The sequence below is a fragment of the Convivina intestini genome (assembly GCF_003096575.1).
Lineage (GTDB): Bacteria > Bacillota > Bacilli > Lactobacillales > Lactobacillaceae > Convivina > Convivina intestini.
On sequence record NZ_QEKT01000004.1, the window covers coordinates 83,822 to 136,023 of the forward strand.

Genomic DNA, 52,202 nt, shown 5'->3' on the forward strand with positions numbered 1-52,202 from the left:
GGCGTTGTCCAAGGTAGCGTCAGCATCGATGTCCTTAGACACCTTAGCAGCTTCGTCGGCGATAGCCTTTAGGGCTTCATCCTTCAAAACATCCACCGTCTTTGATCCAGATACGTGTTGAGCGTCAATAGCTTCAATGCCAGCCTTGGTAGCATCATCAACCGTCTGCTTATCAGTCGCAGCCTTGATGCTTTCGGTCGCCTTAGCAGTTTCCTTAGCCACATTATCCTTCTGGATAGCCTTAGTAGCGTTATCCAAAGTAGCATCGTTGTCAATTGCCTGACTAACCTTAGCGGCTTCGTCAGCGATAGCCTGCAATGCTTCGTCCTTCAAGACTGGCACCGTCTTTGAACCAGAGACGTGTTGGGCATCAATGGCTTCAATCCCAGCCTTTGTGGCATCATCGACCGCTTGCTTATCAGTTGCTGCCTTGATACTTTCAGTTGCTTTTGTGGCTTCTTTAGCAACGTTGTCCTTCTGCACGGCCTTAGTGGCGTTATCCAAGGTAGCGTCAGCGTCAATGTCCTTAGACACCTTAGCCGCTTCATCAGCGATGGCTTTCAGAGCATCGTCCTTCAAGACATCTACTGTCTTAGAACCAGCAATGTGTTGCGCATCGATGGCTTCAATACCGGCCTTGGTGGCGTCATCGACACCTTGTTTATCATTAGCAGACTTAATATTTTCGGTTGCTTGCTTAGCTTCCTTAGCTACATTGTCCTTCTGGACGGCCTTGGTAGCATTGTCCAATGTAGTGTCAGCATCAATGGCTTTGCTTACCTTAGCAACTTCATCGGCAATCGCCTTGAGGGCGTCATCCTTCAAAACTGGAACAGTCTTGGAACCAGAAACATGTTGCGCGTCAATGGCTTCAATACCGGCCTTGGTGGCATCGTCCACGCCTTGCTTATCAGTCGCAGCCTTAATGCTTTCGGTCGCCTTAGTGGCTTCCTTGACGACATTCTCCTTTTGGACGGCCTTAGTAGCATTGTCCAGAGTAGCATCGGCATCAATTTCCTTCGACACCTTAACAGCTTCGTCAGCGATAGCCTGCAATGCTTCATCTTTCAAAACTGGTACCGTCTTTGAGCCAGAAACGTGTTGCGCATCGATGGCCTTGATACCAGCAGCGGTCGCATCGTCAACTGCCTGTTTATCCGTCGCAGCCTTGATGTTTTCAGTCGCCTTAGTAGCTTCCTTAGCAACATTTTCTTTCTGCGTTGTCTTAGTAACGTTGTCCAAAGTTGCATCGGCATCAATATCCTTCGAGACCTTAGCAGCTTCGTCAGCGATAGCCTGCAATGCTTCATCTTTCAAAACTGGTACCGTCTTTGAGCCAGAAACGTGTTGCGCATCGATGGCCTTGATGCCGGCCTTGGTGGCATCATCAACTGCCTGTTTATCAGTCGCAGCCTTGATATTTTCGGTTGCCTTAGCAGCTTCCTTGGCGACGTTGTCCTTTTGAACGCTCTTAGCAGCCTTGTCCAAAGTTGTGTCAGCATCGATAGCTTGACTCACCTTGGCTGCTTCGTCAGCGATGGCCTTTAGAGCTTCATCCTTCAAAACATCAACGGTCTTTGAACCGGAAACGTGTTGGGCATCAATAGCTGCAATTCCAGCCTTAACTGCATTGTCAACCGCCTGCTTATCACTAACAGACTTGATATTTTCAGTAGCCTTAGCAGCTTCCTGGGCAACATTATTCTTTTGAACAGCCTTGGTAGCATTGTCCAAAGTATTATCAGCGTCAATCGCCTTCGACACCTTAGCAGCTTCATCAGCAATAACCTTCAAAGCATCATTCTTCAAATCTTGGATTGATTTAGAACCGGCAGTATGGCACAAATCAATCGCCCAAATACCAACAGTTTTAGCATCATCCACCGCTTGTTTATCATGAGCAAGGTCAATATTACTTTTAGCCTTCTTAGCTTCTTCAGTTACTGCTGCGCTTTGAGCATTCTTCTCATCATCATCAAGGGTGACATCACTATGAATCTCACCCTTAATCTTAACGGCCTCAGCATCAATAGCGGCAATAGCATTCTTCTTCAAATCTTCTAAACTAACTTTGCCTGGAATATATTGATCATCAATTGCCTTCAAACCACTCGTCTTAGCATTGTCAATTGATTGTTTATCATTGGCTGCCTTGATGCTAGCAACCGCCTTATTAGTTTCTTCAATAACATTATTCTGCTGAGTTGCTTTTTCAGCATTATCCAAAGTAACATCGGCATCAATAATTCCGCGAATCTTCACTTCTTCGTCAGCAATCGCTTTCAAAGCAGCAGCTCTTAAATCATCAACTGATTGACTACCGGGTACGTGTTGCTTGTCAATATCCGTAATACCGGTATTAACTGCATCAATAATTTTCTGGGCTGTATCAGCTGATGAAATACTATTTTTAGCTTCTGCAGCAGCTTGATCAACATTTGCCTTTTGCGCTTGCTTAGTTTCGTTATCTAGGGTTGGATCATTATCAATTTCAGCCTTTACCTTTTGAGCTTGGGCATCAATCGTTGCATTAGCAGCACGCTTACGCTCATCTAAGGTGGTAGCACTTGGTACGTGTTGGGCGTCTATATCCTTTTTACCAGCAACGGTGGCATTGATAACCCCTTGAGCAGTTGTTGCCGAATCAATATTTCCTTTGGCCTTATTAGCCGCATCGTCAACATTGTTCTTTTGCTGGGCTTTTTCAATATCATTGAGGGTCTTATCCCCATCAATATCAGCCTTCACCTTAGTAGCTTGAGCATCTATATCTGCTACCGCTTGTTTCTTCTGGTCTTCTAGTGAAATAGCATTTGGCACGTACTGGCCATCAATTGCCTTTTTACCATCACTAGTGGCATTAAGCACAGCTTGAGCATCTAATGCTTGGTCAATATTATTTTTAGCGGCTTGGGCCATCTTATTGACATTCGCCTGTTGTTCTTGCTTTTGAGCGTCATTTAATGTTGGGTCATTGCTAATTAGGCCGGCAATCTTAGTCGCTTCAGCATCAATATCAGCCTTAGCTTGTTGCTTTTGATCGGCCAAACTGAGCTTGTTTGGTTCATGTTGAGCATCAATATTAGCAATGCCCTTATCCAAAGCAATCTGAACTTGATCGGCATTGGCTGCTAAATCAACATTCTTTTGGGCATTAGTAGCAGCGACATCTACATTGGCCTTTTGACTAGCCTTTTGCTCGTTATTCAAAGTAACATCTTGATCGATGTCATTTCTAACTTTGCGAGCTTCCAAATCCAACGCCTGCTTAGCAGCTTGTTTTTGACCCGCTAAATCAGTTGGATTAGCAATATGTTGGCCATCAATGTTAATAATGCCAGTCTTAGTAGCATCAACCACTCCCTGAGCATCGGCGGAGCCATCAATATTTTTCTTAGCCTCGGTCGCTTCCTTATCCACATTAGCAACTTGTTCAGCCTTCATATGGTCAGTTAGGGTAGCATCCCCAGCAATGTCAGCCTTAACCTTGGTTGCCTCTTGGTCAATTGCTACTTTAGCAGCTGCCTTTTGTTCAGCAAGGGAAATCTCGCTAGGAACATGTTGGTCATTAATGGCTTTGATACCATCATTTTGAGCCTGCAAAATTCCTTGAGCAGTTGTAGCGGCATCGATGTTACTTTTAGCACCAGTAGCAGCACTGTCCACATTATTTTTCTGAGTGTTCTTTTGACTATCGGTTAAGCTAACATCTTGATCAATGTCTTTTTTAACCTTAGCGGCTTGGGCATCAATGGCAACTTTAGCAGCTGTTTGTTGGTCTTGGATGGAAGTTTTACCAGGTTGGTATTTGCCATCAATATCCGTAATACCATTGTTTTGCGCATCCAAAACAGCTTGGGCGTCTAGCGCCACATCAATGTTCTTTTTAGCTGTATTAGCAGCAGTTATGACATCATTTTTTTGCGCAGCCTTTTGAGCATCATTTAACTTTGCATCATCATTAATCTGACCAGTAACCTTAGCGGCTTCAGCGTCAATCAGTGCCTGGGCATGTTGCTTTTGATCTGCCAAAGACAATTTATTAGGCTGATGTTGCCCGTCAATCTTAGCAATACCATCCTTAACTGCACTAGCTACAGCTGAAGCATCGACTGCTTGATCAATATTGCCTTTAGCTGCTGTGGCTGCCGTGTCAACATTAGCCTGTTGAGTCTGTTTTTCCTGATTATTTAGGGTTACATCCCCAGCAATTTCAGCTTTAACTTTCTTAGCTTCAGCATCAATTTGTTCCTTACCAGCGGCCTTTTGACCATCCAACGACGTTGCATTCGGAACATACTGAGCATCAATGGCTGCAATACCATTTACCTGACTATTTAAAATAGCTTGAGCAGTTGTGGCTGCATCAATTGCTGTATCAGCTTTGGTTGCTTCGCCATCAACATTTTGCTTTTGTTGGGCTTTATCGGCAGCTAATAGACTTTTATCATCGTCAATCGCCTGCTTAATTTTCTTTGCCTCGGCTGCAATCGCATCCTTGGCCGCTTTTTGCTGATCTTGCAAGGAAACTGCACTCGGATGGTACTTGCCATCAATATCGATAATACCAGCTGCTTGAGCATTCAATACTGCTTGAGCCGTTGTAGCAGCATCAATATTATCCTTAGCTGTCTTGGTAGCTGTGGCAACATCAGCTACTTGGGCTGCCTTTTGGGCATTATTTAGGGTTGGATCACCATTAATTTGTCCCTGAACCTTTTTAGCCTCAGCATCAATGGCCGCCTTAGCTTGGTTTTTTCGTTCAGCCAATGAAATCTGACTTGGCTTGTATTGGGCATCAATATCAGCTTTACCAACATTAGTTGCGTTAATCACACCCTGGGCATCGGTAGCTGCATCGACCTGATTGTGGGCCTTAATCGTAGCAACATCAACGGCCTGCTTTTGAGCAGTCTTTTCCGCATCAGTCAAACTACCATCTTGATCAATCTTAGTTTTCACCGCTCGAGCTTGAGCATCAAGTTCAGCCTTAGCTGCTTGCTTTTGGCCATCCAAAGAAGTTGGATTAGCAACGTGTTGGTCATCAATGGTTTTTTTACCATCATTAGTAGCATTAATAATTGCTTGAGCATCAACTGCTTGAGCAATATTATTCTTAGCCGCTTGAGCTGCTTTTTCAACATTAGCCTTTTGATTCTGCTTTTGCTGATCATCTAAACTAGGATCCGTATCAATTTCACCACGAACCTTTTGGGCCTCGGCATCAATAACAGCTTGGGCATCCTGACGTTGTTGCGCCAATGACTTTTGAGCTGGTTGATGTTGCTGATTGATGTCAGCTTTACCAGCATTGGTAGCATCAATAATCTTTTGGGCATTGTCAGCTTGGTCAATATTATTTTTAGCTACCTGAGCGGCCTTGGTAACATTAGCTTTTTGTGTCTGCTTCTCCTGATTATTCAGGGACGGATCATTATCAATATCACCGCTAACTTTTTGGGCTTGGGCATCGATGTCAGCCTTAGCAGCTGCCTTTTGTTCCGCTAAGGACTGAGCTGGTAGATGTTGTTCACGTACCTTATTTTTACCATCGGTTGTTGCTTGAATAATGGCATCGGCATTGGGCTTGGTATCAATATTTTGTTTAGCAGCACTAGCAGCTTGGTCAACCGCCGTCTTTTGATTCTGCTTAGCTTGATCATTGAGCGTCTTATCGGCATCAATATCCTGTTTAACCTGCTTAGCTTCATCATCAATTTGCTGCTTAGCGGCCTGTTTTTGATCAGCTAGGGCTGTACCAGCAATATGCTGCTGATCAATATTCTGTTGACCAGTAGTAGTGGCATCGACAACTGCCTGAGCATCCTTAGCTTGATTAATAGCTGTTTTAGCCTGATTAGCAGCCTCTTGTACCTTGGCTTTTTGACTGTTTTTAACTTCAGCAGTTAAGGTTGAATCGCTATTAATCGCAGCTTCTACTTTAGCAGCTTCCCCATCGATAACCTTTTTAGCGGCATCTTTTTGACCATCAAGGGAAATCTTACTAGGAACATGTTGATTATCAATGTCAACTAAACCAGCTTGGGTAGCATTGATAACTGCTTGAGCACTAGTAGCTTGGTCAATATTAGCCAAAGCCTTGTCAGTAGCTGTTTTAACCCCAGCTTTTTGAACGGCCTTTTCTTGATTCGTCAAAGTGTTATCGCCATCAATCTCAGCTTGAACCTTTTGAGCCTCAGCTTGAATCAATTTTTTAGCAGCTGATTGACGCTCACTAACCGGCACAGTTCCGGCTTGATACTTACTGTCAATATCATTTTTACCGGCAGTAGTGGCATCAATTATTGCTTGAGCATTGGGGGCCTTATCAATGTTAGATTCAGCTGCCTTTGCTGCGCTTTCAACATCTTTTGACTGATTTGCCTTTTCCTCATCATTCAAACGATTGTCAGCGTTGATTTGCCCCTTAATCTTTTGAGCCTCAGCTTCAATGGCTTGCTTAGCAGTGGCCTTTTGTTCATCTAATGAAGTTTTATTGGCTTGATGGGCATTATCAATAGCCGTCTTTCCCTTATTTAGGGCTTCGTTAATTGCATCAGCGTTTTTAGCTTGATCAATGTCAGCATCAGCATTATGGACAGCAGTGTCTACCACTACCTTTTGGTTATCTTTTTCAGCATTGGATAATGATGGATCATCATCAATTAACTTCTTGGCCTTCTGCGCTTCCCGATTAATATCATTTTTCGCAGCATCCTTTTGTTCTTTTAAGGACTTGCCAGTCACATATTGAGCCTGAATTGCAGTTACTCCGTTACTAGTAGCCTTAGCAATATCAGCCGCACGGTTAGCGTTATCAATATTTTGAATGGCTTTGGCAGCTTCTTTATCAACATTATCTTTTTGCACCAACTTAGTAGTGCTATCCAGGGTTACATCATTGGTAATTTTAGCTTTTACATCAACAGCTGTTTGGTTAATAACCGTCTTACTACTTTTAATGTAGTCATCACTAATTTGCTGTTGATTAGCCAGAATTTTATCAACGTCGCTCTTACCACCATCAAGCTGAGATTTAACATTATCAGCACTCGAAGCATTTTGAATGCTATTAGAACGTTGCTGGATAGTGTTGTTGATTTGTTGTAGGGCACTAGCAATTTGGTTATCATTTAACCCACGCAACTGTTTAATTTTTTGCTTAGCTTCCTCACCATAGGCCACTAAAATAGCCACATTAGCATTCTTAGTGTTCTGCAAATCAGCATTAGATGATATTTGACGTACAATCAATTTATCAGTTTGTTCGTTAATATTCTGTACATACGAATTTTTCTGATTATCAGTCAAACTATTTAAATCAGTATTAACGTGCTTAATCGCTTTGGCCTTCTCATTGGCCAAAATCTCAAGATCTTTAGCTTTGGCATTATCAACAATACCAGCAATTACATTGGCAAAATCTTGCTCAATGATCACAGCTTGAATCTGACTATTAAAATTATCTTTATCAGATTGCTCCAGATTAATTAATTTATTAATTTGAGGATAAGCATTATCTTGAATTTTACCCAATAAATCTGTGTTTAATGACACACCGAACGTGCTACCTTTCCCATTGGATGTATCATAAGTTAAACTACGCATAGCTTCCCATGCTGGTCGAACCGCATTCATAGTGGTTCCATTTGCGTACTCACGTTGACATTTCATATAACCAGATATCCAGTCAATATCAGTTACTTTAACCGGATCCAAGGAGATAGTAACAACCGTTTTCCCTCCTACTTCTTGCCAATTCCCTAAACCAGATTTTGGTAACTTATAGCGGACTGAATAAGTTCCATTCGCCCCCTTGGTTAACTGATTGACTGTTTGGCCGTTTGTTGTAGTAACAGCAGCAGAAATATTACTCGTTTTTGCCGCAATAGCATCGCTCAACGTAAAATCAAAATGCATGTAACGATCTAATCCTCTAGGATCAACTACTGGCGTTCCATAAGTAAACTTCACATCATATTTACCAGTCTGTGAATTATATTGAACACTATCATATGTTAATGTAATTTTTTGATTTAATAGATCTCCTGTATGGCTATCTTGTCTGTTACTGCCGCTACTGCTATATTCTTTTCTGGATGCAGCATCTCCACCCAGCCAAGTGAAACTATCACTTGGCGCTTTCTCATTATTAACACGATCCGATAATGCCATAGTTTGACCACTATCTATCGTCTGATCTTTTGATTTATTAGTCTCTTGTGACTGCGCCACTGGCTGCAACATAATATCTTGCAACTGATTAAAAGATTGACTAACCAAATTAGTTAATTGGTCAACATTGTTTTCTTGATCAATTGCGTTTTTGTTAGTTTGAGCCTGTTCCTTAATGGCCTGACTGCGACTTTGCTTTTCGCTATCATTTAAAGTGCTATTTTGGCTAATTTGTGTCAACAACAATTGAACTTGACTATCAATCTTACCTTTAGCTTCAGTCTTAGCATTAGTTAGTTCTTGAACATTGGTTGACTTTTCAGCTACTGAACTAACACTTTGTGAAGTAGATGTGTCTGAATTAGCGTTGGCTACGGGTTGGGCATTCAAGCCCATCGACTGACTCGTTGTTAAATTCGTTGCATCATGACTCGTAGCTATAGTTACCGCTTGGGTATCATTGGCACTGGCCTTAGTATCGTCAATTGCAAATTGTGCACCAATTCCCAATAAACTAATTCCAGATACCAGCCATAGTTTACCGGCTTTATACATCTTAAAATGTGTTTTAGCCGACGTATTAATAAGGTTATTTGCCTTCATTAAATAAAAATCTCCTTTTCCTTCTAAAGAGAAACACCTATTTTATTTCTCTTGTCCCATTTCCAAGTATAAAATCACACTTGAATCGCCTAACACAATCTCAAGAATAAATTATATCAAAAAACTCAAAAAGAGGTGTACCAATTTTATTTCCTATATTGTGAAATATCAATCATGATTTTCAGTTTTACATTCCTTATAAAATAAAATCATTTATCTAAAATATCGCCTATCCAAAGTCAAAACAAGCACATTAAAGAACCGGTTTCTGAAAATTGTTAACAATTTCTTTCAATCGAAAATATAAGCCACCAAACTTATAGGTATACCAATTTATAAAAACATGCCCTTTCATCTAATAATTCGATCTTCCAACCTACCGAATTTCCACAAACTTTCTTATAATATTAGGTAAACCATTAACTTCATTTAAAAGAACTCTATGTTTAAATTAACCGACTATCAATGCTCGTTAATCTGTGCTGATGTTTACTACTTAGATCGCAAAGAATACCGGGAGAATAGTCTCCATAATGGACAAGTCGTTGGGCGCCCCGACTTCGAATATAAAATTATTTATGCCTTGGATGATGCCCAAACTGGTTTTCAAGGAATGGCCATCGTCCCAAAGATAGCCAATGATTTTGACGAACATCAGATTTACATTAGCTTTGCTGGTACCAACCCCAATGACCCGCGCGATTTATACACCGACGCCACGCAAATCCGTCAGGCCCGTCAACGACTCAATACAGCCAGCAGTGGTGACCAAGATTATGCTCAATCCAAGAGTCAATTCAACGTAGTTGATCGCTTTTGGACTCACTTAGTTAAAAAGATGAAAGTAAAACCGGCCGATATTCAGGGGGTTACTGCTCATTCCTTGGGTGGCGCCTTGGCACTGTATTTAGCAGCACGCCATCGCCTACCCGCGGTGACTTTTTCCAGTGCCGATCCGCGTGATCGACTCAGTGTCAGCCAAATCAAATATATTAAAGAGCATACTAATCAATACCACAACTACTATCATCCCCAGGATTGGATTGCCAATTGACAGGCCGATGAACCGCTGGGTCAGGCCATTGTTGCACAAGAATATAGCTCAGCTAAGGCCAATGATCCCACAGTTAACCTCCTATTAAATGGGCATTATTTAGATTCCTATGGCTTTACGCCAACTGGGCGCACGGCCTTCTTTGCCCAATTTAATATGGATAAATTTAAACAGTTACCCTCCCAAAGTGCTGTGTTAAGCGCCTTACAATCAGAACAGCTTTCCAATCAACAGCACCAGTATCTGACGGCCATCTCACTTTTACTAACCGCCCAACAGATACAAACCGATGTGACACGCAACATGAATGACCTCATCCGCCTAGTCCGTTTAGCACCAAAACGACTTAATGACCGCGCCCAACAAATTAACATCCTGCTATCACTCAAAACCAACGTGCAACAATTACTCAACACCAGACAGCTACCCGAATTGTCCACAAGTAAATTGGACCCCGTGGTTGCTTTCAATCAAACCGCCGATTTAATTGACGAGCTTCGACAAGAAATGAACAGTATTTTAACTTTTGCTGATCAGCTAGTCCATCAAGCCCACCAAATTCTAGAAGATAGTCCAGAATTATTACCACTATTAGAGGAGCTCGTAACTTATGAGTGATGATCAAAATGAGCAGCAATTTATCGATGAATACAATCGCCTTTTGAATGAAGAAAAACAAAATATTGAAAAAGATATTGTGAAACAAATTCATAAAATCAAAGATACTTTAGCTCAACGCCAAGTCGAATTAGCTAAAAGCCTGTCAGGTCCCCTGGAAGCCAAAAATCAAGAACAATTCAATCATTTTCAAAAGCAATTAGATCAAACTATTCAAAATTTAGATTTGTTTTCAGACAAATAAAAAGCCTGTCTACCACATGATAAACAGGCTCCAAAGATCGAGGATAAATCCCCCAATGTTTCAAATATTATTCTTATAATACCTAATTGCTGTATGATGGTCACTAGAATAGAGATAAAGAAGGTATATACATGACTGAAAAATTCAGGGTCTATCGTGACCTACTATCACAAACTTACGAGACCGCCGTTAATACCCTATTAACAAAATATGGTCCTGCCCAAGACGACTACTTCCAGCAAGCATCATACTCTGCCTTTAAGGCTGGTACGATTGATAAACCAGTCAATGGTAATGTTGACCGCAGTGACGAAGGACTTTTTTGCCACCATATCCGTGCCAATCACTACTTACGTTTGAATGATGCCCAATCAATTATTAACTTTCACGTTCCTTTTACCGCACAGAAAAAAGACCAATTGGTATATGCTGATGTCATCGAGCATATGATTCTCCACGCTTTAATCGCCAAAGAAACCCATCAAAAATTCGGTTGGGATGAACTGCAGATTTACTTGAAACCCAAAGTGCTGGAATGGTATGTCAGTCAAGTCACACCTATCCGTCCCAATGAAAGACTGTCTTATGACAAGGCTTGGTTAAATCAGGATGAAGCCATCGCCATCGCTGAACAATCAGACCATACTGCTCGAGGTGAATTATAAAAAGCTACTTCATTTGATATACAAATGAGTAGCTTTTTTACTGTGATTCAAGGTCAGTGTTACCGTTATTTTTCCAGCTCGGCCTTCACTCTTGCTAATTCATCCGGTATCATCTGACAGCAACCACTAATCCAACTGGCTCCAGCATCATGCCAGGCACAAGCATTTTCTGAAAAAACTGATTCATTTGTAACTGTCCAGGTTTTAGTATTCGGATCATATGTTGAACCAGCATTGGGAGCCAACGCAATTGCTTTAGACTTTTTAGCATGTTCCCTAAGATAGCTGATTGCCTCAAGTGAAAATTCAGGGTTAAAGCAGTTCAAACCATAGGCAACAATATTGTCTTGGTTTTCTAATAACTGCTGAACTACCACAAGATCAGTTCCGTCAGCTATGTGGTGGCTGTCTTTTAATGAACAGGTAAAGAGGACTGACATGTTAGGATATTGATCTAACAGATTACAAAGCGTCTTAACTTCCAATAAGGAAGGTACCGTTTGAATAGCCAGCAAATCACTCCCCGCTTCAATTAACCACTTCATCCGATCCTGATGAAACAACTTTAAACCAGCCTGATCAGTATCATAATTACCCGTATACTCAGCCCCATTGGCCAGGTAAGCCCCATATGGTCCAATATTCCCTGCAACCCATTTGGTTTGCTTTCCAGTACTTGCTAGACGAGCTCGTTGCGCTAACAACACAGATTCTTTGATAAATTTCTCAGATTCCTCATAGCTGTAACCTTGTTTTTCAAATCCGGCTGGACTAGCTTGATAAGAATCGGTAGTCGTAATATTAGAACCTGCATTAAAAAAATCTAAATGAACCTGATAAATTTTATCGGGATCAGTAATCAAAGCCTTAGCTGTCCAAAGCGGGTTATTGGTATCAAAACCCAAATTCTCTAATCCAAGACTCATTGAAGTATCAAAAATAATCGTTTCTTGTTGAGCTGCCCAAGTCTTAAAGTTCATCACTTTTCTCCTTTTTTCTTTCCACTAAAATTCGGTAAAAATATAAACAAATAGTAACTGGAATGCCAACAATCAATGCAATTTGCTGATTAGGATCAAAACCAATTCCCACGATGGATAATAGACAAATTAAAATTACTGTAATTGGCGTAAAAGGATACCAGCTAACCCGGTATTTCAAATCACTTAAATCATGTTTTTGAAGATACTGGCGACGAAAGTTAAGTTCGGACCACGCTATTACAATCCAAACAGCGACTACCGCAAATGCTGAAAGAGCATTCAAAATAAGATAAATTGTTTGAGCAGCGTAAATACCAGATAAGAGAGATAGTGCACCACCAGCCATGGTTAAACATAGACCATAAACAGGTAAACCCACGTGATTAAGCTTGGCCAATTTTCGAGTAATTTCTCCTTTATCAGCTAGTGACCAAATCATTCTTGAAGCAGCATACACTCCTGCATTGGAGGCTGAAAAAAGGGTAATAATTAAGATAGCATTCATTATATCAGCTGCCCCCGGAATTCCCGCATGATTCAAAATTGTAACAAAGGGACTGGTCGTTAACCCTTGATCCTGTGGCGACAACAAAGTACCCATTACAAAGATTGCGCCAATAAAAAGAACAATCAGTATGGCCAAAGTCTGACGCATTGCCTTTGGAATCGTCTTATCTGGATTTTTAGCCTCTCCTGCCGCTACTCCTATCATTTCAGCGCCCGAGTATGCAAAATTTGCAGTTAAAATTGTAGCTAAAATTGGCCCAATGCCATTAGGTAACCAACCTCGGTTCGTTAATTGACTAAACCCTTTAACCTGGTAAGGATCGTGGTTAGGTAAAACTTTAGCAATCATTAACAGGCCAATTCCGACAAAAATCATTAAAGCCACTGTTTTAATCCAAGAGGTCAGAGCCTCGCTTTTGTTAAACCAAGTTAACTGATTAAGATTGACAATAAAAATCAACAATCCAAAACAAAAACACCAAATCCAAATGGGAAAGCTGGGAAACCATCTCCGCATCAAAATGCCAATTGTCAGTAAATTTGATCCCAGGGCAATTGTCCAAGTTGCCCAATAAAGCCAAGCCACCACAAAACCAACCCCTTTGTTAATATACGCGTTGGCATAATCATGAAAGGAACCGGTTTTAGGATTATCAACAGATAATTCACCCAGGCATTGCATAACCAGACACACAAGTATCGCCCCAACTATATATCCAAAGATAGTGCCCAAAGCACCCGCACTTTGAATAAAGTAACCGGGACTCATAAAAATTCCAGTCCCAATCACACCACCTAGAGAAAGGGCTAGCATTTGCCGACTGCCCATTTGCTGTTTTTGACCTACTTTAGCGATAATATTAACCTCCCCATTTAATAAAAAGCGCCCCTACCCTAAATTAATTAGGATAGAGGCGCTGGTTGCACGGTACCACTCTACTTTTATTAGTTATATAACTAACCTTTTTATTTGATAAAATATCAAACACTGTAACGGATGTTAACCGTGATTTAAATCATTTATAAAACCGACCATATTCACTAGTACCGATAACCTGTTTCTCAGCTCCCACAGTTTTCTGTAAAATCAGCCACTAATTACTCATCTGTTTCTCATTATACAATAATTTTTCATTATTTTCCGAAAAGTTATTGTAACCGTTCAAAATAATTAGTCCTATGGTTGAACACCGAAAAACTGAGTTGCTTTATACGTATCAAAAACAAAAAGCCATCTAATTACCATAGTAATTAAGCGACAAAAATTATGGAACTAGTTCTCTCTAACTTGGAGGGTACAAATCATCAGTAGCTTTTTTACATATGTCCATAATTTTCTTCCAGGCGATTCGATTTTAACCGATAATCTTGACGAATTCTTTGTAAACCAGCTTGTAAATTTAATTCAATTTGACGAAAATCTTGTCGTGCGGCTTGTTCGACTGATTCGATTTCTGGAAAGAGCATCCCTAATTCAAGCCCCACCGAATGACTATGTAAATAATGACAGTAATCAACGATAGCATCAATTTGTTGATGCAACTTAGTTTGAATATAGTGGAGTTGCTCCAGGCCGGTTTCAATCTGCTTTTGTTTAAAGTGAAAGTCCGCTGTCAAATTTTCTTGATGTTGTAAAAATTCACGCATTGATTCTCCTAAGGTTTAATTGACTGTACACCGGCTTCAATATGTTGCATATTATCTAAAATACGATGGTATTCCTGCCGAATTGCCTTATGCGTCGCACCCTTAAAGCCCGTACTGTCAGGACTGCCTTGACTTTGTCGAAGTTCTTGGGCAATTAAGGGAACTGATCGTTGCCACCCTTGCGTATCAAAATGATATCGAGCATGAATTTCACCACAAAAAGCAAATTTCAAGGCCACTTTAGCGGCTTCGTGGGTTGCTTTTAACCCCATTGTGGCAATATTTTCCATATTTCCAATTAAATAATTATTCATTGGCTACTTACTCCATTAAACAAAACTGTTGGCGATCCTGTTGATCTTGTAACACCCGTTGGTCGGCTGTATTTAGAATTTTATTTTTTAAATTAATAAAAGCTCGAATACCACCATCTAATTCTCGTTGACTGATCAAAACTGCTGCCGGTGAATAGTGGTATTGTGGCTTTAACCGATAAGTGTCATCACAATGCTCAATATCTTCAGCGTTAATATTAGGGATTCCATACATTCTCCTTTTCGTTTCACTATGGTCTTTAACCAAAGTTGTTTCAATTTGACTGTTAATTTTCTTTAATTCTTTTAGTTGCGCAATCTGTCGACCCAAAAAGTCACAATAACGGGTTGCAGCCTCATATTCCAAGGCAATCGTTCCGCCCTTAGCTCGAGCCAATAAATAAGCCTGCCGGTGACGGACGGCTAACTGCTTAGAGGCAGTTTTCATTAACTGCTCGTCTAATAATAGGTTACCCTGCTCATCATAGCGATAGCCGCCCCACATATGTTGCTGACCAACATCATGAAGGTTAGGACTGTCAACATAAATCAAAATACCGGCCACTTTATCAGGATCCGTATAAGGACTGTAGCCACTGACTGAAATCAAATCTTTTAAATCCATATGATTTAAAATTTTAGACTTCATTTGTCCCAGATTTTTTTGCTGGGCAAAATTTAATAGATGCCAAACCGCTGGCCCCTCATACAAATTCGCCTCGGCCAACCGCTCTTGTTGTTTACCGTCTAAACACCCCAAAGCATTGGTGGCATTAGCAGCTCCCAGCGAGTGAGCATATACATACAAATCAGCTTGCGGATAATCTTTCAAACTGTCTTGCATAACGGTAACGGCCTGCATTGATTGTGGGATACCTAAGAGTGGTGTTTGCATGGCAATACTACTATCCGCACCGTACCAGTCCCCGTACAGTTGTTTGGAGCCTTGATATAAAATCGCCACTTGTTTCACAGATTGTAGCTGACTGGGACTAGGATTTTTCGGTAACTGCACATCGGTTACAACATAAGCATCTAGACTGGTGATGGGGTCGTGAATGGCTTTGGAGACGTAACCGACATTTTTACGACCAGTTTTCTTTGTTTTTAACAAAACTGGATCACCAATAAGGTAAGATTCAGCGTATTCCTGTTTAGCAAATTCTACTTTTTCTTCGTCATTCAAATTACCCCATTGCACTATTTATTACCTCCCACTTTCTTATGCCTGCATTCATAAAACTCTTTATTCTTCAGTTGAAGGAAGTGCGAAATTATCCGACAACTTCTTCCGGAACCCCATACTGCCAACATGAATTCCGCTAGAACCTTTCCCAATAGTCCCATTAAAGCCAAGACTTTCATCCCCATTTACATAACCATAAAAGTTCACGCCCCCCATAGGATTATGGTCAGTACGAGATTGATCTATCGTAATTTTTTTAACAAAATTATGTTTATCATCCTCACGTACCCATTCTTCAATCTCCCCCTTATGCTCCTCAACTATCTTTACCATCTTAGTATGTTCAACCCGCTCGGCCTGTTGCTTATCACTCACGATTTTGACTCCAATTCCGACGCTTACTAAAAAAACAACAAAAATTACTGATAATGCCAGCAACCATCTTTTTTTACGATGGTGATTACGTTCGTCAATTCTTCGTAGAATTTCATCATCATTTATCACAAATATTTCCTCCTAACTTCATTAATTTACGCTACCCCATATCTTACGTAGCGCTATTCATTTTTACTCAATAAAAAAACAACCATCACGGTTGTTTATCCAAAAAATATAAGTTTCTATATCAATATGGTGGCAATGTATAGATGAAAATAACTGCTAATCATTATTTAGTAGCCGTTGCGACAGCCTGTTCCAAATCGGCAATCAAATCCTCTGGATCTTCCAGGCCAACCGACAAACGAACTAAGTTAGGTCCAATACCAACTTTTTGGCGTTCTGCTAACGGTAATTCGGCATGCGTCATGTAGTATGGTAATTCAATCAAACTTTCAACCGATCCCAAACTAACCGCTAACCAAATCAATTGGGTGCTATTCACCAATTTCTTGGGGTCAACATTATCTTTTAATTCAAAACTAATAACCCCACCGTACCCTTTTAATTCTTCCTGAGCCACTTGGTCGCTTGCATCGCCTGCACGACCTGGATAATATATTTTCTTAATAAAGTCTTCTTTTTGATCCAAATATTTTAAAACGGTTTGGGCATTTTGAATATGCCGGTCTAATCGGACTGACAAAGTTTTAATGCCCCTTATAACCAAAATACAATTCTCCGGTGACAAAATACCGCCAACCGCATTTTGAGAAAAGTACAATTTTTCGCCAATATCATCATGATTCGTAACAACTAAACCAGCGATTACATCGGAATGTCCACCCAAATATTTAGTAGCCGAATGAATGACCACATCAGCACCCAAGGCAAGTGGTCGCTGTAAATATGGGGTTAAAAAGGTATTGTCAACAATCGTCAAAACGCCATGCTTTTTAGCAATCGCTGAAACAGCACGAATACTCGTTACCTTCATGAAGGGATTATCAATGGGCTCAAAATAAATAGCCTTGGTGTTAGGCTGAATAGCCGCTTCAACCTCCTCTAAATTCTGAGTATCGACTTGAGTAAATTCAATCTGTAAATGTTTCAGATAATCATTGATTAGCCGAAAAGTCCCCCCATAAATATTCTTACTAACTACAATATGATCTCCGGGGACAAACAAGGTAAAGACGGCGTGGATTGCTGCCGAACCTGAAGCAAAGGCATAGCCGTGTTTGGCTTTTTCTAAAACCGCAATCTGCTTTTCCAAATATTCCCGTGTTGGGTTTAGTGAGCGTGAATAATCATATTTATTATCAGCATCAATATCATCAAAAGCATAAGTTGACGACTGATAAATTGGCACATTAACGGCACCAGTATTATTATCATGTAACTGATTGAGACCCTTCCCAAACACCAATTCTGTATTAAAACCAACCATATAAAAGTCTCCTTTCTAATTTAAAAAGCCCCGCAGTCATAAGAGACTACGGGACGTTAAAACGTGTTACCACCCTGATTTTATTCGGCATCACTACCGAATACTCAATAAGTACATCAAAAATGAGATACTCTAACGCGATAACGGGCGCACCCGAAACTAGCTAACTTTTGCTCGCCAATTTAAAAACTCAAAGACCATTTTCAGCTCCACCTTGCACTAATTCCCACCGACCATTAGCTCTCTGTCGCAACGTTATCAACTTACTTATCTCATCATCGTCTGGATTGCTTCACAGTCTAGCAAGGAAGTTTTTATTTGTCAAATCTAATTTTTATAAAAATAAATATTTTTATTATCACTATATAAGTAGCTATTTAATTAAATTACTTTAATCTAATTTTCTCATTTGACAGGGATTAAATTATAATTTACAATTCATAACAATTTCAAATCTATAAATTACAGAGAAGAGCTAAGTTAACCTAATTAATTTTCAGTGAGCATCGTTTAGTGCAAAGGTGCAATTAATTTAACTTAGTAGATGAACTCTTAAAAATGGCCAGTTAGTGCAAGCTACTCGTCCGGTAGGAACCGTTATTTTCCCAGACATGTTAGTGTCGTTGAGGCTTAATTAGTGATAGTTAGGCAAAATTGGGTGGTACCACGAAAACTTTCGTCCCATGAATTTATTAAATATTACATGGCATGAAGGTTTTTTATTATGACTTTTAGGAGGAAATAAAATGGGCTGTATCAATATTTTAAATGGTTTTTCCAACAACCAGCATCCGGCACAAGATAATGCCATCAATTTACTGGTCTATAATTTGATGCCTAATCGTTTAGAAACAGAACATCAAATTATCAGTGTCCTCAAACGCACTCCCCATAACTTTAATATTACTTTTTGTCGCATGGCTAGTCATCACTTCCGACATGCTGATGGGGGTATTATCCAAAAATATGCCACATTAGCAGAAATTGAACAAAATCATTTTGATGCGTTACTGGTAACTGGCGCGCCCCTAGATCAAAAAAAGTTTACCGAGGTTGATTATTGGGAGGAGTTCAAAAAATTATTGATTTGGCGTAAAACCCATGTAAAAACCTCCCTTTTTAACTGTTGGTCTGCCTGGGCTGCTGGTAGTTTAGATCAAATTTTAAGCGGGCAAGCTCTATCTAATAAAATATGTGGTGTTTACCGAAGCAACGGCTTCACCATGCCCCATTCTCGTTACTTTAAAATCCCGACTAAAGCTGTCAGCAAGTCAGCTAGGATTTTAGCTGAGGATGCTCAAATTGGTGCTACCATTGTCTTTGATCCACGCCATAATTCTTATTATTTAGCTGGGCATTTTGAGTATGGTACCCGAACACTGGCTGAGGAATATCAACGTGATATCCAACGAGGGCTTAATCCCCAAGTACCAGCCAACTATTTTGATAACCAACAGCGTCCTCATAACACTTGGCAACAATCAGCGACCAAATTTTATCGTCAATGGTTACAGCAGTTTAGTACTAATTAATAAAAAAATTTGACAAATAAGTTTTTTGTGAATAGAATGTGAAGAAATTAAGATGTTGATGAGATAAGTAAGTTACAGCGACGATCTAAAGAGAGCTGACATTGTGGTGAAAGTCAGAATCGTCAAGGGCTGAAAATGGTCTTGGAATCTATTCAATGCGGTGAGTCAATTATGATAAACCAAGTTCGGGTGCGCCCGTTATCGCGTCAGAGTATCTCATTTTTGATGTACTTGTCGAGTGTCCGACAGTGATGTCGAGCAAAATCAGGGTGGTAACACGTACTAACGTCCCGTAGTCTTTAACGACTGCGGGACGTTTTTTGTTTCCACTTTTAATCAAAAATAAAGCAAAGTAGCTAACCTGAGGAGGTATGAATTATGACGACAAGTATTATTGGTTTCCCACGTATTGGTGCCCAGCGTGAATTAAAACGCGCTACGGAAAAATATTGGAAGGGTAATTTAAGCCAGGCAGAATTAGTTGAAACAGCTCAGGAATTAAAGAATCAAAACTGGCAACAGCAGGCCGACTCAGGGATTGATTATGTTAGCACTGGTGACTTCTCTTTCTTCGATAATCTTTTGGATACTGCCAATTTGCTAAATATCATCCCCCACCGTTATAAAACTTTAGACCTAGATTTTTTGGATCAATATTTTGCCCAAGCCCGCGGTTACCAAGATGAAAACCATTCGGTCAAAGCGTTGCCCATGAAAAAATGGTTTAACACTAACTATCACTATTTGGTACCCGAATTTGAAGATGATACCCAAGTTAAGGTCAATCAAGGTTTCTTATTCCAAGATTTACAAACCGCTGCTCAGCAACACCAGCACATCAAAACCAGCTTAGTTGGCCCGTTTACTTTACTAAAATTAAGCCATTTCAGCGGTAGTAAACAGCTAGCTGATTTTGTCCCTGACATTATCAATGCTTATCGCCAAATTCTCCAACAACTAACAGCCTACCAACTTGATTGGCTTGAACTAGATGAACCTAGTTTGGTTTATGATCTGACTGCTGCTGATAAAGAGCTCTTTGAGACACTGTATCAAGGAATTTTAGCCGAGCCACATCACTATCGAATTAATTTACAAACTTATTTTGGTGATGTTCGCGATATTTATCAAGAATTAATCAACCTTCCTGTAGATGGCATTGGTTTAGATTTTATCGAAGGTAAAAATAATATCGCCTTGCTTCAGCAATATGGCTTTCCAAAAGAGAAGGTGCTTTTTGCCGGCGTTGTGAATGGTAAAAATATTTGGCGCAATCAATATCAGAAAACGATTGAACTATTAAAGGCATTACCAGTTAATGACAACTTAGTCATTTCTACTTCGGCCTCCTTACTACATGTACCTTACACCGTAGCGGGTGAAGCAGAACTGGAGCCAGCTTTAAAACAACACCTGTCTTTTGCCTATGAAAAGTTAACCGAACTGCATGAGTTAGATCAAATTTTGTGGCATGATGCTAAAGATTTATTGGTGGCCAATCAAACCCTCTTCAAAAATGTCAATCATCCCACCGATTTAACCGTAACTCAACGAGTTCAAGCTTTAACCTCATCGGATTATGAGCGTCTACCACTTCGTTCCAAACGCGAGGCAATTCAAAAAGCCGAATTTAAGATACCGGAACTACCTACTACCACCATCGGATCTTTCCCACAAACACCTGATGTTCGGAAAAATCGGGCTGACTACCGTCATCACGAAATTGATCAAGCAACCTATGACCAATTTAATAGAGACAAAATTAAACGAATTATTACTTGGCAAGAAAAAGTCGGTTTTGACGTCCTAGTCCACGGCGAATATGAACGCAATGACATGGTCGAATACTTTGGTGAAAACTTATCGGGCTTTGCCTTCACTAAAAATGCCTGGGTTCAATCTTATGGCAGTCGTGGCGTCAAGCCGCCCATTATCTGGGGTGATGTCAGCCGTAAACAGGCTATCACAGTAGCGGCTTCAACCTATGCCCAAAGTCTAACGGATAAACCAGTTAAAGGTATGTTAACTGGACCAGTCACAATTTTTAACTGGTCCTTTCCTCGGGAGGATATTTCAGCGCAAGAATCCGTGACTCAAATCGCTTTAGCTATCCAAGACGAGGTTCTTGATTTAGAAAAACATGGTATTAAGATCATTCAAATTGATGAAGCCGCCTTACGTGAAAAGTTACCACTACGACAAAGTGACTGGTACAAGGAATACCTTGATTGGGCCATCCCAGCCTTTAAATTAGTCCATAGTCCAGTCCAAGCCTCAACCCAGATTCATACCCATATGTGCTACAGCGAGTTCAACGATATTATTCCAGCGATTGATCAAATGGATGCCGATGTAATTTCCTTTGAAGCATCGCGTTCTGATTTATCTATTATTGATGAATTAAAAGCGAACCACTTTGAAACTGAAGTCGGCCCAGGTGTCTATGATATCCACTCACCCCGAATTCCAAGTCAAGCTGAAATTTATACAATTATCAATAAAATTCTGGCTAAACTACCCGTTGATAAAGTCTGGATTAATCCAGATTGTGGCCTAAAAACTCGGGGAGAAAGTGAAACCTTTGCTAGCTTAAAGAACCTAATTGCTGCAACCCACCAAAAGCGGAGGGAGTTATCCGAATAGATGAATTTAAAAGATGTATTTCAGACTAAAACTGTCTTTTCTTTAGAAGTATTTCCACCTAAATCTGAATTAGCTACTCAAAAATTATTAAATTCCTTAACTGGCATTCAGAGTATTAAACCTGATTTTATCTCGATTACGCTCGGGGCCGCTCAAATGGACATCCAAAAAACTGTGAACTTAGCTACCGCTATCCAAGAACAGCTATCCATTCCGGCAATGGCCCACCTTACAGGTCTCTATCTTTCTAAGCAACAAGCCGCCGATACCTTATCGATTTTAAAAGAGAGTCAGATAAATAATATTTTAGCCTTGCGGGGTGACCAGGTTTCTAATTGTCCACCGGTGGGTGATTTTAAATATGCTGCTGAGCTAGTGAATTTTATTAAATGTCATGGTGATTTTGATATAGCCGGTGCCTGTTATCCTCAAAAACACCCAGAATCTAGTGATTTTGTCGCCGATACCTTGCACTTGAAAGAAAAAGTTAATCAAGGCGCCAGTCACTTAATCACCCAAATGATTTTTGATAATGAAGCGTTTTGGCAATTTAAAGAACGACTGCAGCTGGCTAACATTAACGTACCAGTTGAAGTGGGGATTATGCCCTGTACCAATCACCAACAAATTCAAAGAATTACCGCCTTATCAGGTATTCAAATGCCAAAAAAATTCACTAACATTATGGCCCGCTATGCCGACAATAAAGAAGCCATGCGTGATGCTGGAATTGCTTATGCTATCGATCAAATCGTTGATTTAGTAGCTTCTGGCGTGGATGGTATTCATCTCTACACGATGAATAATCCTGAAAATGCCCAGCGCATTTGGGAAGCCACTCATACCCTTTTTGAAGCGCAAAATAAGCAATTGGCCTATCCACTCTGATTGGCAAATATTAGATTAAAAAGGAGTAACTATTAAATAGTTACTCCTTTTATCTTCCCATCAAATGTGGCACTAACCAAGATAAAAAACCACCTATTGGAAAAATCAGCCACCAATAATTAGCTAAAAATTGCCAAACATTTTCAATGGGTTCACGTGGTTTAGACGGTCGTTTTTGATAAGCCACGCCTAACGTTTTGGGGTACTTTGCATCCAAGTGATTCATCACAATTATTTTATAAAAATAATAACCACTACTAATCCCTATGAAGAGAGAAAATAACCACAAAACACCAAATAAATTTTGTGTCTGTTCTGGACGACTCTCTACAAAAAGGCCACCACACGATAACAAGGTAAATATCACAGCGAACAGTGCCAACTTAATCGCTGTTGCTTCTGAAGTCCGACGGCTAAACTGAACCTGCTGTTCTTGCGAGGAAGCCATCAGTTCAATCTCACGTTCTTCAGTATCAATATATTCAAATAAGTCAGTAATAGTTACTCCCAAGGCATTGGCGACTGAACTCAAAGTCTCAGTACTAACTTCTTGTCCAGCTTCTAGCCGTTGAATCGTGCGAACCGTAATGTAGGCGCGTTCAGCTAAATCTTCTTGCGTCCAACCTTTTGCTTTTCTTAATGCTGTTACTTTTGTTTTATCCATGCAATTAATATAATCTTTTTTCTAAAAAATAAACACGACAATTACCCGACAAGGAGGTGACACCGAACCGACAGGACACAGATCAAACCTCCGATTTCTGGTTTAACATCTGACGATAATAATTCTTCTTACCCTTCAAAAAATCAATATGGTCTTGAATTTCTCTTTGATTATCCAGCAAAAATTGTTCCTGTTCATCCAAAATTGCCATCCGTTCCTTGATAGTTTGATTCCCCTGCTCACGTAATTTAGCATAATCAATAATCTTATTTAACGACAGTCCGGTAGCCTTCGCTCGTTTAATAAAATCAATCCAGCGTAAATCATTATCCGAAAAAATCCGATAATTATTTCTATCTCGAGCTGGTTTTAACAGACCCAACTCCTCATAATATCGTAAGGTTGCAATCGAAAATCCGCTTAATTTAGCCACTTCGGCTATCTGATAATTTTCAGCCATCTATTCCCTCTTTGAAAAACAAACTTGCTATCAAGTTAACTTGATAGTTTATATTAACCCTATCATACAGAAAAGAGGATAATTCATGGATATCTATGAAAAAGGATTACAAATCCGAGAAGCAGTAATTGGTCAGAAAAATAGTGACTTAGTATCTGCGAGTTTAGCAAAAATAGCGCCAATTTTAGACGAAAAAACACTATTAGCGTTCGCAGAGGCCGATGAACGTAGTATTCTCAGCATGAAACAGCGCGAAATGATCACCATCACCTCGTTACTCACCCAAGGTGATACCGCTGGTCAATTAAAAATTCATATTCAAGGGTCGCTAAACGTCGGCTGGACTGAAGCTGAAATCGTAGAAGCCTTTGTCCATTGCCTACCGTATGTCGGTTTTCCCAAAGTATTAAATGCGATTCGGGTTGCTAAAGAAGTTTTTGGAAATTGAACTAGTATGATTAAATAAACGGGCGCTTTCTTTGAGCACCTGTTTATTTAGTTCATCCATCAAAATGTTAACTCTTAGCCTTCGACTGCCATCAATCGCTTTTCAACAATAATATAAACTAACAAAATTAATGACAAACCAGCCGCAACGTACAAAACAATATTACTTGCTATCCAACCATAGTGAGCAACCAAAATACCGATTAAAGCTGTAGCTAACACTTCACCAAAAAGATATTGGAAGAATCCCATAAATCCTGTAGATGATCCAACCGCAAACTTAGGTACTGATTCATTAACAATCAATCCAACCAAAGTCAGTGGCGCATATATCAATGTTCCCATGATAAACAACACTATGATAATCAATACATGACTAGTACTAAAGAAATAGGTGGTTAAACATACAATTAACCCTAACACACAACCAATACAAACAACTTCACGACGATCTTTCAATATATCTGAAACTGCACCAATAATAATCACACCCGGGACAGATGCCAATTCAAAAACACCTACTAGCCATTTAGCCAAACTAGGATCAAATCCCTTTGAATGAACCAAGTAACTAGGAATCCAGCTCATAACACCATACCGTACCAAATATAAAGACATAGAAGTTAAGGTAACAGCCCACACAATTTTATTTTTTAAAATATATTGAACAAAAATTTGTGACAAAGTTAAATCAGTCAGCTCATCATCAACTGCCTTACCATCACCAACAATGACCTCATCCCCGGTATAATCACTAATACTTGGCAATCCAACAGAAGTAGGACGATCCGACCCCGTAAACAAAATAAATATTGCAATCAAAAAAGCTACTGCTGAGGCACTATAAAATACCGCTGAAATAGACCCAGAGAATAGGTAAACTGCCAATTGCACGACCGCAACACAGACAAAGGCCCCTGCATTATGTGCCGAAGACCAAATTGAATACACTGTACCGCGCCACTTTTTGCCCCACCATAACTGTACGGTACGCTGACAGGCCGCCGCACCCATACCTTGGGCAATCGACATAACCAACATTAACAGCACCATGACATAAAAATTTCGTGTTGATCCCAACCCCATATTCAAGATGGCAGAAGCAATTAACCCAGCAGCTAAATAATGATTAGGATTACTTTTATCACTTAAAGCACCCATAAATAGTTTTGAAATACCATACCCAATCCCAAAACAAGACATTATAATTCCAACTTGAGCCGTAGAAAAATGATAACTTTTCATAATATCATTTTGTTCAGTAGTAAAAATCAAGCGAATCACATAATAGCCAATATAACCAATCATTATAGAAGCGAGTACACCGATTTGATGTATTCGATAACTGCTAGCAATTTTATCCTGTTGCACCTTAATCGTTGCATCTGGTGCCGGTTTTAAAAACGAAAACATAACATCCCCCTAAGTAATAATTCTCCTACATCGATTTCATTCTAACACTTATAAAGCAATGTTGTAAGCGCTTTCCAAATATCATATTATCAACTTATAAAATATTAAAATTCACAATGGATACAGCGGCTCCTTACGGGTTTGTTTATAATATTACTCATTCTATTTTTAATTAACAGATAGTACTTTCGCCTTTCTTCCATTAATCCCATAAGAATTTATAACTTATTTGCACTCCTCCCCCACGACCCTTATCATTATTAATGTGAATAACTATTCTAAAACGACTTATTTTTAAACACTCTGGTGGGAGCACTCATGACCAATTCAATCACCCAAAAAGCCCAGCAAGACAGCAATAATAAAGCTCAATTGCATCATATGACGGTCCAATGGCAAAAGTTTATCCACGGGGCTAGTGGACCAGCGCGCCAAAGCAGCCTACAAGTTCGGGCTTCAATCGTCGGTCGGACCGGTATTCTCCTGCTATCTTGTGGGACTGGATCTTGGCGGGTACGCGATGCCATGAATACCATCGCCACTTCACTTGGAGTGACCTGTGCCGCCGATATCGGCCTAACGACGCTAACTTTTACCTGCTTTGATGGCGTTAACAGCTATACCCAAAACTTAGCCCTAGCCAGTACCGGTGTAAATACCGATAAATTAACTGCCCTGGAACACTTTGTGAACCATTTTGCCCAATTGTACGCTGACCAAAGCGCTGAAAGTATCCACCAAACCTTGGATATTATTCAGCATCGATCCGGTAACTATTCAGCCCCCCAAGTCGGTCTAGCTGCCGGAATTGCCTGTGCTGGTTTTATCTTTTTACTCGGTGGTGGCTGGGTTGAAATGCTCGGTTGCTTCTTTGGTGCTACCCTAGGAAACTACACCCGTCGCAAACTAATTGACCGCCACATTACCACCGTGGTCAATACTTCTTTGGCCGTAGCAGTTGCCTGTTTAACCTATTTTTTGGTTTTTCATTTACTAGGGCTAGTAATGCCAATTGCCCAAGGCCATGAAGCCGGTTATATTGGATCCATGCTCTTTGTCATTCCTGGATTTCCCTTTATCACTTCCATGTTGGATATTTCTAAATCGGATATGCGTTCTGGCTTGGAAAGACTAACCTTTGCCCTCTTAGTAACCCTTTCGGCGACCTTGGTCGGGTGGTTAGTGGCCATGTTAGTGCAGCTCAAACCAGCTGATTTCATCCCCTTGGGCCTCACACCCCTAACCCTAATGGGCCTGCGGCTACTAGCTTCCTTTGCTGGGGTCTACGGCTTCTCGATGATGTTTAATAGTCGCCAAAAAATGGCCATCACAGCCGGTATTATCGGCGCAATTGCCAACACGACCCGCCTAGAATTGGTTGATTTAGCGCAAATGCCACCGGCTGCGGCTGCCTTTATTGGGGCTTTGATTGCCGGACTCCTGGCCTCGATTATCAACAAAAAAACGAGCTATCCTCGCATTGCTCTAACAGTCCCCGCTATTGTGATTATGGTACCCGGCCTCTATATTTACCGTGGTATTTTCAATCTGGGCCTAAATAACATTAGCACTGGTGCTGTTTGGTTAATTCGAGCCGCTATCATCATGCTTTTCTTGCCCTTTGGCCTCTTTGTGGCTCGCTTCCTACTAGATAAAAAATGGCGTCATGTCGATTAAAACTAAAAAGTTCTGCCTCAAGGCAGAACTTTTTTGGTACGTATTGAAATTATTTTTTAACTGGCCCTTTTTCCGCCTTAACTAACGCGTCATTTAAGCATTGCGCATAGAGCTTATCTCCATCAGCATTTCCAGCAAAGTGAGTGCCATCCCCACTACCGAAAATTTCTCGATGTTGGCCAGCTAAACGATTCCAATCGGCAATCGTAATAAAGGGATATTTATCAGGCAAAGTCCGTTCCAAAACCGCTAACTTGGAAGAATTCCAACTGGCATTGGCCTGCCCATCAAAAGGCGTCATCAAAATCAATCGGTGCCCGGCTGGTAAGGTATTAATTAACTTCATCAGCTGATCCTGATAATCATTCAGTGAATTGGTACCAATACAAATGATCACATTTTGTCGCAAAGTTTTATTACGAATTTGATTAGCCAAAATCTGATTAGCCTGGGTCATATTCCGATTTGGTTGGGCATCAATGCTACTATCAGCTAGATGGGTAGACAGATAAGCGCGTGTCCCCAGGGTAACACTATCGCCAATTACACTAGTTCCTTTGGGAATCTGACGATTATTACCGGTTTGAGTCGTGGTATTATCGGCCAAACTATGCAACTGATCAACATCTTGCTGCAAGTTCCCCTGCCATAAATGTTGGCTAAGATTCGACATTTTAGGTGCCTGCCAGCAAATGACAAAGGTTACCCCTGCTAAAATCGTCATCAGCCCTAAAGCACTCCGATGCCAAAGCGGTTTCGTTTTGGGACGGGTGAGTATTGGTTCAATGACGTAGTAGGATAGCGCTGACAACGTTAATGACAGAGTAATCGTTAGCAAAACCGCCAAATCATGGTTCATCAGATGGCCAAAAATAATAATCAAGGGCCAGTGATACAAATAGACACTATAACTAGTATCGGCTAAGAAGGTAATTGGCCGAGGTTCTTCAATATTGGGCGTTTTATCGTGCAAAATTCGAGCACTGACAATCATGAGTGCCGCGCCCAGACTGGCTAACAAGAAGCCCCACTGGTAGGTAACTACTTGGTCAAACTTTAATAAGGCCGTTAAACCAGCAAGTAAAACTAGTCCCAACAGCATGCCCGCCATCGCTCCCCAAACCGAGGTGCGGGCCAAAACGTGTTTGAAATAATTAGGTAACTGTCGAATCCCTGTCAAACTGGCCAATAAGGCCCCAATAAAGAAGGGAAAGGCATGCGTTAAATCTGAAAAATAAATAATATTTAGATTAGTTTTTTGCTGGATTTGGACATAAATAAGCGCTAGTTGAATCAAAATAAAGACAGCCGATAACTGACCAATTCGCAAGCGCAGTAAGGCTGTCCGGTCAATACGATTAAAACGTGATCGCTTAACATACTGAACCAAAAACCAAACCAGTAATCCCCATAAAATATAAAAATGCATCTCCAAGGCCAAAGTCCAAGTATGGACAAAAAGATGGGGCATGAACTGATTTTCATAATTCCCACCCGTTAATATTTCATAGTAATTGGTAACAAAACCCAATGCTGCTGCAACCTGTTTACCAATATTAGTTAAAAAATCACGATTAATTAGTAATGATAATGGTAGTACCAGAGTAACCGACAGCCACAAGGGCGGCACAATTCGATTAAAGCGCCGACGATAAAAGGCTAATAAATCAAAATGCCGCTGTTTAGCAAATTCATCAATTATTAAACTGGTAATTAAGAATCCAGAAAAAACGAAAAATAAATCTACCCCGACAAAACCACCAGTAACTTGTTTGGGATAAAAGTGATAAGCCAAAACCATGATTAATCCAGTAATCCGGACTAAACTAAACCATTTAATTCTCATTTTTGAAAACTCCCATCTTTGAAAGTTCCCTGATAGGTCTTGTGATTAGCCAAAGTTAGCTTTCCACGACCATCAGCTTTACCGTCCACAAATTCCCCGTCATATTGCCAACCAGCCGCAGCCGTATAATGCCCTGCCCCATCAAAACGTCCCTTTTTAAAATCACCCTTGTACTCAGAGCCATCCTTTAAAATTAGAACGCCGTGCCCACTAAAATACTGATCCTTCATTTGCCCAGAGTAGACCATATTCGGCGCAATTCGAAAATTATGAACCTCTTGTTGGTCAAAATCCAGCAAACTATAACTGGCCAATCCTACAATAATCAGCCCCCAAATAATTAATAATACCTTTGTTTTCAAAATATGTACTCCGCCAAGATTTTTTCCATCTTAATGTACACCTTATCCAACAAAAAAAGACCTCTAAGAGGTCTTTCTTATTACTATTTTAATACTTAGGTGTCCACTTTAATTCTTCAATGGCCGCCTTAATATCAGTAACTGGTTGCTTAGTAATTCCTTGGTCGATGGCACTTTGACCAGTCGCGATTGCAACAGTTTCTGAGAACTTAGTCAACTGTGAAACTGGTGGCAATACAGCAGCCCCTGGTTGGCTAGGATCAACAATCCCACCCAATGAGTGGGCAGCGGCTGAAATCATTTCATCATTTAGCAACTTAGCCGTAGCAGCAATTGTTCCCAAACCAAGACCTGGGTAAACCAAGGCATTGTTGGCCTGGCCGATTTCATAAGTTACACCCTTGTATTCAACTGGGGCAACTGGAATACCCGTGGCAATCAAAGCCTTTCCATCAGTCCAAGCCAAAAGGTCCTCGGCCTTAGCTTCAGCCAACTTAGTTGGGTTACTCAATGGGAAGATGATTGGACGTTCCGTGTGAGCAGCCATTTCCTTCACGATTTCTTCAGTAAATGAGCCTGGTTGCGTTGAAGTCCCCACCATAATCGTTGGGTGAATCGTTTTAACAACTGACAACAAGTCCTTCAAATCATCAGCGTTATCAAATTCAGCACGTTGACGGGCAAATGGTTTTTGTTCAGGAGTCAAATCATCCATGTCATCAAACAACAAGCCTTGCTTATCAACCAAGTAGAAACGCTTACGAGCATCAGCTTCTGACAGACCTTCTTGACGCATTTCTTCATACATCCGGTTAGCAATTCCCGCACCGGCTGATCCAGCACCAAAGCAAAGGTAAGTTTGGTCAGTAATCTTTTCCTTGGTAATGTTCATAGCACCGAGCACAGCGGCTAAGGCGATGATCCCAGTGCCTTGGATATCATCGTTAAAGGTCGTAATTTCATTCTTGTACTTGTCCAAGATGTTGGCAGCATTTTCACGACCAAAGTCTTCCCAGTGCAAGTACAAGTTAGGGAACAATCCCTCAGCTTTTTGAACGAATTGGTCAACAAAGTTATAGAACTTTTCACCGCGGACACGAGGATGACGGTTACCCAGGTACAAAGGATCATCTAACAAAGTTTGGTTATTGGTCCCAGTATCCAAAACAACTGGCAAAACGTTTTCAGGATTAACACCAGCTGCAGCGGTATAAACCATCAATTTACCAACGGCAATATCAACACCGTTAGTTCCCCAGTCACCAATTCCTAAGATTCCTTCTGAATCAGTTACCACGATTAATTGAATATCACGACCCTCAGCACCGGCCTTCAAAGCACTTTCAATAGTATCTGGTTGGTCAATTGACAAGTAAACCGCATTTTGTGGGTCCACAAACAATTCGCTATAGTTTTCAATGGTATCAGCGATGGTTGGGTCATACACGATTGGCATGAATTCAACTACGTGTTGGCTAAACAAGTAGTAGAACAAAGTATGGTTGGTATTGAAGATTTCCATCAAGAAGAGGCGCTTTTCTAAATCAGATGGCTTACTTAAGTATTGTTGGTAAGTCTGATCAGCTTGTTCCTCTAAAGTCTGCACCTTAGGTGGCAACAAACCAGCGATGCCTAATTCCTTTCGCTCTTCCATAGTAAAGCCAGTGCCCTTATTCAAAAAGGGATTGTTTAAAATCTGTAATGGTGAAGTCATTTTTTACTCCTTTTTACTTGTGTTGTATCTATCAAACGTTTCCATTCTAGTGCTTAATCATTTTTATAGTCAAACGCCAGCAAAGCTATTAATTTTATTTATGGCAAGCGTATAATAGGCCTAATAGCAACCATTGAGGAGTCCCCATGCGCATTACCGACTTACAGTATTACCTAGCCTTAACTGATAATCATAATTTTTCGCAGGTATCCCAACAATTTCACGTCAGCCAACCGACCGTCTCTTTAGCCATTCAACGCCTGGAAAAAGAAGTTGGTGCCCAATTAGCCATCCGGAGTAGCCATCATAATATTGTTTCCCTCACCCACGCCGGTCAAGTATTTGCCCAGCACGCCCAGGCCATGCTGGAACAATACAACTTAGCTCTTACTGAAATCGGCCGGATTGATGAACAGAGTTTATTGCTGGGCTTGCCCCCCATTATTCAAATTAGTTATTTCCCAGAAATTGCCGGTCGATTATCCAATCAAGCCCTAGAACATCTGAAAACCGTGGAAGTCGGCGCCCATAAGGCCATTCAACTCCTGCAAGATGGGAAATTAGATGCCTCTTTTTTGGGATATTTAGACGCCATTGATCAAAATGACTTCCAAGTCATCCAGTTTGACCAACGGCCCTTTGAAATTGTGGTCGCAAATGACCATCCCCTCGCCAATCATTCCGCCATTTCTTTCCGGGAACTCGCCAATCAAAATTTCATCCTCCTCAAGGGAAGTTTTATCCATAAACAGGCCTTTGAACAGCTAGCCCAAGCTAACCATCTCCAGCCTGATATTTTATTTAGCTCCAGTGAACCTTATGCAATTTTGAACCTAGTAAGCCAAAATCGTGGAATTGGTTTTATGGTTTCTAGTAAAAATATTCAACATCCTAATGTTAAATTTATTCCCTTATCTGACCCGGCACAACCACAACTGAACGTTGGCTTTGTATACCGGAAAAACCCGATTATGACCACCGAACAAAATACAATTTTTAAAGAGATTTTGGCTGCTATTCACACCCCCATGCTATAATAAAAGTTATGAGCATTTTTACTCATCGGTATATTTTATTTATAAGGAGTTGGTAATATGAACCAGAACACTAAGAAGTTCGGTCAAATCGCATTAATCACCATCATTTTCTCCATTATTTGGACAGGACTATCACGTCTATTTGATGTATTTGCCTTTGCGACTTATGACACTTTTTTCAAAAATACGAGTACGATTTTTTGGCACGTGGGTGCACCCATGGCCATTACTTTTGTCCTTTTCTTCCTATACATGAAGAAGTCAGATCGCACTCAGCAAATTTATGCTAAGCAACCAGAGCTTTCAACACCACTCAAGGTGCTGTTTGGCATTGTCGTAGTTGCTATGGTTGGCTTTGCCTTGTTTCAACTCACTAAGAATTTGAACACAATCATGCATAACTGGAATGATGATTCCATGAATCGCTTATTGATGTCATTTTGTTCAGTCTTCTTTGTTGGTTTAACAGAAGAATCCGTCTTCCGTGGTTTTGCCTTAACGGAATTACGCCGGGAAAACAATGAACTTGTTTCTTGGGCCCTATCAATTGTTCTCTTTGGCCTTTGGCACTTCCCTAACATCATCACAGGCGCACCAATTATACAAGCTACGCTACAAACTTTCTCAACGATGATTATCGGAACTGGTTTGTACATGGCCGTTCGCTTAGCTCGCTCAATCTGGGGTGGCGTTGGTTTGCACTGGCTTTGGGATTTTGCCCTCGTTATTGGTCATTAATATCACTAACTCGTTCTACGGAACGAGTTTTTTTGTCCAAATTTTATACCGATTAATAAACAGTAATGATATTAATTTTCATAATTTTATCATTATAAATTAATTTATTGTTGACAAAGGCTTTTAATTCAAGTTATACTTCCTACCAATAGTTAAAGATAAAAACAAAGTGACCAGGAGAGTACTGATTTTTGATAGTTCAGAAAGTCTACGTAAGCTGTGAGTAGATCACATCAAATTTCATGAAGATGGCCTGTGATTTGGCAGCATTGATTAATAAGATGCTGATGGGTTGGCAACCATTATCAATTGCACGCGTTATTTCAAGGACGTTGTTGAGGATCGCTATGTAAATAGCGATTAAATTAGAATGGTACCGTGGTTAAATCCGCTTCTAGCAAAACACTAGAAGTGGATTTTTTATCTACTAAATAAAAATCTAAAGGAAAAACACTATGCAAAAAATTTATGATTTAGCCATTATCGGCACCGGATCAGTTGGATCAGCCGCTGGATATTATGCTAGTCGTGATGGTCTTTCCGTCCTCGAATTAGATTTAAATCGTCCACCACATGATCAAGGTTCTCACCATGGTCAAACACGAATTATTCGTCATGCTTATGGCGAAGGCGATCAATACGTTCCGCTAGTATTAAGAGCACAAGAACTTTGGAACCAGCTCCAACAAAATAGTCATCAAGATATTTTCCATCAAACTGGCGTCTTAAACATAGCGCCCAAGCATAGCAATTTTCTTAAAAATATCAAAAAAAGCGCTGATAGTTACCAATTGAATGTTGATTATCTTAGCCCGTCGCAAATTCACAAACGTTGGCCAGATTGGCATTTTAATGACGATTATGCTGGTATTTTTGAAAATAATAGTGGCTATCTACTATCTGAAAATATTATTGAAAGTTATTTACAAGGTGCTGCTAATTATGGTGCCAAACAGGATTTTTCGGCTAAAGTACTGTCCCTAAAGCACCTCAGCCCTGACTTAATTGAAATTCAAACGAGTAAAACTACCTATCTTGCCCAACAAGTTGCTGTTACCGCGGGCACATGGGTTAAAGAACTACTACCACAGTTACCAATTAAACCAGTCCGTAAAGTTTTTTCTTGGTTCAATATCGACGATGTAAGGCTCGAAGAGTCTGCGGGTTTTCCATGTTTTACTGTGACTACCACAACGGATCAAATTTACTATGGCTTTCCTGGACAAAATCACCAAATTAAAATCGGCCGCCATAATGGTGGTCAAGCCATTGAAAAGCGTTCAGAACGCCTCGCTTTTGGAAATTACCCCGATGACACTTCAGAAATTAACCCCCTCTTAGCAGAACACCTACAAGGGACAACTGGCTTGAATCACGGTGGGGCTTGTTCTTATGATTTATCTCCAGATGAAAACTTCATTATTGATTGGCTACCCGGCAAATCTAATATTCAGGTTGTTACCGGACTCAGTGGTCATGGCTTTAAATTTGCCAGCGTCCTAGGGGAAATTATCGCTCAGCGAGCCCAGCGCCAACAAATCCATTTTGATTTAAGCCCTTTTTCATTACAACGTTTTGACTAATATGACTAACCGGAGCACCGGTTGGTTTTTTATTTGACAAAAATTAAGAAACATATTAAAGTTAACTGGTTAACAACTTAGTTAACCAGTTAACTGTTTCAAAGGAGTCTACTATGACTGCGACCGATCGGATTTTAATTGAACTAAATTCTTTTATTCAAACCTATGCTACCACGGCTGAGTTAGTGGCGAAACAAAGCTTAGATTCAACCAATATCAGTACAACCCAGGGGCATTTACTGATGTTACTAGCTAAGCAACCCCAAACCAATCGTGATTTGGCCCAAACCATGCATTTAAGCAAACCGGCTATTACCAAGGCCCTTAAAAGTTTAACTAGCCAAGGCTATATCACCGGTCAGACCAGCCAAATCGATAAGCGTCAGATTGAATTTCAGCTTACCAAAGCCGGCCTAGCCTTGGCTCATCGCCATTTACAAGCCCACACAGAAATACATCAAGCAATTGATCAAGCCCTCAATCAGTTTGATACTAATCAGCAAAATACCATTCAAGAATTCCTAACCAAAATGAATGCCATTGCCCGAAAGGATCCCTCATGAAAAAAATTCATCTAATTATTTTAGGTATGCTCGTTATTGTCGTCGCTAGTATTGGCTTTGCCGTTGTAAAAAGCAATAATACAAATCAAAAAAAGAGCGATAAATTAACAATTGTTGCCTCAACTAATGTCTATGGTGAAGTGGCCAAAACTGTGGCAGGTTCCCACGCAGATGTCCAAGCCATTATCACCAAGCAAAACGTTTCTCCTGAAGACTATGAACCGACTCGTTCTGTGGCTAATCAAGTTAGTCAAGCCGATATTGCTCTTGCCAACGGACTAGGATATGATTCTTGGTTAAATAAATTAGCACGAACTTCCAAAAAAACTGAACTAATTCGCGTCGGCGAAGATATTGTTCACAAAAAATCAGGCGATAATCCTCACCTATGGAATGATCCTCAGACCATGATTGATACCGCCAAGTACTTAGCTGATGTTCTTAGTAAAAAGGATCCCAAGCACAAGGATGATTATCAGGCTAATGCCCAAAAGTATATTGATAGCCTAAAACCCGTTACTGATTTAGTAAATGAACTAAAGGAACAAGCCCCTAGTCAAAAGGTTGCGCAAACTGAACCAGTCTTTGGTTATATGTTAGAGGCCCTAGGCTACCACATTACCGATGAAGATTTTGCCGAAGCTGTCGAGGAAGGTAATGATCCTTCTCCTGCTGTTTTGACTAGTTTACAAAACAACATTAAAACTCATCAAATCGGCTTCTTAGTTGATAATACGCAAACTTCCAGCAGTACTGTGGATAATATCGTCAAATTAGCTAAGGAAAACCAAGTCCCAATTGTAAAGGTTACTGAAACCAGTCCTACTGATCAAACTTATGTTCAATGGAAACTTTCCGAACTAAAGCAAATTCAAGACATCGTTAAAAAATAAAAAAAAGCAGAGAAATCTGCTTTTTTTGTGTCTTTAAGATTAATCCCTCGTAATATAATCCAACAGGGTAAACATAACTGCTTCATTTTCAGCTGGAATCCCATGAGCTAAAATGTCGTCAGCATTTTGTTTTAAAGCATTGTTATCAGCTGGATAGCTTTGATCATTAATAACCATCTCCCGCAAATTAGTTAATAATGGTTCAAAGTGAAACTGTAATCCTAACACATGTTTTCCCAACAGAAAGCCTTGTTGATCCACCAAATCACTCTTAAATAGCTGAATCGCTCCAGCTGGTAGCTCAGCCATTTCTTCGTGCCAATGTAAGGGATGTAACACTGCAGGCAGGCCCTTAATAACATCGCTTTGTCGATAAACTGGTGCCCAACCAACTTCCTTATATGGCGCCTTGGTTACTGAACAACCCAAGGTTTTAGCAATTTGTTGCGCGCCATAGCAGGCACCAAAAATCGGCACGTCCAGGCTTAGTAGTTGTTTAATTAGCACCCTTTCCGCCTTAATCCATGCCAAATCATCATTAGGACTCATCGGCCCGCCCAAGATAATCAACATATCAGTGGTCTCAAGGGTTGGTAAATGGCCAAATTGATAAGGATGATAAATATAAACATCATGTCCATGTAAAGCAGCCCAATTGGTAATCGATCCTGGGCCTTCATTAGGGGTATGTTGTAAAATATTAATCCGCATGAAAAATCCTTTCTTTTCAACGGCAATGTTGGCCTAGGTATCGCCTGCAAATCCCTATTTTTGGTCATTCTACCATAATTTAACCAAATAAAAACCCCCAACACTAAGGTGTTAGAGGTTCTTATATTCAGTGATTGAACTGACAAGCTATTTAACGAATTAAGCTAACTTGTAAACAGTGGCATCGCCATTGTTAGCAGCATCAATTACATTGCCGTACATGTCAGCAACACGGGCAGCACTTGAAGACCACAAAGCCCCCAAAAGCATTCCCTTGTTGTAAAGACGACGAACGTCATCAGCAACATTTTCAGCGTCGTAGGCGATTGATCCACCGATAAATCCGGCAAGAGTCAAAGGTCCACCGATAATTTGAGCGATAGTACCAACGATTGGCACAGCTGACAATACACCAGTAGTAATACCGGCTGCATAAGTCAAACCTGTGATACCTGCGTTAGTAAGTCCCCAAAGGATTCCAGTACCAGCGTTTTCAACCGCTTCAGTACCAAGGAAAGTACCTTCAAAGACAGCATCAGCGATAGTTGCGGCTGAAGCCTTATCGGCTTCACCGTTAACTGTCTTAGGCTCAGTAATTGCTGGTACCTTTCCGTTAGAAAGAGCAGCAATCAATTCGTTGTCTTGCTTAGTTCCATTTGCAACACGGTTAGTGTTGTAGTTGTTGATAAGTTGAGCTGTATAAGCAGGTCCAACTGCCAACGGAATCAAGCTGTACAAAGCAACCCGGCGAGCACGATCTGCCAAACGCCATGCTTCACGCACAGCAACTTGGATACCGTAAGAAACAGCAACACCGATTTGCAAAGGTCCACCAATTAAGGCACCGACCCATGTAGCGTTCAACACACCACCAATAGTGTAAAGTACACTGTTGATAGCAGTCCAGATGCCATCTACGACACCTGCTGCTACGTTACTAATACCTTGAATAGCGCTATCAACGCCCAAAATAGTAGTAATTGCTACCTTTGGCAAAATGTCATTGGCAACAGAAGTCTCTGCTTGAGCAGCAGCAGCCTTCTTTTCTGCAAAAGTTTCATCTTGAACTAATGCATTTCCAGTACCAGGGTTAAAGACCTTGTACTGCTTACCATCAGCACCAGTAACTACTGTGTAGTCACCATTACTGATAGTTACTGCTTTACCATTCAAAACCAAGCTCAATTCCTTAGTTGCAGAATTGAAGTACTGATCCATAGCAGTACCATTGTTACTTAGTTGAGTATGAGTATAGGCAGCATTTTTAAACTGATTAGCATCAGCATCCTTGCTGTTAGCACCCAAGTTAGTTACAGCAACTTTAGCATTTGTAACTTCAGTTTGCTTGTTAGTGTTCTCAAGCTTTTTGAGATCACCGTTAAGCTTGCCAAAGTCAGTGCTCATGTTTTCGACTGGCGTAATCATCCGAAGATCATTAGCAGCGTCGACATCATTGCTGTACTGCTTAGGGCTAGACACTACACCATTTGACTGGTTGTTAGTAACTTTTTTGTCGCCAAAGAAGTTGCTAGCAGTAGTCAAGACATTCTCAAACGGTACGTCTGAGTCTGGCTTGGTGTAACCACTACCCTGGTCAGTCTTAACAATTGACTGTTCAGGTGTAGTAGTGGTGCTTGTAGCTTGAGCACTATCAGCAGTAAATGGCTGAAGTGGTGTCTGCAAAGAATCTGCAGTAAAAGGCTGCAAGTCACCAGTGTTATCGGCACTAGCTTGCACAGAGGTAAGCATACCGAAACCTAGCAAGGCTGCAATTGCTGTTGTGGAAACAGCTTTAATTGCACCCATAATATCCTCCTATTATTCTTTTGTGCCCCTACCAATTTGGAATTGCACTGCTATGAGTATACCATAAATCCATTATAAAATTCCCAATAAAGGAATGTTTTTTAATAAAACATTGCCTAATAGTGCAATACAAGCGCTACCGCCAGCGGAGCTTAGTCGTTGCTACTGCAATCACAACGGCCCCACCTAAGGGTAGTAAAGCAGAATAATCAAGATGGCTGATTTCAAAAATCATAAACATGGCCATTAACGGTGCTTGCTGTGAAGCAGCCAGAAAGGCAGCCGCCATCAAAATCGTTGTTTGTGGTATTGAAATACCGGGAATAAACAGGGTTAAAATAGAACCCAACATTGCGCCTAACGCTGCGCCACTAGCAATCGCTGGTGTCAAAGTGCCACCAGTTCCACCAGCCTTTAATGTAGAAAAAGTTAATCCGAATTTAATTAGCGCTAATAGCAATAAAGTGGTCGCAAAACTCAAACTAGAAACATTCATTGCACTTTGAGCAATCGGCCGGCCATTCCCAAAAATATTAGGATAGTAATATGCTATAGCTCCTGTCGCTAACGCTACTAATGGTAATTGCCACAATATAGCTGTTCCTGCTTTTTGATGGGTTTGAGCCCAAGCCATTGCCTGACGGAAAAAAGCCCCAGTCACACCCGCAATTGGCGCTAACAAACAGCCTACTAATAAAATAGAGATGGAAAAATGTAAATCACCAACAAGATAATAAGGACGAAATCCTTTCGCTAACGAACCAAATAAAGTGGCAATAATTGACATCCCCAAACTAACTGCAATCGTTCGAATGGAGACTTTTTTTAGCAGCACCTCAATTGAAAAAAGCATTCCAGTAATGGGCGCAATATATACACCAGCAAAACCTGCCCCGGCAGCCGCCGTAACCAAAAGTTGTAGGTCATCTGAACCCAAACTGCCCAACTTCGTTTTACCTAGTAATCGTTCCCACCACTGGGCTAAAGCCGCTCCGGCCTGTCGAGGAGCTAATTCACGACCGACTGATCCACCCGTTCCAACATAAAATATCTGGGTAACAACATTGATCAAAGTTTCCATTAGTGGCATTTCCTGGCCTTTAACAGCACCCTTAATCCCTACAATTGGCCGACCATATCTACGCAGCAAGTACCACACAATTGATACGAGGATTCCACCTAGAAAAACCGACAGCAGGCGCAGCCAAGGTTGACTGCTGATTGGACTAGGTTGACTGGCTGATTCATTAAAATGTAGAAAAAATGATTCTACACCATCCAAAAAAAAGGACAACGCCATAGCAACCAACCCGACCAGCGAGCCAACTACAACGGTCGAAAATAACAGCGTAATATTTTTTTTAACTGATCCTTGTTCCATAATTTTCTTCTTAATTAATCCTTGATTCCGTAATAGGCACGGGCAGCACCCAAATTAAAACTAAACGTTTTACGTTCTATAAAGCCAACTTGAGCTAATAGATGATCCAGCGCTTTAAAATCCATAAAGGCTTCAGTCGTTTCATCTAGATAACGATATTCTTGATGCTTGCCATTAGCAAATACTCGGCCAAAATTAGGAACAATTTTACGGATATAGAACTGCCAAAAAGGTTTGATAAATCGATTTTGCGGTTGTGACGTTTCTAAAATAACTAATTGTCCACCGGTCTTTAGTACTCGGTAAATTTCCGCTAATCCTCGTTTAGGATCTGGCAAATTACGTAAACCAAAACCAATCGTTACAATGTCAAACTGATTATCCCCATAGGGCAAAGCCATGGCATCCCCCTGGGTTAACTGAATCTTGTTCTTATACGAGCTAGTATTTATTTTTTGTTGTCCCACGGCCAGCATTTCACCACTAAAATCCAAGCCTTCTACCCGTGATTGGCGACTACTACTTGCTGCTAATGCCAAAGCCCAGTCAGCAGTCCCAGTAGCCACATCTAAAATATCATCTCGTTGACTAAAATGAATTTTTTGCATAACTTTACGCCGCCAATGCCGGTGAGTACCCAGACTAATAATATTATTCATCCGATCATACTCAGGTGCCAAACGGTCAAACATTGCTGAAACATTTGTATTTTTAGGTGACTGAACCATTTTAAATTCCTCAAACTTAGCGCACAATACACAATAATTATCTTATATAGATTACTACTAGGATAGCACGAAAAAGCACATCCATTGGATAAGCTCAACATTAATATTTTACGTATATACCAATTCTTATTTTAAAATAAAAAATTAGATCCTATTACTCCTAACTACATATAATAAAGACTAGATTTGTATTTTATTACAAGCAGATGTAAACTAGACCCCTAACATTACCTAATTGCATTGCCCTATAGGAGAGGAGTTCAAATGAATAAAAATCAAATGCATGACATGTCCTCAATGTCTAATCAACATGATATGAGTCAAATGTCACATAGTGATTCGATGGCTGATATGTCGTCCATGTCTCAACATAGCGGACACATGCACATGATGGCCGGTGGTAACATGATGAATATGGACATGGGAGACATGCGTCGTCGTTTTTGGTGGTCCCTGATTCTAATGATCCCCATTATTTTTATTACCCCGCTAATGGGGCTAGATTTACCCTTTACCAAAACCTTTCCGGGTAGCAATTGGGTCACCGCTATTTTAGCTACTGCTCTTTATATAGTGGGCACCAAGCCATTTTTCACTGGGGCAATTGCTGAACTCAAACAAAAAAAGCCAGCCATGATGAGTTTAATCAGCATGGGCCTTTTAGTGACCTTCTGGTATTCAATTTACGCCTTGCTAGCCAATACCTTCCTACACAGCGATGTCATGGACTACTTCTGGGAATTTGCTACCTTAGTTGTAATCATGCTTTTAGGTCATTTATTAGAAATGTCAGCCACTATGCGGGCTGGTGATGCCACCACAGAACTTCGCAAGCTAATGCCAGAAACTGCCCATGTACAGCACGGCGACACTTTTATGGATATGCCCCTTAGTAGTCTTAAAAACGGCATGGTTGTTCAAGTTTTGGCCGGTGAAGCCTTCCCAGGTGATGGCCTGGTGCAAAGTGGACAAAGTCAAATTGATGAATCTTTGATGACTGGTGAAAGTAAACCAATTACTAAAAAAGTTGGCGATAAAGTTATCGGTGGGACCATCAATGGTGATGCCACCCTGCTAGTCTTGCTAAATGGTGTTGGTAATAATTCATTTATTGGTCAGTTGGAGAATACTTTAACTCATTCTCAAAACGCCAAATCACAAGCTGAAGATTTAGCCACCAAAGTGGCTTCTTGGCTATTCTGGCTGGCTCTCGCCTTTGCCATTGGTGCTTTTTTGATATGGACACCCCTCAAAGGGTTGAATTTTGCCATTAACATTGCCGTGACCACCTTAGTGATTGCCTGTCCCCACGCTCTAGGACTAGCCATTCCCATGGTTATCCAACGAACTAAAGCCATTGCCGCTAGTGACGGTATTTTAATTAAAAATCATAAAAATGTGATTATGGCTAAAAATATTCAATACGCCCTAATGGATAAAACCGGCACATTAACCAATGGTCATTTTACCGTCCAAAAATTAGTATTTACTGGCATTAAAGAAGATGATGCCCTAGCTATTATGGCTGGATTGGAAAGTCAATCAACTCACCCCTTGGCTAAATCATTAGTAAGCTATGTTACTGACAAAAAAATTCAAGCCACTCCCATGACTCAGGTTAAAGTACTAAACGGCTATGGTGTTCAGGGGCAACTAAAAAACGTTACCTATACTTTAGCTTCCGGACGCTATTTAGATGAAAACCATATTCAGTATCAAGCCTTAGATGACATGGGGACTGTTTCCTATTTAACTGATGGTCAGCAAGTCCTCGCTGCTATTTCTCAAGGGGACAGCATCAAGACCTCAACCCCTCAGTTTATTCAAGATCTAAAGGCAGCAGGTATTACACCAGTAATGGTTACCGGTGATAATCAGCAAACCGCCAACCATGTTGCACAACAACTTGGCATCACCGAAGTTAGGGCACAGACCTCCCCCCAAGATAAAATTAAATTAGTTAAAGAATATCAAAGTAAGGGTCAAGTAATGATGATTGGTGATGGTATCAATGATGCCCCTGCTCTAGCTCAAGCCAACCTAAGTATCGCCATCGGCGCTGGTACACAAGTTGCTCAAGCCTCAGCTGATGCCGTTTTGATTTCGCCTAGTCTGACTAAAGTAATTGATCTAATTCACCTAGCTCGTAATGCTAACCGTAAAGAAATTGAAAACCTATGGTGGGGGGCCGGTTATAACGTCCTCGCTATTCCTGCCGCTGCTGGGCTGTTTGCCTTTGCTGGTATTACCTTGAATCCCATGATTGGGGCCATTGTTATGTCACTATCCACTGTGATTGTGGCTATTAACGCCCTGCTATTGCGCAAATAAATTTCCCGATTAATAGCTATAAAATGTTATCCTGTTAAAGATTGCTATATAAAAAATGATTCGAGGAGATATTCATGCGCAAGTACCTTGCTGAATTTTTAGGAACCTTACTATTTATGCTCTTTGCTGGTGCGAGCATTATTTATCTAACTGCCTTTAATTTCGCCCAAATATTTGATATCATGCTAACTTTTGGCCTAGCTTTGATGACTTCAATGTTCATCTGGGGGCCATGGGCTAATGGCGGCCACTTTAACCCGGCCGTATCAATTGGCGTGGCTATCACTGGACAAATCACTTGGAAAACTTGTCTAGGATATATTGTCGCCCAACTGCTAGGTGGTATTACTGGCCTTGGTTTTACCATTGCTGGCATCAATGGCTTATCTAACATTCAAAAATCCGCCAGTCAAAATATTTCCACCACTCAAATTTTAAGTTCCTTACATCCAACATCTAGTGATTTATTAGCACCCTATACTTTCGGGGTTGAACTAGTGCTAACTTTCTTTTTAGTATTAGTCGTCCTATTAGCAATCCAGGAGCATCCCCGCTTAAGTCCAGTCATTGCTGGGACATTTTTAACCTTAACCATGTTCACCGCATTCCCACTTAGCGGTGGTGCTTTAAACCCAGTTCGGGTGATTGCACCCATCTTCTACACTAGTAATCAGGCTGGCTCCTTTATCTGGATTTACCTAGCAGCTCAACTTCTGGCGGCTGTCTTAGCCGGCGGAGTGCTACGTATCTTTTACCGTCCGAAACAAGCTTAAAATAAAATAGGTGAGTTGCTAAATAGCAATTCACCTATTTTTTATTCCAAAAATAATTGATTATTTTTAAGTTTAATTGACAAACACTGTCTACTAAACGGCTGAATCAAATCCAACTGCCCGGCTTGTAACATTAACCGATTGGCTTGGGGTCCACCATACAAAGAATCCCCAATGATTGGGTGTCCTACACTTGCTAAATGCACCCGTATCTGGTGCATTCGGCCGGTCGATAGCGCTAATTTAAGTAAACTCCTATCGCTTAGTTGCTCAACAACCTGCCAAGTGGTTTGAGCTAGCTGGCCACAATCGTCATTTACCCACCGTAATCGATCATCAGTTGGATGTTGCCCAATCGGCCGATTAATAATACCGGTAGTAGCTGACATATGTCCTTTGACCCAAGCATAATAAGTCCGCTGCATTTCTTTTTTACTAAGCTGACGGTTTAAGATTGGTACCACAATTGGATTTTTAGCAATGAGGACCAATCCCGAAGTATCCCGATCTAATCGATGAACCATATATGGCCGAGCTGGTACTTGCGCCGATACAGCTTGGTTTTGTTTCAGATAAGCGGCTGCATAATTTAATAGCGTATCATCCTCACTTGGGGAATGGGCATGCATTTTCATTCCGGCTGGTTTATCAAGCACCATTAGGTCATTATTTTCATAAATAACTTTAATTGCTCGATGATAATTAGGCCGATAACTGTCTGGCGCATAAAAATCATCCGTGTGAAACTTCATGGTCAGGCGATCATCTATTTTTAATACATAGCTTGTAGCAACAATCTGACCATTAACAACTAAACCTTTATTTTGCCGTAAGGCGCCCCGTAAACGTTTCGGTAAATAGCTATTAATTAAAAATTCTTTAATTGATTTTCCACTACTATAATCATCAACTAATACTCGATATTGCCACATGTCATCTTCCCAAAAAGGACTAGTAGTTTATACTAGTCCTTTATTTATTAATTACTGCCTGAAAAATCATCAGCACCACGCGGAATCACACGGGTGGTATCTCCCTTAGCATCATATACTTCAGGAGCATCCGTTACGTAATCGCCCAACGTAGTCTTGTCGCCATTTTTAGCATACAAACTGTTAGACTTACGTTCCTCACTTTGATGCTTTAATCGTTTAACGGTTGCTGACTTACTATAATCATAATTACGATCATCAATAGCCTTGAAGCCCTTTGGATCATAAAAACGCAGTAAATTCTTTTGATTAACATCATCTGACATCGCTAATTCTTTAACAGCTGAGGCCTGTAATTTATTGAGCGTTTCCTGCTCTTGTGCCGTCGGATCAGTAATTCGCTGGCCCGTTTTAACATTCCAATAACTACCCGAAAGACTAGCATAATCAGGACTAATCCAGTCCTTATTTCGGAAGACAACCAGCTGTTGCCGCTTAGTACTTAACAGGTCCTGTCCAAACTGAATGTAGCGTTTCGTGCCGATACCTAGCAAATGTTCAATTGTTGGCGCCACATCAATTTCACCACCATAAGTATGGTCAATGTGCCCCTCTTTATAGCCCGGTATATGGACAATCAATGGTGTCCGCTGCAAATTAGCATTATCTAAATCAGTCCATTCACCATCTGTGCGACCCAAAATTGGTGCTAAATAATGGTTCTCGGTGTTTGAAATACCATAATGATCCCCGTACAAAACAACCATGGTATTATCATACAATCCAGTTTTCTTAAGATAATCAAAAAATTCTCTCAGTGATTGATCCAAGTAATGATTGGCCACAAAATAGTTATCAACATACTTAGAACCACTATTAGTGGTTACAAAATTAGGATCTTGATCCTGTTTATCAATATCAAAAGGTGTATGGTTAGTGACCGTCAAATACTTCGTATAAAACGGCTGTGGCAAGCGCTCTAAGTAGGGCACGGAATCACGGAATAAGAGTTTATCCTTCAAGCCCCAAGAAGTGGCTTTTTTACCAGTAACATCAAAATACTCACCGGAAACCCAATTTTGATAGCCCATTCGCTTATAAACGTTACTCCGGTTCCAAAATGTACCGGTATTACCGTGAAAGACCGCATTCGAATAATCAGCACGCTGGTTCAAAATTGCTGGCATCGCCTGGAAGGTCTGGTCATTTCCTAACTTAGAAAATAAAGATCCCTGTGGTAGCCCAAAGGTAGAAGTTTCCAGCATATTTTCAGCATCTGAAGTTTTACCCTGTCCCACTTGATGGAAAAAGTTATCAAAGGCAATCGTCCCTTGATCATGGTAGAGACTATTCAAAAACGGCGTTACTTCTTGTCCATTAATCTGACGATCAATTGAAAATTGTTGGAAACTTTCCAAATGAATAACAATCACATTTTTGCCCTTAGCAGTACCATAAAAACTAGGATTAACCTCCGCATAGTGACTTTTAATATAGGCCTTAACCTCGTCCAATTGATCCGGTCGCGCACTCTTACGCACTTGACTGGTTTCATACGTATTATAGGCATCACAAATCGTAAAAGGACCTAAGCCTAGGTACTTAACTAAATACTCTCGATCAAACTGACGAGTCAATAACTGAGGCCGCTCAATATCAGCCACCATAAAATTCAAAGCCAGTAAAAGCCAGCCGAAAGTAAAAGTTTTAAAAGCATAAAATCGCGGTAATCGACGATTATCAAATTTAATTTTTTTAAAGACAAACAGACCAATCAAGAGCACAATATCAGCCCAAAAGAAAACATCATGCCAGTTTAAAGTAACGGCACCTGCCACTTTAGTCCCTTGGTTAACGGTCTTGTATCCCAACATCGTGTTAATGGACATATAGTCCGAAAATTCTCGAAAATAGGTTACATTAATGTAAAGTAAGGTTGTTAAAAGACCATCTAACAGTAATAAAGCTCCGTAATATAATTCCTTACGGCGAATAAATAGCGCCAAACTCAAGAAAATAATAGTAAACCCAATTGGATTAAAAAATATCAAAACAAATTGAACCGGACTAGCAATATGCAACCAGTTAAAATCAGCCCCATAGGCTAGGATTGTTTTTAAAACCATCAAAACAACAATCCACACAAAAAAACCTTTGCGACTGTTAAGTTGTCTACTCCAATTTTTAGGTGACAACACCTGTTGCCATAAATTTTGAACACGATTCCTCATGCTGAACATATTTCCCACCCTAGTTATCTATTCCCTACTGCGCTTAAACGTTTTCACGCTGGGCATAGGCTACTTCAACTTTTACATAATGTGGTTTGACAACTTCCACCAATTCTCGACGGCCCTGCACATGGCTTTTGCCACCTGTGATGACCACCGAAGCTAATGATAATTGGTAATCTTTTTGAGCCTGTTTAACCGGCAATAAACCAATTTTAGCAATCGTAGCAATGTCTTGTGCTTGTAATTGATTCAACCCCGCTACAATGTCTAAACTACCATCCGCCATTTCTTGTAAATCAAAATATGGCAGTAAAGTCCCGGGATGATTATCATGGATGCAGCCATCTTGAGCAATAATTTGCCGCTGGCCCTTTTTACTGAGATTGTGATAATCGTGTGCCCACATATTCATTTCTTCTAACTGCTGAGCTAAATTATCGATTGCCTGCTGCTGTTGGGCACTCATTTGAACTTCAGCCTTTAACACATCTTTCCTGTCATACAGGCCATTGGCTGGCATAATAACAGGACGAGTAGCCGTAGCTTCGCCGGCCACTGGAATTGTGGTCCCTAGCACCTTAGCAAGTAGCCGCGAAACATCCCATTTCATGGCCTTAGTTGTAAAGAAATAAAAAACGTTTAAAATGCTAAAATACAGTAATACTAAGAACACTGCGACCAATAGGGACCCACGTAGCCAACGACCGTTTTGAAAAAATCGTAATGATAAATATAAAATATACCAAACACCAGCCATGGCTACAACGGTATAGATTTTCCCCTTAGTTCGCGTATTAGTAGTAAAATACCCCAAATAACTATTCACAATATCTAATAGTGAAAACATGTTATATTACCCCTGTTCTGATACCTTACTACTTGTATCACTGCTAGATGCTTTATCACTTTGTTGACTACTGCTAGAACTGCCTTTTGCATCCTGTGAACTAGTACTAGATTCACCACTCGACGAATTACTAGATGAAGCCGTCTTTTCCGAAGAAGAACTACTTTGTGAGCTGCTGTGACTCGGCTCACTGCTTGATGAATGCTTTTCACTATTGGCAGTACTAATCGAAGAGGTTGATACATAACTGACTGAACTAACCTTTTTTCCTTCTTGAGTGCCGGTAGCTACATTGACTGCTAAGTTAGCAGCACTAATAGCGACAATTAACGATACAATCGCTGCTGGCGTTAAAAATGGTGGTATTTGTTTTTCATCGCTTAAAATTTTTTCTTTGAGCATAATCCTTTTAATTCCTTAATAACCATTTTAACCGACTTTCCAAATAAAAGTAAAAAAACCGCCATGGCGGTGATGACTACTGCTATTAAGTCTACTAAATAATAATAGGTCCAACTACATGGACAAGCTTAATTGTACTATAATAGGATGATGTTAAATCAAAATTAAGAGTTTTTTCAGAAGGGTTCAGCTATGCGAGAATACGATGCCTATTTAATCGACTTAGATGGCACCATTTACCAAGGAACAAAGCCAATTCCAGCTGCTAAACGATTTATTAGCAAGTTACAAAAGGCCAATATTCCTTACCTATTTGTTACCAACAATTCCACCAAAACACCAGCCGACGTGGCCCGCAATTTATCCATTAATCATGATATTCCCACTAGTCCTAAACAGGTGTACACCAGTGCCCTTGCAACAGCTGACTATCTAGCCAAAGCAGCTACACCTGGTCATCAAACCGTTTATATGATTGGTGAAGAGGGCTTGAAGGTTGCCTTAAGCGATGCTGGCTTTAACCTTATTGGCGATGATCGAGCTGATTATGTGGTTACTGGCCTAGATCGTCAATTAACCTATGCTAAGCTGGCTAATGCCACCCTCGCTATCCAAAAAGGTGCACGCTTCATTGCGACTAACGCTGATACTAATTTACCAAGCGAACGAGGCATGCTCCCTGGAGCAGGCACAATCGTACAAGCCTTGCAAACAGCTACCAATGTTAAACCCACTATCATCGCCAAGCCCTCGCTACCCATTATGACCGGTGCGCTATCACGCCTGGGAAACCCTCAGCATCCGATTATGGTTGGTGATAATTACCATACTGATATTCTCGCTGGTATTAACGCTAAAATTGATACCTTATTAGTGTATAGTGGTGTTTCCACGCCCGAACAAATACAAAAAATGCTTCTCAAACCAACTCATTCAGTTCAAACCCTGGATGAATGGGCGTTATAAAAAGGGAGAGCCATCTGGCTGTCCCTTTTTACTGTAATTCTAGTAGTCTTTTTCTTAATTGTGGATCAGCAGCGGTTAAATATAGCCCCTTAATTCCACGTTTTAGCAAAACATTCAGCGTATTAAACATCACCTGACTCTTAAAAGCAGTCATCTCTTGTTCACCTTGAATTCGAGGTGTTTTTTTATAAATTTCAGTATGCGTTATCTTGTCAGGATTAACAATAATTGAATCAGTGGTAGCATCATACTCAAAAGCAGGGCTTAAAATAACACCAGCGTAATTCAAATCAAAACCTTGAATGGTGTAAATCGATCCCACTTCTGTAATTGATTCGGGTCGCTCAGCCCAAGGCGTTGGCTGAGCATCTAATTCATCCCATGGTTGGTTGAAACCATCCATGCGCACTGTATGCTCGCCATGTGGTCCTCGGGTAAATCCAGTAGCTGTCAGCATTCTAGATAGACCAACTTCTTTATCCCGTTGTTTAATGTCTTCATATAATTCATCCGCACGACTATAAATTCTCAAATCATAGTTACCACGATCTGCCGGTAATGGCAATATCTGACCGTTAGCCAACCCATCAATCCAATCCATAATAGCTTGGGAAGCCTGCATCCGATACTGAAAGTCAAGATTGAAAAAGGCATGATGATAGGGAGCAACAACCTCTTCTAATAACGGTTTGTTCCAAAACATTTTAGTCTGCATTACTTGCTTAAAATCAAAAACAACAACGACGACTCGACTTAATTTAATAATTTCACTTAATTGGTTCTCTTGGGTAAATCGAACATAAGGCTCTGGCTTTGTAAATAATAAATGTCCTTCATCTATTAAAACAATATCATACATTTTTTTCGTTTTATGACAGTCATTGATTAAAGAAGTTGGGCGAACATAATCCTTTTTGTAAATACCAGGTAATTGTTTTCCTAATTCCTGATAAATTTTCAATAATTCTGGGTGATTCACAGTAAAAATACATTGCTTCTGATAATATGGTGATCCGTTTAAAGTAACACCAGCTTTTAACCGCTGAAAAAGTTTTGTTAAAAGAACACTCTTACCAGTACCAGCTTGCCCCTCGATAACAGCAATGTGATGTCCACTTGACTTTAAGGCATGCTCTAAATAATTCTCAATATCACTTAACTGCTGTTCTTGCTGAACAGTCATTTTCTCAACATTAAATTTTTTAATTGCTGAATTACTCATTTTTTCTCCAAAACAAAAAGGAAGAGGTCTCCCTCTCCCTTGTCATGGGCCTGACAGGACTCGAACCTGTGACCCCTGCGTTATCAACACAGTGCTCTAACCAGCTGAGCTACAGGCCCCTCTTTGCTTCTCTTGCCGAAACAAAAGCGAATGACGGGAATCGAACCCGCATAGCCAGCTTGGAAGGCTGGAATTCTACCATTGAACTACATTCGCATGCTGGAACTTTCATTCCTATGGCGCGGGACGGAATCGAACCGCCGACACATGCAGCTTCAATGCATTGCTCTACCAACTGAGCTACCGAGCCATCTTCTATTCTTCTTCATAGAAACGGTCACAGCGGGGCTCGAACCCGCGATCTCCTGCGTGACAGGCAGGCGTCCTAACCAGCTAGACCATGCGACCAATTGCGGGAGTAGGATTTGAACCTACGACCTTCGGGTTATGGGCCCGACGAGCTACCGAACTGCTCCATCCCGCGATAATATTATTCGTGGTTCCCCACTTAAAGGAGAATGAGGGATTCGAACCCTCGCGCCGATTTCTCGACCTGACGGTTTTCAAGACCGTTCCCTTCAGCCAGACTTGGGTAATTCTCCATTATGTTTTGTGTCCTTGATGGACCATGTTGGACTCGAACCAACGACCGGACGGTTATGAGCCGTCTGCTCTAACCAACTGAGCTAATGGTCCCGCTTCGAGCCTATCGCGGCGGGGGGAATCGAACCCTCGACCTCTCGGGTATGAACCGAACGCTCTAGCCAGCTGAGCTACACCGCGATCGCCTTAACTGATTTTCTTCAGTCATCGGGACGACAGGATTCGAACCTGCGACCCCCTGGTCCCAAACCAGGTGCTCTACCAAGCTGAGCTACGTCCCGTACTTTTCCCAGGTCTTTGCCCCGGCCATTCTTTTGTTAGAGTTTCTTTCAACTCTATGCACCTAGCAGGAGTCGAACCTGCAACCTCCTGATTCGTAGTCAGACGCTCTATCCAATTGCGCTATAGGTGCATATGCCGGCGACCGGGATCGAACCGGTACGATGTTTCCATCGCAGGATTTTAAGTCCTGTGCGTCTGCCTATTCCGCCACGCCGGCATTCCAAGCGGAAGACGGGATTCGAACCCGCGACCCCCACCATGGCAAGGTGATGTTCTACCACTGAACTACTTCCGCATTATATGCCGACTAAAGGATTCGAACCTTCGACCCCCGCTTTACAAGAGCGGTGCTCTACCAACTGAGCTAAGTCGGCAGCTTCTATCCCGACGTGGCTTGCTTTGACTGCCGTAGTCAAATGGACGCTACAGGGATCGAACCTGTGACCCCCTGCTTGTAAGGCAGGTGCTCTCCCAGCTGAGCTAAGCGTCCAATATGGAGAGAAAGGGATTCGAACCCTCGAAGCAGCTTGCACCGCTTACACGGTTTCCAACCGTGCTCCTTCAGCCTGACTCGGACACCTCTCCGAATTCTACTGCTCTCTCTGTCTATGTACGGCATCGCATCGTCCTATCCTCGCAGCCAGCGTTCCGGCCACTACTTTCGGCGCTCTAGAGCTTAACTTCTGTGTTCGAGATGGAT

Annotated in this window: 40 protein-coding genes, 15 tRNA genes and 1 other annotated feature; of the genes, 17 read left to right on the top strand and 38 right to left on the bottom strand. The window is 40.9% G+C overall.

Going from position 1 to position 52,202, the window contains the following annotated elements; all coding sequences use genetic code 11:
- Nucleotides 1-8,778: DUF1542 domain-containing protein (locus C7384_RS04525; RefSeq protein ID WP_116585377.1), on the bottom strand; the 8,778-nt coding region annotated here is incomplete at its 3' end.
- Between the two features lie 442 nt (nt 8,779-9,220).
- Here C7384_RS04525 and C7384_RS04530 point away from each other — a divergent pair.
- The 4 genes from C7384_RS04530 (at nt 9,221) to C7384_RS04545 (ending at nt 11,359) form a co-directional block, all read left to right on the top strand.
- Complete coding sequence (locus tag C7384_RS04530; RefSeq protein ID WP_089939728.1) at nt 9,221-9,832, top strand: alpha/beta hydrolase family protein; 612 nt, start codon at nt 9,221-9,223, stop codon at nt 9,830-9,832.
- A 156-nt stretch (nt 9,833-9,988) separates the two neighbouring features.
- The gene (locus tag C7384_RS04535; protein ID WP_089939732.1) at nt 9,989-10,450 is read left to right on the top strand and encodes a hypothetical protein; all 462 of its coding nucleotides are present in this window, start codon (nt 9,989-9,991) and stop codon (nt 10,448-10,450) included.
- Nucleotides 10,443-10,694, top strand: a complete 252-nt coding sequence (locus tag C7384_RS04540; RefSeq protein ID WP_089939735.1) for a hypothetical protein — start codon at nt 10,443-10,445, stop codon at nt 10,692-10,694. Before C7384_RS04535 ends, C7384_RS04540 begins: the two co-directional genes overlap by 8 nt.
- A 131-nt stretch (nt 10,695-10,825) precedes the next feature.
- The gene (locus tag C7384_RS04545) at nt 10,826-11,359 is read left to right on the top strand and encodes an SAV1803-related protein (RefSeq protein WP_089939738.1); all 534 of its coding nucleotides are present in this window, start codon (nt 10,826-10,828) and stop codon (nt 11,357-11,359) included.
- Between the two features lie 65 nt (nt 11,360-11,424).
- On the opposite strand, the gene mmuM is transcribed toward C7384_RS04545, so the two are convergent.
- The 7 genes from mmuM to C7384_RS04580 form a co-directional block, all read right to left on the bottom strand.
- The gene (gene mmuM, locus C7384_RS04550) at nt 11,425-12,339 is read right to left on the bottom strand and encodes a homocysteine S-methyltransferase (RefSeq protein WP_089939741.1); all 915 of its coding nucleotides are present in this window, start codon (nt 12,337-12,339) and stop codon (nt 11,425-11,427) included.
- The gene (locus C7384_RS04555; RefSeq protein WP_089939743.1) at nt 12,329-13,678 is read right to left on the bottom strand and encodes an amino acid permease; all 1,350 of its coding nucleotides are present in this window, start codon (nt 13,676-13,678) and stop codon (nt 12,329-12,331) included. Before C7384_RS04555 ends, mmuM begins: the two co-directional genes overlap by 11 nt.
- A 488-nt stretch (nt 13,679-14,166) precedes the next feature.
- Nucleotides 14,167-14,496, bottom strand: coding sequence for a hypothetical protein (locus C7384_RS04560; RefSeq protein WP_089939746.1), 330 nt, complete (start codon nt 14,494-14,496; stop codon nt 14,167-14,169).
- Nucleotides 14,497-14,504: 8 nt separating this feature from the next.
- Nucleotides 14,505-14,810, bottom strand: a complete 306-nt coding sequence (locus C7384_RS04565; RefSeq protein ID WP_089939750.1) for a hypothetical protein — start codon at nt 14,808-14,810, stop codon at nt 14,505-14,507.
- Between the two features lie 7 nt (nt 14,811-14,817).
- Nucleotides 14,818-16,011, bottom strand: coding sequence for a hypothetical protein (locus C7384_RS04570; protein WP_089939753.1), 1,194 nt, complete (start codon nt 16,009-16,011; stop codon nt 14,818-14,820).
- A 45-nt stretch (nt 16,012-16,056) separates the two neighbouring features.
- Complete coding sequence (locus C7384_RS04575; protein WP_165806778.1) at nt 16,057-16,500, bottom strand: DUF1310 family protein; 444 nt, start codon at nt 16,498-16,500, stop codon at nt 16,057-16,059.
- Nucleotides 16,501-16,663: 163 nt separating this feature from the next.
- On the bottom strand, nt 16,664-17,824 hold the full coding sequence (locus C7384_RS04580; protein WP_089939758.1) for a trans-sulfuration enzyme family protein: 1,161 nt from the start codon (nt 17,822-17,824) through the stop codon (nt 16,664-16,666).
- Between the two features lie 46 nt (nt 17,825-17,870).
- Nucleotides 17,871-18,112: a binding site (T-box leader), on the bottom strand.
- Between the two features lie 458 nt (nt 18,113-18,570).
- Between C7384_RS04580 and C7384_RS04585 the strand changes: the two genes are divergently transcribed.
- From C7384_RS04585 to C7384_RS04595, 3 genes are all read left to right on the top strand, one after another.
- Entirely contained in the window at nt 18,571-19,356 is a 786-nt protein-coding gene (locus tag C7384_RS04585; protein WP_089939762.1) for a homoserine O-acetyltransferase/O-succinyltransferase family protein, read from the top strand.
- Nucleotides 19,357-19,734: 378 nt separating this feature from the next.
- Nucleotides 19,735-21,999 carry a 5-methyltetrahydropteroyltriglutamate--homocysteine S-methyltransferase gene (gene metE, locus C7384_RS04590; protein ID WP_089939765.1) on the top strand — a complete coding sequence of 755 codons (2,265 nt, stop codon included), beginning with the start codon at nt 19,735-19,737 and terminating at the stop codon, nt 21,997-21,999.
- On the top strand, nt 22,000-22,887 hold the full coding sequence (locus C7384_RS04595) for a methylenetetrahydrofolate reductase (RefSeq protein ID WP_089939768.1): 888 nt from the start codon (nt 22,000-22,002) through the stop codon (nt 22,885-22,887).
- 49 nt (nt 22,888-22,936) lie between these two features.
- On the opposite strand, the gene C7384_RS04600 is transcribed toward C7384_RS04595, so the two are convergent.
- Nucleotides 22,937-23,551 (bottom strand): helix-turn-helix domain-containing protein, encoded by a 615-nt coding sequence (locus tag C7384_RS04600; RefSeq protein ID WP_089939771.1) that lies wholly within the window; start codon nt 23,549-23,551, stop codon nt 22,937-22,939.
- An 82-nt stretch (nt 23,552-23,633) separates the two neighbouring features.
- The gene (locus tag C7384_RS04605) at nt 23,634-24,011 is read right to left on the bottom strand and encodes a MerR family transcriptional regulator (RefSeq protein WP_089939774.1); all 378 of its coding nucleotides are present in this window, start codon (nt 24,009-24,011) and stop codon (nt 23,634-23,636) included.
- An 85-nt stretch (nt 24,012-24,096) separates the two neighbouring features.
- Between C7384_RS04605 and C7384_RS04610 the strand changes: the two genes are divergently transcribed.
- Nucleotides 24,097-24,459, top strand: a complete 363-nt coding sequence (locus C7384_RS04610) for a carboxymuconolactone decarboxylase family protein (RefSeq protein ID WP_089939777.1) — start codon at nt 24,097-24,099, stop codon at nt 24,457-24,459.
- Nucleotides 24,460-24,533: 74 nt separating this feature from the next.
- On the opposite strand, the gene C7384_RS04615 is transcribed toward C7384_RS04610, so the two are convergent.
- On the bottom strand, nt 24,534-25,871 hold the full coding sequence (locus C7384_RS04615; protein ID WP_089939780.1) for an MFS transporter: 1,338 nt from the start codon (nt 25,869-25,871) through the stop codon (nt 24,534-24,536).
- Nucleotides 25,872-26,189: 318 nt separating this feature from the next.
- Here C7384_RS04615 and C7384_RS04620 point away from each other — a divergent pair, with 318 nt between their 5' ends.
- On the top strand, nt 26,190-27,548 hold the full coding sequence (locus tag C7384_RS04620) for a threonine/serine exporter family protein (RefSeq protein ID WP_089939781.1): 1,359 nt from the start codon (nt 26,190-26,192) through the stop codon (nt 27,546-27,548).
- 49 nt (nt 27,549-27,597) lie between these two features.
- On the opposite strand, the gene C7384_RS04625 is transcribed toward C7384_RS04620, so the two are convergent.
- From C7384_RS04625 to C7384_RS04635, 3 genes are all read right to left on the bottom strand, one after another.
- A complete protein-coding gene (locus C7384_RS04625; RefSeq protein ID WP_089939784.1) occupies nt 27,598-29,394 on the bottom strand; it encodes an acyltransferase family protein in 1,797 nt (598 codons plus the stop codon).
- Nucleotides 29,391-29,756, bottom strand: coding sequence for an MORN repeat-containing protein (locus tag C7384_RS04630; protein ID WP_089939787.1), 366 nt, complete (start codon nt 29,754-29,756; stop codon nt 29,391-29,393). Before C7384_RS04630 ends, C7384_RS04625 begins: the two co-directional genes overlap by 4 nt.
- Before the next feature lie 88 nt (nt 29,757-29,844).
- Entirely contained in the window at nt 29,845-31,470 is a 1,626-nt protein-coding gene (locus C7384_RS04635; protein WP_089939790.1) for a malolactic enzyme, read from the bottom strand.
- Nucleotides 31,471-31,616: 146 nt separating this feature from the next.
- On the opposite strand from C7384_RS04635, the gene C7384_RS04640 reads away from it, so the two are divergent.
- The 5 genes from C7384_RS04640 to C7384_RS04660 all read left to right on the top strand — a co-directional run bounded on the left by C7384_RS04640 (nt 31,617) and on the right by C7384_RS04660 (nt 36,284).
- The gene (locus tag C7384_RS04640) at nt 31,617-32,507 is read left to right on the top strand and encodes a LysR family transcriptional regulator (protein WP_089939793.1); all 891 of its coding nucleotides are present in this window, start codon (nt 31,617-31,619) and stop codon (nt 32,505-32,507) included.
- Nucleotides 32,508-32,564: 57 nt separating this feature from the next.
- Complete coding sequence (locus C7384_RS04645; RefSeq protein ID WP_089939796.1) at nt 32,565-33,245, top strand: CPBP family intramembrane glutamic endopeptidase; 681 nt, start codon at nt 32,565-32,567, stop codon at nt 33,243-33,245.
- A 455-nt stretch (nt 33,246-33,700) separates the two neighbouring features.
- Complete coding sequence (gene solA / locus C7384_RS04650) at nt 33,701-34,828, top strand: N-methyl-L-tryptophan oxidase (protein WP_089939799.1); 1,128 nt, start codon at nt 33,701-33,703, stop codon at nt 34,826-34,828.
- Nucleotides 34,829-34,941: 113 nt separating this feature from the next.
- Nucleotides 34,942-35,391 (top strand): MarR family winged helix-turn-helix transcriptional regulator, encoded by a 450-nt coding sequence (locus tag C7384_RS04655; protein ID WP_089939802.1) that lies wholly within the window; start codon nt 34,942-34,944, stop codon nt 35,389-35,391.
- Complete coding sequence (locus C7384_RS04660; RefSeq protein ID WP_089939805.1) at nt 35,388-36,284, top strand: metal ABC transporter solute-binding protein, Zn/Mn family; 897 nt, start codon at nt 35,388-35,390, stop codon at nt 36,282-36,284. Before C7384_RS04655 ends, C7384_RS04660 begins: the two co-directional genes overlap by 4 nt.
- Before the next feature lie 39 nt (nt 36,285-36,323).
- Here C7384_RS04660 and C7384_RS04665 read toward each other — a convergent pair whose 3' ends face one another.
- From C7384_RS04665 to ubiE, 4 genes are all read right to left on the bottom strand, one after another.
- A complete protein-coding gene (locus C7384_RS04665; protein WP_089939808.1) occupies nt 36,324-36,995 on the bottom strand; it encodes a type 1 glutamine amidotransferase in 672 nt (223 codons plus the stop codon).
- Between the two features lie 159 nt (nt 36,996-37,154).
- A complete protein-coding gene (locus C7384_RS04670) occupies nt 37,155-38,801 on the bottom strand; it encodes a hypothetical protein (RefSeq protein WP_089939811.1) in 1,647 nt (548 codons plus the stop codon).
- Between the two features lie 136 nt (nt 38,802-38,937).
- Entirely contained in the window at nt 38,938-40,182 is a 1,245-nt protein-coding gene (locus tag C7384_RS04675; RefSeq protein ID WP_089939813.1) for a chloride channel protein, read from the bottom strand.
- A gap of 14 nt (nt 40,183-40,196) precedes the next feature.
- Nucleotides 40,197-40,910, bottom strand: a complete 714-nt coding sequence (ubiE, locus tag C7384_RS04680; RefSeq protein ID WP_089939816.1) for a bifunctional demethylmenaquinone methyltransferase/2-methoxy-6-polyprenyl-1,4-benzoquinol methylase UbiE — start codon at nt 40,908-40,910, stop codon at nt 40,197-40,199.
- Nucleotides 40,911-41,174: 264 nt separating this feature from the next.
- Between ubiE and C7384_RS04685 the strand changes: the two genes are divergently transcribed.
- Both C7384_RS04685 and C7384_RS04690 read left to right on the top strand, forming a co-directional pair.
- Nucleotides 41,175-43,241: a copper-translocating P-type ATPase gene (locus C7384_RS04685; RefSeq protein WP_176760699.1), complete on the top strand. Its 2,067-nt coding sequence runs from the start codon at nt 41,175-41,177 to the stop codon at nt 43,239-43,241.
- Between the two features lie 74 nt (nt 43,242-43,315).
- Nucleotides 43,316-44,014: an MIP/aquaporin family protein gene (locus tag C7384_RS04690; protein ID WP_089939819.1), complete on the top strand. Its 699-nt coding sequence runs from the start codon at nt 43,316-43,318 to the stop codon at nt 44,012-44,014.
- Nucleotides 44,015-44,055: 41 nt separating this feature from the next.
- Here the strand turns inward: C7384_RS04690 and C7384_RS04695 are convergent, their stop codons facing one another.
- The 4 genes from C7384_RS04695 to C7384_RS04710 are packed head-to-tail and all read right to left on the bottom strand — an operon-like array spanning nt 44,056 to nt 48,429.
- Nucleotides 44,056-44,946 (bottom strand): RluA family pseudouridine synthase, encoded by an 891-nt coding sequence (locus C7384_RS04695; RefSeq protein ID WP_089939822.1) that lies wholly within the window; start codon nt 44,944-44,946, stop codon nt 44,056-44,058.
- Between the two features lie 47 nt (nt 44,947-44,993).
- Nucleotides 44,994-47,177, bottom strand: coding sequence for an LTA synthase family protein (locus C7384_RS04700; RefSeq protein WP_089939825.1), 2,184 nt, complete (start codon nt 47,175-47,177; stop codon nt 44,994-44,996).
- Between the two features lie 43 nt (nt 47,178-47,220).
- Nucleotides 47,221-48,027 carry a DUF6681 family protein gene (locus tag C7384_RS04705; protein ID WP_089939829.1) on the bottom strand — a complete coding sequence of 269 codons (807 nt, stop codon included), beginning with the start codon at nt 48,025-48,027 and terminating at the stop codon, nt 47,221-47,223.
- 6 nt (nt 48,028-48,033) lie between these two features.
- Nucleotides 48,034-48,429, bottom strand: a complete 396-nt coding sequence (locus C7384_RS04710; protein ID WP_089939832.1) for a hypothetical protein — start codon at nt 48,427-48,429, stop codon at nt 48,034-48,036.
- Between the two features lie 192 nt (nt 48,430-48,621).
- Between C7384_RS04710 and C7384_RS04715 the strand changes: the two genes are divergently transcribed.
- Nucleotides 48,622-49,395, top strand: coding sequence for a TIGR01457 family HAD-type hydrolase (locus C7384_RS04715; RefSeq protein WP_089939835.1), 774 nt, complete (start codon nt 48,622-48,624; stop codon nt 49,393-49,395).
- A 28-nt stretch (nt 49,396-49,423) separates the two neighbouring features.
- Here C7384_RS04715 and C7384_RS04720 read toward each other — a convergent pair whose 3' ends face one another.
- From C7384_RS04720 to C7384_RS04795, 16 genes are all read right to left on the bottom strand, one after another.
- The gene (locus tag C7384_RS04720; protein WP_089939837.1) at nt 49,424-50,617 is read right to left on the bottom strand and encodes a DUF2075 domain-containing protein; all 1,194 of its coding nucleotides are present in this window, start codon (nt 50,615-50,617) and stop codon (nt 49,424-49,426) included.
- A gap of 45 nt (nt 50,618-50,662) precedes the next feature.
- A tRNA-Ile gene (locus C7384_RS04725) sits at nt 50,663-50,736 on the bottom strand.
- Between the two features lie 26 nt (nt 50,737-50,762).
- Nucleotides 50,763-50,833: transfer RNA gene (locus C7384_RS04730), tRNA-Gly, on the bottom strand.
- 21 nt (nt 50,834-50,854) lie between these two features.
- A tRNA-Phe gene (locus C7384_RS04735) sits at nt 50,855-50,927 on the bottom strand.
- A 24-nt stretch (nt 50,928-50,951) separates the two neighbouring features.
- Nucleotides 50,952-51,025, bottom strand: a tRNA-Asp gene (locus C7384_RS04740).
- A gap of 2 nt (nt 51,026-51,027) precedes the next feature.
- Nucleotides 51,028-51,101, bottom strand: a tRNA-Met gene (locus C7384_RS04745).
- Nucleotides 51,102-51,129: 28 nt separating this feature from the next.
- Nucleotides 51,130-51,219: transfer RNA gene (locus C7384_RS04750), tRNA-Ser, on the bottom strand.
- A gap of 20 nt (nt 51,220-51,239) precedes the next feature.
- Nucleotides 51,240-51,313 (bottom strand) — tRNA-Ile (locus tag C7384_RS04755).
- Nucleotides 51,314-51,326: 13 nt separating this feature from the next.
- Nucleotides 51,327-51,400, bottom strand: a tRNA-Met gene (locus C7384_RS04760).
- 27 nt (nt 51,401-51,427) lie between these two features.
- Nucleotides 51,428-51,501 (bottom strand) — tRNA-Pro (locus C7384_RS04765).
- A gap of 57 nt (nt 51,502-51,558) precedes the next feature.
- Nucleotides 51,559-51,632 (bottom strand) — tRNA-Arg (locus tag C7384_RS04770).
- A gap of 3 nt (nt 51,633-51,635) precedes the next feature.
- A tRNA-Leu gene (locus C7384_RS04775) sits at nt 51,636-51,719 on the bottom strand.
- A 6-nt stretch (nt 51,720-51,725) separates the two neighbouring features.
- Nucleotides 51,726-51,797, bottom strand: a tRNA-Gly gene (locus C7384_RS04780).
- A 6-nt stretch (nt 51,798-51,803) separates the two neighbouring features.
- Nucleotides 51,804-51,876 (bottom strand) — tRNA-Thr (locus C7384_RS04785).
- 43 nt (nt 51,877-51,919) lie between these two features.
- Nucleotides 51,920-51,992, bottom strand: a tRNA-Val gene (locus tag C7384_RS04790).
- Nucleotides 51,993-51,996: 4 nt separating this feature from the next.
- Nucleotides 51,997-52,087, bottom strand: a tRNA-Ser gene (locus C7384_RS04795).
- Nucleotides 52,088-52,202: the final 115 nt, after the last annotated feature.

Bases quoted from the DNA above. Each gene is read 5' to 3' on its own strand.
- C7384_RS04710 (WP_089939832.1), bottom strand. From the start codon at position 48,429: ATGCTCAAAGAAAAAATTTTAAGCGATGAAAAACAAATACCACCATTT.
- C7384_RS04620 (WP_089939781.1), top strand. From the start codon at position 26,190: ATGACCAATTCAATCACCCAAAAAGCCCAGCAAGACAGCAATAATAAA.
- metE (WP_089939765.1), top strand. From the start codon at position 19,735: ATGACGACAAGTATTATTGGTTTCCCACGTATTGGTGCCCAGCGTGAA.
- solA (WP_089939799.1), top strand. From the start codon at position 33,701: ATGCAAAAAATTTATGATTTAGCCATTATCGGCACCGGATCAGTTGGA.
- C7384_RS04625 (WP_089939784.1), bottom strand. From the start codon at position 29,394: ATGAGAATTAAATGGTTTAGTTTAGTCCGGATTACTGGATTAATCATG.
- C7384_RS04670 (WP_089939811.1), bottom strand. From the start codon at position 38,801: ATGGGTGCAATTAAAGCTGTTTCCACAACAGCAATTGCAGCCTTGCTA.
- C7384_RS04580 (WP_089939758.1), bottom strand. From the start codon at position 17,824: ATGGTTGGTTTTAATACAGAATTGGTGTTTGGGAAGGGTCTCAATCAG.
- C7384_RS04665 (WP_089939808.1), bottom strand. From the start codon at position 36,995: ATGCGGATTAATATTTTACAACATACCCCTAATGAAGGCCCAGGATCG.
- C7384_RS04605 (WP_089939774.1), bottom strand. From the start codon at position 24,011: ATGGCTGAAAATTATCAGATAGCCGAAGTGGCTAAATTAAGCGGATTT.
- C7384_RS04565 (WP_089939750.1), bottom strand. From the start codon at position 14,810: ATGAATAATTATTTAATTGGAAATATGGAAAATATTGCCACAATGGGG.
- C7384_RS04640 (WP_089939793.1), top strand. From the start codon at position 31,617: ATGCGCATTACCGACTTACAGTATTACCTAGCCTTAACTGATAATCAT.
- C7384_RS04560 (WP_089939746.1), bottom strand. From the start codon at position 14,496: ATGCGTGAATTTTTACAACATCAAGAAAATTTGACAGCGGACTTTCAC.
- C7384_RS04635 (WP_089939790.1), bottom strand. From the start codon at position 31,470: ATGACTTCACCATTACAGATTTTAAACAATCCCTTTTTGAATAAGGGC.
- C7384_RS04720 (WP_089939837.1), bottom strand. From the start codon at position 50,617: ATGAGTAATTCAGCAATTAAAAAATTTAATGTTGAGAAAATGACTGTT.
- C7384_RS04705 (WP_089939829.1), bottom strand. From the start codon at position 48,027: ATGTTTTCACTATTAGATATTGTGAATAGTTATTTGGGGTATTTTACT.
- C7384_RS04700 (WP_089939825.1), bottom strand. From the start codon at position 47,177: ATGAGGAATCGTGTTCAAAATTTATGGCAACAGGTGTTGTCACCTAAA.
- C7384_RS04645 (WP_089939796.1), top strand. From the start codon at position 32,565: ATGAACCAGAACACTAAGAAGTTCGGTCAAATCGCATTAATCACCATC.
- C7384_RS04540 (WP_089939735.1), top strand. From the start codon at position 10,443: ATGAGTGATGATCAAAATGAGCAGCAATTTATCGATGAATACAATCGC.
- C7384_RS04675 (WP_089939813.1), bottom strand. From the start codon at position 40,182: ATGGAACAAGGATCAGTTAAAAAAAATATTACGCTGTTATTTTCGACC.
- C7384_RS04595 (WP_089939768.1), top strand. From the start codon at position 22,000: ATGAATTTAAAAGATGTATTTCAGACTAAAACTGTCTTTTCTTTAGAA.
- C7384_RS04545 (WP_089939738.1), top strand. From the start codon at position 10,826: ATGACTGAAAAATTCAGGGTCTATCGTGACCTACTATCACAAACTTAC.
- C7384_RS04655 (WP_089939802.1), top strand. From the start codon at position 34,942: ATGACTGCGACCGATCGGATTTTAATTGAACTAAATTCTTTTATTCAA.
- C7384_RS04615 (WP_089939780.1), bottom strand. From the start codon at position 25,871: ATGTTTTCGTTTTTAAAACCGGCACCAGATGCAACGATTAAGGTGCAA.
- C7384_RS04610 (WP_089939777.1), top strand. From the start codon at position 24,097: ATGGATATCTATGAAAAAGGATTACAAATCCGAGAAGCAGTAATTGGT.
- C7384_RS04530 (WP_089939728.1), top strand. From the start codon at position 9,221: ATGTTTAAATTAACCGACTATCAATGCTCGTTAATCTGTGCTGATGTT.
- C7384_RS04555 (WP_089939743.1), bottom strand. From the start codon at position 13,678: ATGGGCAGTCGGCAAATGCTAGCCCTTTCTCTAGGTGGTGTGATTGGG.
- mmuM (WP_089939741.1), bottom strand. From the start codon at position 12,339: ATGAACTTTAAGACTTGGGCAGCTCAACAAGAAACGATTATTTTTGAT.
- ubiE (WP_089939816.1), bottom strand. From the start codon at position 40,910: ATGGTTCAGTCACCTAAAAATACAAATGTTTCAGCAATGTTTGACCGT.
- C7384_RS04695 (WP_089939822.1), bottom strand. From the start codon at position 44,946: ATGTGGCAATATCGAGTATTAGTTGATGATTATAGTAGTGGAAAATCA.
- C7384_RS04715 (WP_089939835.1), top strand. From the start codon at position 48,622: ATGCGAGAATACGATGCCTATTTAATCGACTTAGATGGCACCATTTAC.
- C7384_RS04660 (WP_089939805.1), top strand. From the start codon at position 35,388: ATGAAAAAAATTCATCTAATTATTTTAGGTATGCTCGTTATTGTCGTC.
- C7384_RS04585 (WP_089939762.1), top strand. From the start codon at position 18,571: ATGGGCTGTATCAATATTTTAAATGGTTTTTCCAACAACCAGCATCCG.
- C7384_RS04685 (WP_176760699.1), top strand. From the start codon at position 41,175: ATGAATAAAAATCAAATGCATGACATGTCCTCAATGTCTAATCAACAT.
- C7384_RS04600 (WP_089939771.1), bottom strand. From the start codon at position 23,551: ATGGATAAAACAAAAGTAACAGCATTAAGAAAAGCAAAAGGTTGGACG.
- C7384_RS04535 (WP_089939732.1), top strand. From the start codon at position 9,989: ATGGATAAATTTAAACAGTTACCCTCCCAAAGTGCTGTGTTAAGCGCC.
- C7384_RS04690 (WP_089939819.1), top strand. From the start codon at position 43,316: ATGCGCAAGTACCTTGCTGAATTTTTAGGAACCTTACTATTTATGCTC.